Genomic DNA, 49483 nt, shown 5'->3' on the forward strand with positions numbered 1-49483 from the left:
TGGCGACAACCTGCGCGTACGTCTCCGATAGAGGAGGTTCATTTTCCGGAATGGGCTGGAAAACGTACTGCGGGAAAAAAGCCGCGTATAGCCTGTCGGCCAAAACGGCCGGCCGGTCGAACACCAGCACGCCGTCAATGACGCCTCCGGCAGCTCCCCCTTCTACCTCGGCGTATCGATTCAGGTTCAGCGTCATGCCAGGGTACGTCACATTGTACGAGGTTGGCCATGCCGTTAACGCCAGTACAGCCAGAGTACTTGCAAGCAGCGCGCTGTTACGCCACGGGAAGCGTCGTTTACGAAGGACTTCGCTGACGAGAAGATCCGCGAACACCAGCACGGCGCAGGCCACGATACCAAAGAGCTGCAACTCCAGCTTATCGACGGCGAAGACGATAATGCCTGCCGAAGCCAAACTTATTGCAGCCAGAGCTATTCTGATCAGGCGGAGCACAACCGGCGTCGTGCCATTCCACAATCCCCTGTCAATCGATCCGGCAACCCAACAAAGAGGAACGACAGCCAGACCATAATACAAATAATCGATCCATTCGATCCACTCCATGCCCCCGCCAGACTCGAGCGGAGCGGGCAACCAGATCAACTCGGCTCCGATTAGATACGCCAGTCCCGCAAGGATGCCGGCAAGGTAATACCGACTGCGTTCTCTTGCGCCGTCCCGTTGTGAACGAAAATTCCGCATGCCTTTCCCTCTTCCCTTCCGCATTAGAAAAAAGACAGAAACCAGCGCCGACCTTCGCCGTCGCGTCCCCTGTCTCTTCCCGCAGCATCTCCGCCGAATTCACTTCTTCAAGTACGTCATTGCTTTGTCGATAGCTTCGTCTTCCGTCGCGCCTTTTACATATCTGCCGTTAATAAATACGAAGGCGTAACGGGCGCATGGCCCGCAATAGGATTTGCAGCCGATGCGGACTTCCGTCTCCGGCGCCTGCATCCCGATTTTGGCCACCGCCGTCTTCATCCGCATATGCTTGCACTTGTCGCATATTCTAATATCGTTTGTTGCCATGACTCATCGTTCCAATCCGCATCCGCTTGCTGCGACGCTTAATGATCTCCATGATTGCCCTTGGACGGATTCGTAACGGCAAACCCTTCCTCCGGGACGTAGAAATAATCGATTCGGACGCCGTCCAGAAACGCATTGTCCTTCTCCAGAATAACGTCGATCTCCTTGTCCGTAGACACGACGACATCATTGTCCGTCGGCTCGTCGATGCCCATGCCGTAATGAGCATGGTCGCCGTGTGCATGCGTAACGTAGACGCGCAGCAGCTTGCCTTCGTTCTCGGGCTTGTCCAGCTCCAGCTTTATCATCTTGGCCGCATTGCGGGAAATTTTGCAGTGCATCCTTCAACAGCTCCTTCTATGCCTTTAAAATATAAATTCGTATAATCCAGATCAAGATATATTATACTTCCTGCCCATCCGTGCTGCAAACCATTCTGCAATAATCATCGTAAACGCGATATCATCGATCGGAATTAGCGGAAGCACATCCGGCACGACCCAATAGACGATGACCGGGATCAAGAACAGAAGTTTGTCCCTTACGGCCACTTCCTTTGACATCAGCAGCTTGTATATGAACGCGAAAGTGTTTTTCCAATGCTTGAGCGTCAGCAGCTTGCGCATGCCCCGCACCTCCCTCCGCCTTACGGCTTCGTTCTTGTTCCAAGTATAACACAGAGATGCCTTACAGGAGCAAGGAGGAGGGGCGAGGAGCAAGGCGCTAGGCCACGGTTATACAAGCGATTTCTGGCTTGCGGCAAGCAGCTGCCCCGACGGTCAGAAGCTCAATAGCCGCTTACAAAGCTATCCGAAAACAGCGTCGCCACCCTTTCCTACATTCGCAAGGACTCCAGCAGCAGAGGTCTCAGCTCCTCGTAGATGCGATCCAAACTGCTGTATGGCAGCGGATTAACGCCGAAACCCGCCTCCACTGTAAAGCCGGGACGTCTAAATCGATAGATGAACCAGTCCTTGTAACCCGCGTCGCTGCCGCTCAGCTTCACCGACTTATAACCGCTTGCCCGCTCCAGCCTCTGAGCAAGCGCCTCCGATTCGGGCGGCTCGTAGTCCCGATAGTTCCAGTAGATTTCCCTCCCTTGCGTATGCAGCGCGATGACTGCGTGAAATGGCACGCTCTCCGTCAGCCTGGCCATAGCCTGCGCTTCCGGTTCGCTAAGCGGACAAGGTCCGGGATAATCCCGCGGGGAGGGTCCTGTTGCCCCTCTGCGCTTGCATTCTTCTTCCCAATATGCGGGAAACTGGTCGTTAAGATCAACGCCCCTCATATTCGCCTTCCAGCCGCTGAAGTCGTCCAATCCGCCGTTCCAGGCCAACAGCTGGCTGTAAAGAGGATGGTTGGGCTGGACGCCTCTCTGCGCAAGCTCCACGCCGTCCGGATTTACCATAGGCACAGCCCAGATCGTCCATTCGCAGCAATACCTCAGGACATCGACTCCTCCTACTAGTCCATCGGTCGCATATGCGTTTGAGAGCTCCGTAAGAAACCGCATGAGCAGCGCTGACGTAATCCACTCGTTGCCATGAAACGACGCATTTATATGCAGGTTCCGAGCTCCGCAGCCTACGCGCATGGCCAGAATCGGCTTGCCCATAACGCTTCTGCCGATGCTCTCGGCCGCGATAAAGGGGGAACCGATCGCAAGCTGCCGGCATTCCTCCATCATATCCTCGTATGTATATCCGATGTCATCATATCCGTTTTTATTCAAGCTCCGCACTCCTTTACCCTTTGCCTGCGTTCCCGTTTCTTACCATCATATGCGCGGAAGCTTCCAACCATTATCGCAATATCGTAAACTCTTCTTCTTTAGACTAACGCACAGTAAAAAAAGCGACTCTCCGCACAGTTGACCCGATTTGCGGTCAAATGTACGAAAAAGTCGCTTCTTGCTTTTAAAAACGATATTAGCTAATATTAGGCACTTGCCATACAACCGGCGTCAGATCGATCTGCTCGCCAAGCCATTGCTGCGCGATTTGCTTGAACATATACGGGTCGCCGCTGCAGAAAAACTGGTGAACCGGGACGGGATCATTGGTCGCCAGCTCGCGTTTTTCCTGCAAAATGGTGCTGATCTCGCGCGCAGTCTCCTCGGCGGAGCTGATCAGCGTAACTTCGCTGCCCATTACCTCGGATATCGTTTCCGACAGGAAGGGATAATGCGTGCAGCCGAGAATGAGGCAATCCATGGGATAAGTCCGTAAATGCTCGATTGACGAGCGTACAACCTCATAGGTTTCTTGAGAGCGGAAGTTGCCCTGCTCCACGAGCGGAACGAATTTCGGGCAGGCCTCGCTCACGACCTGTACATTCGGCGTCAACTCGCGCAACGCATTCTCGTAAGCACCGCTGTTAATCGTACCGGCAGTGCCAATGACGCCGATCCAACCGGTGGTCGTGCGCCCAATAGCCGCCCTTGCGCCTGGATTAATGACGCCTACGACCGGGATTGACACTCGCGAGCGAATGTCGTATAAGGCGACGGCTGTGGCCGTATTACAGGCGATAACGATCATTTTGGGCTGGAATTGTATAAGATAATCGACGATTTCCCTTGTAAATGCTTGCACTTCCTCCGCCGAACGCGGCCCGTAAGGCGTTCTTGCCGTATCGCCAAAATAAATGATTTTCTCGCGTGGCAGTTGGCGCATGACTTCCTTCACTACGGTAAGACCGCCAACGCCTGAATCTAGTATTGCTATCGGATGCTGCACAAACACACCGCTTTCTTGGACTGGGATGTAGGACGAAGAAGATAGGGGTCAAAATTACCATAGCATATGATAACCCCATCGAAAATGTACCTACATCTTAACGCATAATAGGTTAACGTTCAAGAATCGTTAGTCGCATGCATCCCATCCTGCGAACATGGCAAAGAGCCGAATCGCCCATTCCATCCAGGGAGTGGAACGGTGTTCGGCTCTTTGCGGCTTAGTGCCGCTCATACAGCTCAGCTTATTTCTTATACGGTTCCGCGTCAGCAGCTTCCACGATCGTCTCGCCGACGGCTTCGAATCGATCCTGCACCGCCTCGCCCGCTTCAGCGAATACTTCTTTCATCCATTCCGTGCCGTGCTCAGCAGCTTCTTCTACAGCTTCTGCAGTCGATTCCAGAGTTTCAGCCGCAACTTCTTTTGATGCTTCTACCGCTTCGGCTGCTTGTTCCCCTGTATCGGCGCCATTATGAATGACACCTGTAGCCAGCTCTTCCGCCGCTTCGGTCGAGATTCCCGAGATCGCAGCTGCTTCTGTTCCCCTGCCTCTGCCAAAGATTCTTACATTGCTTGCCATATTGCTTGCCGCTTGTTTCGTCCGATCCGCAAGCTCGATTGCCCCATGACCGATGCCTTTGGCGATCTCTCCTGTTTTATCGCCCACCTTCTGAGCCTGAACGGAGATATCGTGACGAAGCTCTTTGCCTGCTTTTGGCGCAAATAACAGCGCCGCGATAGATCCAAGCACACCTCCAGCTAACGCGCCAAACAGAAATCCTTTGTTTCCTTTACGTGTTGACATGTGATCGTCGCTCCTTTCGTTCTTAGAGTACCCTGCCCCTTGGTCCGGCCATTCAGACATGCTTCTTATTTCGACGAAGAAGAGCTTACGGGAGCCGAGGACACGGTTCCTCCGTTGCCGGATGGCGGCTTGCGCCCCGTTTGCCAGAGCTGCCAAGCGGTTAATCCAAGCTCCGCCCACTGGACCGCGGCATCAAGCTCACGCTGCTTGGCGATTCGTTCGGCATGGCCGATTGCGGACTGCGACAACGTTCCCGTTACCCGCTCTACAGCCGACGTCGCATGCTCAATCGTACCGCCCACTTGGCCCACCGCCTGGAATAGCCGCTCGGCCGATTCCGCGCTTTGCTGGAGCGATCGCATCGTCTGTTCGGTTGGCAGCAGCACCTGGCTCATCTCGCCAGAAAGTCTGTGCATATCTTCTTGCACCGCCTCTGCCGATGCCTGAACCCGCGCCATTCTGCCGAGCAGCGCGCGTACGGCAAGCAGCGTGCCCGCTACCCAGATCACGAACGCGGCAACAGCCACAGTAGCAATCCATTCCATCGTCATCCCTCCCGCTCCTCTCTCTCAGATCCTTCTCCAACACATGCCTTCAACGCCGACAAGGGCGAATGCCCATTTGCGTAATGACAGTATAAGCAGACTGGGCTTGTCTTGACACAATGTCACATGGATCGCCGGGGTTAAAAATCAATGGGCTCGTTCGACGCAGAAATAACTCATAATCCCGCTTGCCGATAAATCCCTCATTTGGCGCTGATCCCGACTAAGGGGTCGAACGGACAACAAAAAACACGACCCGCAGCAGGTCGTGTCCATTATGAGATCAAAATTTGCGTACGTATTCGTCGATTTTACTCGCCCGAGAGGAGAGCTGCGGGGCCAAAATTGCCGATCGCATAGCTGCATCTGTTGCCGCCCTTCGCGAGACATTCCGTTCGCTGCACATTCGCCTCCAGGAGAGAACGGAACAGCGACAGCTCGCACTGGCAAGCTTGATCATAACGTCCGGCAACATCGGAGATAGGACAATTATATTCATGAAGCATATAACCATCGCCATCCCCCCGCTCCATCTCGGCCATGTAGCCGCCGCCGTTCTGAATCGCCGTCAGCTCGCGCACACGCTCCTCCAACGTCTTGCCTTCCATACGTGGAGCATAACGCTCCAGAAGCTTCCGCTTGCGGCCTTCGAACATACGATCAATGAGCGGCAGAGTGTCGGGATCAGACTCCAGCTCGGCAAGCAGGTCGATCGCAAGCGTATGGTAGTTACGTGGAAAATGGCGATCCGCCGCATCCGTCAGTACGTATACATGAAGCGGACGGCCTTTAGGCTGGCGCTGCGGCACGATGCTGACACTGCCTTGGCGCTCCAGCTCGTGCATATGGCGGCGAATCGCCATCTCCGTAAGACCCAGCTCGGCTGCAAGCATCGCGGCGTTCATGCCGCCTTGCTTACGAAGCAAGCTCAGCAGCCGCCCACGCGTAGCGCCAGCTGTGCCAACGGCCTCAACGCCGTCTCGCTCCGCCATCAGATCTGCCATGCTCTCTCCCCCTCTCCGCTCGACCGATCGATGATTGCCTATTGCAGTTCTTTCTTCAGATACATATCCACAGCCGATGCAAAGGTCGGCAGCAGTTCAGCCAATCTGGCCGTATACGGGTGCAGCTCGCTTCGCGGCCAGCTGTAATATTCCTGTACCAGCGGGCGGCGAAGCTTTACAAGCTCCGTCAGCGTCTCGGTCATATCGGCCGGATAGGCGCCTTCCGCCCCTGTAATTTCGATGATATCCTCGTAGCTGCTGGCATCCCGCATCAGAAAACCGTCGATCAGATAACTTCCGACATCGGTTACGATTTCGATTGCCAAGTGAAGCGCACGCTCCTGCGCAAGCCCTTGCATCAGACTGCCGTTCCATCCATTAGCCAGCTCACGCAGCGCATCCGTCAATGCCGGAATGGCATCCAGCCGGACTGCGATTTGTTCCTGGTTTACATAATACATGTTATTCCCTGCTTTCGATTTACTTCTTGCTCCGCCGAGCCTTGCGTTTTAGCCATGCAACCATAATGATGCTGCTAAAAATGATTACAAGCAAATAGGTGAATATTTCGTAAACGTCTCTCATCTCTGACATTGCTTAAGCCCTCGAGCTTTCGTAATCGACGCTGACGGATGCTTCGCGCACCCGTGACATATGCTCGATGACCTTCTTGTGTACGGGATGCACCTGATAAACCTCCAGGTCGGCCATAGAATCAAATTTCGTCACGAGGGCGATATCGTAAGAACGTTCCGAATGAAGAACATCCACGCCAACCTCTATGTATTTAAGCTCCTCGATTTTGCCTTCCATATCGCGCAGAATCGCCACTGTACTGTCAAGGTCCGCGTTGCGATCCTTCAATTTGAAGCAAACGATGTGTGTAATCATGATACTTAGTCCTCCCTATTGTACGTATTGCCGCCTTGCCGAAGCATACGGCATGAGTTTCGTCCTTTTGTCACATAATAACCTATGAGATGACATTACGGCAATCTTTAGTTAAAGGAGCGAACGCGCATCATGCGATACAAGATCACAATCATTGCCACTCTCATCGGACTTGCCGTCTGCGCATTCAACTATACCGGCTACGATCCTCATAATATGGTGTTTTTCATGTTCAGCGTTCCCGCTTGGTTCGCGGACATGTTTATGGACATTCACAACGTCAGCGTGCTGCTGATGTACGCGCTGACCGTGCTGACGTGGGCGCTGCTCGGCTTCATTACGGATCTTATCATCGCGCGCGACAGACGAAAAAATTCAAGCACCGCCTGACTGACTAACTGACTGTCGTCCGAGATGTCTCGTTCAACAAGCACGCAATCGTCTGCCGAACCCTTTAATCCGACGCGTTATCATTCTCATCGAATAATCGCGAGCCAAAAGACGCTCTTGCGCGCATCCTCGCGCAGAGCGTCTACTTGTCGCTTCTCGAACATCCCCTTAGATCCCGACTAATTGACCAGGACGGAATATGCGTTACTTATCCTTCTCCTTAAGGACCGCAATCATCTTGCGAATCCGTTCCGGCAGCGGCAGTCCAAGTCTGCCGTAGTTTTCGGTTACGGAGATCAGCTCATTCGCGATATAAAAAAATATAGCCGCCCCCATCGTTACATCCTCCGTGTTCAGAAGCACATCAATCCGATGGGCGAGCAGGACAACGAGGAGCGATAACCCTTTGCGCGCAAGTCCCCATGCTCCAAATGAACTGCTCAGCCCTTTGCCTTCTTTCAGGGAGGCCGCAATACCCGTTAAATAATCCGCTGCCATCGCAACCAAAAGAAACGTCAATGATTCCGACCAGCCGCCAAATGCGAACAATAGAATCGCCCCCATCACCCCGCATGCCGAATTAATCCAAACGAGCGGCATCCTCGCCACCTCTTTTCATCGGAGAGTTATAGGATAGGATATGCCTTGCCGCAGAGTCTTGCTTGTTGACTTGTCCCTGCTGCCGCGTTCTCGAAACAATTAGGCCGCCCAAAATAAAAATAGGACTGGCACCTTTTGGCTCCAGTCCCTAACTCTTATTCCATTTCGAGGTAACTCTCTTCGTCGGCCACGCTTTGAATATCCTCGGACGTCACGGCCAGGTAACGATAGCCCTCCTCCTGCATTTTCCGCAGTGCACGCTCCTTCATAAAGCGCGGACTTCCTTCGCCGGCATCTTCGTCATACACGAGAATGATGCCGTCCGACTTGCGCAGCAGAAGCTCGTCCCGAGCCTTGAACTGCCACGGCCCCTCGTAAGGCGCCTTCGATACGGCCGCGTAATAATCAACTTGCTTAAGAAGATCGCGGTAATAGGTCTGCTTCTCTTCTTTCCAATTCTCCTCTTGATTTTGGAATGCCGTCAGAATGGACAGCTTGAGCTGAGGATATTGCGGCTTCAGGTCGATCGCCGCTTCGCAAGCCCATAAATCCACCCCGTACCCGCCGGGCGTGATCACCCATTCCAAGCCTTCCTCCAGCAGTGGAATCAGCTTGTTCGTGATCGCTTGACGAATATAGGGGATACCCTTGTGCTTCTGGTTGAAGATGCCCAGCTCATGCGCGCGATAGCCGGTGACGAGTATAGTCTTCATACGCTAGCGGTTATCGACTTTCTCGGGATACAGGTCATGATTCATAAGACGGTAGGAAGCCATTTCCTCAAACTTCGTGCCAGGACGTCCCCAATTGCAGTATGGATCGATGGAGATGCCGCCTCGCGGCGTAAACTTGCCCCAAACCTCGATAAAACGGGGATCCATGAGCTTGATCAGATCATTCATAATAATGTTCATACAATCCTCATGGAAGTCGCCGTGATTCCGAAAGCTGAACAGATACAGCTTTAGCGACTTGCTCTCAACCATCTTAACATCCGGAATGTAAGAGATGTAGATCGTCGCAAAGTCGGGCTGTCCCGTGATCGGGCATAGACTCGTAAACTCCGGACAATTAAATTTGACAAAATAATCGCGGCCGGGATGTTTGTTATCAAACGATTCCAGCACCTCCGGTGCGTAGTGGAACGGGTACTTCGTCCCTTGATTCCCGAGCAGCGTAATGCGGTCCAATTCTTCCTTTTGCCTACCTTCCATTCTTGCACTTCCTTTCGATCTATTTTTCTCTTTAAGTATTTAAGGGGTTTGTTGGTTCTTGCACTTAAATAAAATGGAGGTTCAAAAAGCCGCTTTTCAGCACCGAGAAGATTGGACGAAGCTAGAAACTGAGTATCGGAGCGTAGCGGAGCTACGTGAGAAACGGAAGTTTCGGCTGAGTTCAATATTCGACGCCGAATAATCACCTCCGAATAGGCTACGTGATGGGAAGCGGCTTTTTGAACTACCTATACGCCTTTTTTGTTGCCATATATCCAGGTGTGGAGTTGGGGAAGTACGTGCACGCCACGGAGCGACTCGTCCGGCATTGTCCGGCTAATCAGCCATTCATAACGCTCTACGAGATAAGGCAGCATCGCTTGCGGGTCCGTCTCCGTCAGATTACCGTTCCCCGCTTGAAGATAGAACGGTACATCGCGGTAACGGGCATGTACCTTGCGTGCGTAATCCAAGTCGGCATCGTCAAAGATGACGACCTTGAGACAGAAACCGTTCCCGGCCTCGCCCAGCCTTGATACAATATCATCCAGCGTGTCCCAGTTCGTCGTCATGCCGGAGCTTGGCGGCTTGGGCGACAACGTCAGATCGTCGATGGCCGTGAACCATGGCTGCCAGCGGCTTCCCTGCGTCTCCAGAGCGACTTTGCAGCCTCGATCTTGCAAGCCCTGTATCAACGCTGAGAGCTGCGGCAAAAGGGCAGGATTGCCGCCTGAGATCGTTACATGGTCAAACGTGCCGCCGCCGATCTTTTCCAGCTCCTCGATAATCGCCGCTGCGGACAGCAGACGAATATCGTCCTTGCCGGAGCCGTCCCACGTGAAGGCCGAGTCGCACCAGCTGCAGCTGTAGTCGCAGCCGGCGGTGCGGACGAACATCGTTTTGCGGCCGACAACCATGCCTTCTCCCTGCACCGTCGGTCCGAACACTTCCAGCACGGGTATAGGTCTAGCAGCGCCGACCAAGCCGGATGCTGTACCGGATGCCTTTCCGGCGTTAGCCAACGCCGCCGAATCAGATCTTCTCGACCGTTGAAAATCAGTCATTGCCCTTCCCCTTCCGCTTGGGCCGATAGATGCAATAACTCGTCGGAGTCTCGCGCAGGAAAACCTGCAGACATTGCGGACGGTTCGGCAGGCTGTCCAGATGCGTTTGCACAAGGTCGTGGATGACCCGCGCGACGACCTCCGTCGTCGGAAACCGATGGGATATGCCATTGTCGAAGCTGTCGGTATCTTCGTTAAGCAGGGTGTGATCGAATCGGTTGTGAATCAGTTGTTTAATAATGGCGAAATTGACCAGGAAGCCGGAATCGTCGAGTTCTCCCCCCGCGACCGTCACATTGGCGAAATACGTATGCCCATGCGTCAAGCGGCATTTGCCAGCATCGTCAGAAGGGATGTAATGCGCTGCTGCGAAATGAAAGTCCTTGTTCAGCTCGTAGCAATAATCATGTTGGACAGATGGATAAATTTGCTGCAGCATCAGCGTCCCGCCTCTCTCGAACCACGGATTGCCAAATAATCGGCAAGCCCTTTGCGACGCAGCTTGCAGGCCGGACATTCGCCGCAGCCATCTGCCAGCATGCCATTATAACAAGTGAGCGTGCGCTCCCGAACGAAGTCGAAGGCGCCGAGCTCGTCGGCCAGTTCCCAAGTCTCCGCTTTGTTGAGCCACATGAGCGGCGTATCGATCACGAAGCCGTAATCCATCGACAGATTCAGCGTAACGTTAAGCGACTTAATAAAGACGTCGCGGCAATCCGGATAACCGCTGAAGTCGGTCTCGCAGACGCCGGTTACAATATGCTTCGCTCCAATCCCTTTCGCGAGCACGGCTGCGAATGTCAAGAACAGCAGATTTCGGCCGTCGACGAAAGTTGTCGGGAGCTCGCCTTCCTTTTGCTCGATTGCAATGTCGTCGCGAGTCAGCGCGTTCGGCGCGAGCTGATTCAGCAGCGACATATCGAGAATATGATGTTTGATGCCAAGCGTTCCAGCAATCTCGGCGGCGCAATCCAGCTCCAGCTTATGTCTCTGGCCGTAGTCGAACGTGATTGCTTCCACTTCCGAGAACCGGCTCATCGCCCAGAACAGGCATGTCGTGCTGTCTTGCCCGCCGCTGAAAACGACGACGGCTTTTTCTAGTTTCATGTAGTTTCCACCTCTCCTGAAGTAGAAGACGGATATTCGCGACGGGACCGTACGATCCCTTGTCAATAAGAAACGGCGCGTGAGGCGCTCCCTCCAAGGGAGCGACGCGACGCGCCGAACACAAAAACGACGTTGCCCTAGGCGGGCAATCGTTTCGTTTAGTTTTTTATAGAGGGAGTTCGCGAACCTCTCCCGGCATGCTGGCGAAGGGAAATGTAACCGGACATCTTCGCGGCAGCAACCGGAGTTGCATCTTCAATTGTTCACTCGTACTATAGCACAGCGCTTGCGGAATTGAAATAGAGAGTATTGACAATGCTGCAACGTTTCGCTCACTTAAGCAACCTGTCCAGCTCCCTCAATGTTAATACTATATGGTCCAGCAATTCAGGCAAATCCTCCATCTGCTCTTCTCCGATTCCCCTGCCGAAATCAAGTTCGGCCAGATGACGAACATTACTTTCCTGACTGCCATACACGGTGCTAATCGTCTGGACAAGCGTCAGCGGATTGCCCCAGATGCCCTTAAAACATCGCTCCACCGTCTCGCATGTTCCGGCTGTTCCGTCTGTCTCCAGATGGAACCGCAGCGTAAGACGGCATGTGGACGCTGCGCCCGGTATCTCCAAAATTTCGTCGGACAACTCCTTAAGCGAGGAGCTTAGCAGCAGCTCTGCCGTCGTCGTTCCTCCGTCCGCCAAGCGGCATGACAATGACAGCTCGCGCGACAGCACGGCCATATCCAACAAATCACGCCTGCCTGTAACGTCAATTTTGCGATCCAGATTATCTAGGTCGTATAGCTCATTCTCCAGCGCTACCTTTACATTTTCAAATACGGTTGGATGAAACATACCGCTCCCCCTCAATTAGCCGAATCAGCCTGTAAACCAGCCTCATTCCAGTATAACAAACGATTGGATCGGCGGTAGGCAAAAATACCCGTCGTCTTCCCCTCACCCAAGTTTGCCGTACGCCCCGGAAATCCGTATACTTATAAGAAGAGATACGCAAGCTCTGCTTGCCAATCATGAGAGCAGCATAATCGAGGTGACCGAGTGGAAAAGTTGGATGACTTAAAAGAAGCTTACACATTGTTGGGTCTGGAGGAGTTCGCCCCCAAGGAAGAGGTCGAGAAACGTTATACGACGTTAATGCGCCGAGAGCGGTCCAGATCGCGGGCAGAGGTTGAAAGCGCCTCCCAGGGTGACGACTTCGCGAAAGTAACGGCGGCGTACAAGCTGATCCTTGCCTATGAGGACCGCAAGATCACTGACGCCTTCAACGAACAGGAATACGGCAAGTTCAAGGGGATGGCAGGCAGAGCCCAGAAGATCGATCACTTCTGGCGTTATTACAAAATTCATACGTTCGTCGCAATCGCACTAATCGCCGCAATTATTTATGGAATCAACAGCTACATCGACAAACGCGAATATCAGAAATATTTGGCCAGCCTGCCGCCTATTGATCTTAGCGTTTCGTTTTACGGCACTTTTATGGAACCGGACAACAAGGACAGCAAGGAAATGACAAATGCGGCCATGCTGAGCGCCTTTCCGGAATGGAAGCGCGTTGAGTCCAACATTGTATTCGTACCTCAGGACGACATGAATCAATACGCCTACCTGCAGAAAGCCGTTGTCACATTAATGTCGGAGAAACCGGACATCTACATTATGGACCGTGCCATGTTCGAGTGGATCGGCAGACAAGGCGCGCTGCTGGAGCTTGACGGCAAGCCCGAGATCAGCGGAGCCGGAGAGGATCGGACGAGAAAGCTGACAACGGAGGATGTACCCGAGGAACGTATCTACGGCATCGATCTTAAGGATACCAAGTTGGACAAGGACCTGCCTCTCATAAAACCTGCAGAGGATCTGATTATCGCCGTTCGCGTCAATGCCGAACGTCCTGACAAGGCTCTGGAGTTTATCGAGACTTATCTGGCGAACGGTGCGGCGCAGGAATAAGATGCAAATGATTGAATACCGCAAAGCCCCCGTCCATGCGCTGGCGGGGGCTTTGCGATGTGAACCAATAGAGCGATGCTAACAACTTAACTCTGCGAAAGTAGCTCCTTCGAAGGAATTAGAGCGATGCCAACGACTTAAATCTGCGAAAGCAGCACCTTCGAAGAAAATAGAGCGATGCCAACGACTTAACTCCGCCAAATCAGCACCTTCGAGAAAAATAGATCGATGTCGACGACTTAACTCCGCGAAAGCTGCACCTTCGAAGAAAATAGAGCGATGCCAGCGACTTAACTCCGCCAAAGCAGCAACTTCGAGGGAAATAGATCGGTGCGAACGACTTAAATCTGCGAAAGCAGCACCTTCAAGGGAAATAGATCGATGTTACCGACTTAACTCCGCCAAAGCAGCACCTTCGAGGGAATTAGAGCGATGCTACCGACTTAACTCCGCGAAAGCTGCACCTTCGTAGAAAATTGAGCGATACCACCGACTTAAATCTACAAAAGCAGCTCCTTCGAGGGAAATAGATCGGTGCCAGCGATGTTGCTCACTCAGCGCGAAAGCAACTGCTTGCTTAATTACTCAGTTAATTACTCAGTTAATCCCTCCCATTCCGCCCCACCCAGTGATACAGCGGGAAGCCGATGGCGCCGGCGATGCCGACATACTTGGTGGCGTGGTAGAAGGCGACGGAGCCAAGATGTTCGTTAAACCGCCTCTTGAATTTCGTAAAGATGAACTGTCCGCCACGGAAAGTCCTCCTGCTTAAGCTGATTTTATATTGATCTGTTCGTTTGAGGAACAAGCCAAAAAACTAGGGGGTCAACAAAAGCTGCAGTAAACAAATTCAAGCGACAAGAGCCGTCCACTCCGCTTTTTAAGCGGAATGGACGGCTCTTGCATTTATCGTATTGTACATTGCATGCTACCCGACAATCAACGCGTAGACGACGCCAGGGCCGTGCACCCCGATCGTCAGGTCGTTTTCGATGTCTGAGGAGCGGCTTGGTCCCGTGATGAAGTGGACGCCGGCTGGCAGCGCCTCACGGCCCGCCTCGTCTAACCCGATCAACACCTCGCCCAGCCGCGTCTTTAGACGTTCCGCAGGGATGACGATAAAGAGCACCGTCGGCAGCAGGCTGACAGAACGCCCCTTCTCCTTCGACGACGTTACGACAACGGAGCCCGTATAGGCTACGGCATGATCCGCCTGTACAACGCCGAAGTCCGCTTCGGCCGCGCGTGCCTTCCAAGGCTGTTGTTCGTCGCTGTTCCAAACGGACACCTGCACGTCTGGCAGAGCCTCCTCCAGCCCGAGTCCCGCTAATGTCGGATCGTCCTGGCGGACGAGAAACTTCGCGCCCATCTCCTCGGCTTTGGCCGTAATGTAGGCGGAGACTTCATCCATGCTCCCCAGCTTCGCGACATGGCCGCCCACGGACAACCAGTTGTCCGAAAACGCGTCGATTTTCTGTTCGGTCGTCCAGTCCAGTTCTCTCCAGAAGTCGGGAGCGCCGCGATAAGGATGCTTCGGAGCCGTCGTCATCCGCGGATGGCGCAGGCGCTCCGAGATATTATTCATAAATCGCTCCTGCTTCTGCCGCGACTGCTCCGCCAGGCGAGCCAGCCATTGCTCGCGAGACTCGTCGCCTTGGCTTCCGCCAGTTGGCCGGGCAGCGTCGCTCCCCGTCTGAGTCACATGTTTACTCATGTCTATACCTCCCTTGCCGCCCCTCGGAGTCGGCCACGTCAACGAAAGACCCGGCCATTTTCTCGGCCGCATCACCCATGACCGTGTCCTCCTCCATCCTTCGACTCGCGTTGTTCCCGCGCCTTCTGCTCCATACGCTCGCGCATGGCCGTCGGCATCTCGCGCAGCTCCGCTTTCAGCTCTTGGTCAAGCGTAGCCCACTGGTCTCGGAACGACTTTTTCGGCAGGCTTGGCGTAACGCGGTACGTATTCCAGCCTTTCAGAGGGCCAAGCTTCGTACGAATGAAACCGTCGCGTACAACCAGCTTCTGGCCAAGCTTGCCCATCCGTAAAAGACCGCCCATTACCTTCGAGCTGCTCATCGCCGTGGCGAAGCCTTGCATGCCCATGCCCTCCAGCTTGTTGCCGTTGCCGCTCTCCACCTTGCGGCGGCGCAGGTAGACGAGCATATCGTGCAGCGGAATCTTGACCGGACAAGCCTCGTAACAAGCGCCGCAAAGGCTGGACGCATTGGCGATATCGTCCCATTCGGCGATATTTTTGTTAAGCGACGGCGTCAGCACCGCGCCGATCGGGCCGCTGTACGTGCTGCCGTAAGCATGGCCGCCGATATGGCGGTACACCGGACAAGCGTTGAGACAAGCTCCGCAGCGGATGCAATTAAGCAGCTCCTGGAACTCGGGGTCCCCAAGCTGCAGCGATCGGCCGTTGTCGACGATAATAATATGCATTTCCTCGGGTCCGTCGCCGTCGGCCGTCCGCTTCGGTCCCGTAATGCCGGACATGTACATCGTCAGCTTCTGTCCCGTCGCAGAACGCGGGAGAAGCGTCGCCATCACCTCGAGATCTTCCCAGGAGGGGATGATCCGCTCCATGCCCATCAGCGTAATTTGCGTTTTCGGCACGGTTGTCACCATACGGGCGTTGCCTTCGTTCTCGAACAGCACCATGGAGCCCGTCTCCGCGATCGCGAAGTTGCAGCCGGTCATGCCGATATCGGCTTCCAGAAACTTCTCGCGCAACTTTTTGCGCACGAAGCCGGCCAGCGCCGTCGTGTCAGGCGGCAGTTCATACCCAGCTTCCTTGGACAGTAGCTCCGCGATCTGATAACGGTTTTTATGAATAGCCGGGATGACGATATGCGAAGGCATCTCTCCGGCAAGCTGGATGATATATTCGCCCAGATCCGTTTCGATCGCTTCCACGCCGATGGATTCCAGCGCGTGGTTGAGATGAAGCTCCTCCGAAACCATGGACTTGGACTTCACGACCGATCTCGCGCCGACATGCTCCGCGATATCCAGCGTAAGCTCTACTGCTTCCTGAGCCGTATCGGCAAAATGTACATGCACGCCGTTAGCCCTTGCATTTTCGACGAACGTATTTAAATAATAGTCGAGATGAGCGATCGTATGCAGCCGAATCTGCCGGCCGCGCTCACGCCACTCCTCCCAGTTGCCATGCTCCTCGGACGCCTTCTTCTTGCCGTTCCGCAGCCGCTCCGTCGTGAATCGTACCGCCTTGCGCAGAAATTCGTCGTTCAGCGCCAGCTCGGCTCTCGCCTTGACCGTCGCTCCTGATTTCCCTCCGCTCATGCTCCCTTCACTCCTTCGTACAGCAGCTCGGCCAGATGCATGACGCGCACCGGTTCGCCGCGATAATGCAGATTGCCCGCGATGTTCATCAGGCAAGCCATGTCGAGGCCAACCAGCACCTCGGCTTCCGTCTCCAGCACATGATCGGCTTTCTCCGTCACCATCGCGCCCGAGATATCGGCCATCTTAACGGCGAAGGTGCCGCCGAAGCCGCAGCAGTCTTCCGCGAACGGAAGCGGCACAAGCTCCATGCCCCTGACGTTCTTCATCAGCTGCATCGGCTCGTCCTTCACGCCCAGGATCCGGCTGCCATGACAGGAAGGATGATAGGTGACTTTGCGCGAAAAGGTTGCCCCGACGTCCGTCACGCCAAGCACCTGCACGAGAAACTGAGTAAACTCGTACGATTTTGCCCGCAGCGCCTCGGCCCGCTTAAGCATAACGGGATCGCTTTCGAACAGCTTCGTATAGTGATGCAGCATGCCCGTGCAGGAGCCGGAAGGCGAGATGACAAAGTCGCTGTCCTCGAACGCGTCGAGAATCGTACGAGCCGACTCGCGAGCTTCCTTCCAGTAGCCGCTATTGTAGGCAGGCTGCCCGCAGCAGGTCTGGACGCGGGGGAATTCCAGCGTAACGCCGTAATTCGCCAGCAGCCTGACCATCGCTTCCCCGACTCGCGGGAAGATTGCATCGCTTAAACAAGTAATAAATAGAGATACCTTCATGACTGCACCCACCTGTTAAACCGTCGTAACGGTAATTTGGCGTTCCCGAAGCTCTGCACCCAGCTCCGGGGTCAGCCCGTTATCCGTAATGATACGATGAATTGCGCCAAGCTCGGCCACATGGGTGAACGCCTGGACGCCGAATTTGCTGGAGTCCGCGAGCAAGACGACTTCATCGGCCATGCCAACCATCCGATGTTTGATGCGTGCTTGCAGCTCGTTGGACTCGCTGATGCCCCGGTCCAGATGAACGCCCTTGCAGGAGAGAAACGCCCGGTCGACATGATAGGCGTCCAGCGAACGTTCCGCCAGCGGTCCGATATAGGACAAACTGCGAGAAGCAAGAATGCCTCCCGTCGAAATGACCTCGATCCGCTCCTTGCCAGCCAGCTCCATCGCTACCTTGATGGAATTGGTCAGCACCGTCAGCGGAATATCCGGCATGCTCTGAGCCATATACCAAGCCGTGGAGCTGGCATCCAGCAAAATCCGCTCCTTGGGGCGGATCAAGCTCACGGCTTCCTCGGCGATTCGCCGTTTTTCGTCTGCCCGGACAATCTCCCTTTCAAAGTAAGGAATCTCCGGCTGCTGCTCCTTTACGCTCACTGCACCGCCATGGGAGCGGCGCAATCGGCCGGCCTGCTCCAAGCGGTCCAGATCGCGGCGGATCGTCTCCTCCGTCACCTGGCACAGCTCGCTGAGTTCCGTCACGCGAATACTGCCTCTCTCATTAACCAGCTGTACAATTAAGTCGTATCGTTCCGCAACCAGCATAGAATCCCTCTTTCCCGACCATCATCGATCACGTTATTTTAGCCCGTCAAGCCGGTAGCGGCCAAGAACCTGACATAAGCCTCTTCCCATTGCGGCCCGTCCTTGGGCTCATAGACATCTACAGGGAAAGAATCGCCGACTACGCGCCTCGCTTCCCAAATGTCGCTCAATTCGCCGTTCGTTATCCATTGTACCAGCATATTGCCGATTGCGCTTCCTTCGATTGGTCCTGCCCATACCGGCTTGCCGATCGCGTTCGCCGTCCATTCGCAGAGCAGCGTGTTCTGAATGCCGCCGCCGACCATATGCAGTCCACTATATGTCACGCCGGACAGCTGCCCAGTCTGCTCCAGCGCATAACGGTATTTAAATGCCAGACTCTCCAGGATGGCCCGTACGAAAGCTCCCTCGTTTTCCGGCGCCTTCTGTCCCGTCCGCTCGCAATATTCGCGAATGCGGCCAGGCATATCGCCGGGTGGCAGAAACAGCTCGTCGTCGGAATCAATGAAGCATGCGAAAGGCTCAGCAGCAGACGCCTTCGCCACCAGCTCGGGGAACGTATACTTAACGCCTGCGCGCTCCCATTCGCGTCTGCATTCCTGCAAGATCCAGAGGCCCATGATGTTTTTGAGCAGCCGGTACGTGCCGTATACGCCGCCCTCATTCGTGAAGTTCAGCTCCAGCGCCTTCGCTCCCATAACAGGCTCGCTTACTTCGGTACCGATCAGCGACCATGTGCCGCAGCTCAGGTAAGCGAACGAGCGATCCTTCGCCGGCACCGCCGCAACGGCGGAGCCCGTGTCATGTTCGGCTACTGCGATTACCGGCACCGGCTCAATGCCCAGCTCCGCGCATACCGATTCGCTAAGCCGACCGACCGGCGTGCCGGGCTGAACGACTGGACCAAACAGCGAACGGTCCGCGCCTACCGCCTTCAGCAGCTCGTCATCCCAATCGCCCGTTACCGGGTTGTACATTTGCGTCGTAGTCGCCAGCGAGAATTCATTGTGCATTTCGTCCGTAAGGAAGTAACGCAGCAGAGCCGGAATCATCAGAAAGTGTTTCGCTTCGCGCAGCAGCGGAGAACCGGCCTTCTTCATGGCCTCAAGCTGATAAAGCGTATTGAACGTCAGAAACTGAATCCCCGATCGGTCGAAGATCGTCTCCGCCGACAGTTCGCCAATGAGACGCTCCATCACTCCATCGGTCTGTGAATCCCGATAATGGACGGGATTGCCCAGCAGCTCGTTGCCGGGACCGCCCAGCAGGCCGAAGTCAACGCCCCAAGTATCGATGGCGATGCTGCTCAGCTTGATGCCGCGATGTTTCGCTTTCAGCAAGCTTTGTTTCAGCTCGTGCAACAAGCGAAGAATGTCCCAATGCAGCCGTCCGCCTGCCTGCACAGGGTCGTTCGGGAAGCGATGCAGCTCTTCGAGAACGATTTTGCCGTCCTCGAGCCGACCCAGCATGGCTCTGCCGCTGCTGGCGCCGAGATCGAAAGCCAGTACATGCTTCTGCATCACCAGCTCGCACCGCCCTTGCCTCTGACGGCAATGTCTTTCCCGTAGCTGGAGGCCAGGTAATCGCCCATGGGATCAACGGACAAACCTTGCTCTTCGCGGTACGACCGCAGCAGCGGAGCAACGTCGAATTCGAATGCGCTGCGCACCGCATGTTCGGCAGCCAGCACGTCGCCGCGGTTTGCTGCCGCTTCGACTTCCTCGTGATTAACAAGCAGCGCTTTCGCGAATTGCGTTTGCACATTAAGCACGGAACGCAGCATCGCTGGAATTTTCGCTTCGATATTATGCGACTGGTCGATCATGTACGCAATATTGTTCACGCAGGATTGGATCGCCTCGTCGCGGTCGCTCGCCGCGCTCAGGATTTGATAGAAGATCAGGAACAGCTCGTATGGATTGACGGTACCTACGATAAGATCGTCATCCGCGTATTTGCGGCTGTTGAAGTGGAAACCTCCGAGACGTTTTTCGTCGATCAGATAAGCGACGATATGCTCGATGTTGGCTCCCTGCAGATGGTGGCCCGTATCTACGAGCACTTCGGCCTGCGGTCCCAGCTTTTGCGCCAAGTTGTACGCCATGCCCCAATCCGCGAGATCCGTATGATAAAACGCCGGCTCGAAGCATTTGTATTCGATCAGCATGCGCATGTTTGGCGCAAGCGCTTTATACATTTCGCCCAGCGATTCCTGCATCCATGCTTTACGTTTGCGAATGTTGCCTTGTCCCGGGTAGTTCGTGCCGTCCGCGAACCACAGGCTGATATCGCGCGAACCCGTCTCCTTTGCGATGTCGACGCATTCCAGCAGATGATCCGTCGCCTTGCGGCGAATGGCGGCATCCGCATTTGTCACGCTGCCCAGCATGTAATCATCTTCTTGGAACAGGTTCGGATTGATCGCGCCAATCGCGAGACCCAAACTCTCCGCGTGGCTTTTCAGCTTGCCGTAATCTTCCACTTTGTCCCAAGGAATATGGATCGCAACAGACGGCGCAAGACCTGTCAGCTTGTGCACCTGAGCCGCATCCTCGAACTTCTCGAACGGATTGCGCGGCACGCCTTCCTTCTGGAACACCTTAAAGCGCGTACCGGAATCGCCATAGCCCCAGGACGGAGTTTCGATGCTAAGTCCTTTCAGCTTCGCTTTCACTTCGTTTAAATTAATGCCTCTTGCCCCTTGCTGCTCCTCGAACAGCGAATACGCGCGATCTGTCATGTTACGGCACCCTCTCTATAATTGAATGGTATTATTTCGATTTCAACGGAAACGCCATTGTCGACATCAGCGCATTCTCCGCTTGCGTGGAATCCAGTCTGCTGTACTGCACAATAACGGGAATATCGCTTTTTACCTCGATCGCATAAGGCACGCCCACCGGAATGCCTGCGCCGTTTTTCTGAAGGGAAGATGTCCGGATATGCTTCGTGCGTCTCGCCGGCACAACATGCATCATGTCCTCCATCGGTTCCCTATCCTCGAAAAAGATCGTAAATCTCAGCAACGCCTCTTCCGAAGACGTATTAAGGACGCAAACGGATTCATGACTGGTCAAGCTGCCCGAGCTGTCCGGCGGAATAAATCCGTCCGGAATGATCCAATGCTTCTCTCCTTTGGCCTGGAACATGCCGATCACCCCTTCTTAGGCGATAGGTCCGCCTGGCGCCCGTTAATCATGGATGCAGGCGGACCGCTTTGGCCCGATTATTATCTCGTTATCTAGTAAACGCCGCCGGTACGCCGCCGTCAATCGTCAACATGCAGCCCGTCGTTTTGTCTGCCTTCGACGAAGCGAAGAAGGCGATGCCTTCCGCAATATCACGCGGATAAATATTAACGAGCAGCGTCGTACGTTTGCGGTAGTACTCCTCCAGTTGATCCGGCTCGATGCCGTAAGCGGCTGCCCGCTCGTTGCGCCAGCTGCCGTTCCAGATCGCGGAGCCTTGCAGAATCGCGTCCGGCAGAACCGTGTTGACGCGAATGCCGAACTCGCCGCCTTCTGCTGCGATGCAACGGGCAAGATGCGCTTCCAGCGCTTTCGCCGCGCTGTATGCCGATGCGTTTTTGCCTGCATATACGGAGTTTTTGGAGCCGATAAACACCATGTTGCCGCCAATGCCTTGCGTCTTCATCAATTTGAACGCTTCGCGTGCAACCAGGAAGTAACCAGTGCCAAGCACGTTCATGTTCAGGTTCCATTCCTTCAGGGAAGTCTGGTCGAACGGGCTGGAAGTCGCCAGACCCGCATTGTTGACGATAATGTCAACGCCGCCGTAAGCGATCGCCGTCTCGGCATAAGCCGCCGCCACCTGTTCCTCGCTCGTCACGTCCATCTTTACCGCAATCGCGCGGTTTTCGCCGTACTTCTCATTAATTTCGCCGGCAACCTTCTGGGCACCTTCCAGGTTCAGGTCAGCCAGTACGACATGGGCGCCATCGGATACGAGTCTGCGCGCCGTCTCGCTGCCGATGCCACCTGCTCCGCCCGTAATGAAAGCAACCTTGCGGGAGAATTCCGCTTCTGCAGGAGCAAGCGACAGCTTGTACAGCTCCAGCGGCCAGTACTCTACATTGTAAGACTCGTTCTCGCTAAGGGAAACGAAGTTGCCCAGCGCCGTTGCGCCGCGCATAACAGCGATGGCACGGTGATACAACGCGCCGCTGACTTGGGACATCGCCCAGCTCTTGCCGGTGTTGATCATGCCGATACCAGGAATAAGAATGACGCGAGGAGCCGCTTCGAACATGACGTCGCCTTCATGTTTGTTCCGCTCAAAGTATTGCGAGTACTGTTCCTTATAAGACGCGATTCCTTCCGCGAGCTTCGCTTTCAAGCCTTCGACATCGTCTGCGTTCGGAGCCCAGTCGATAAAGAGCGGAACGACCTTCGTATGAACAAGATGGTCCGGGCAAGCCGCGCCGACTTGCGACAATGCTGCGGAATCCGAGCCGTTTACGAAGGAAAGCACGTCGTCCGCGTCGTCGAAGGACAAAATCATCTTTTTGACGTCGCTGACGGCGCCACGAACGGTCGGCATCACTGCTGCGACGATCGACTTGCGAACATCGGCCGGCAGCGATTCGTAACGCGCTCCGCCGAACAGCTTCGCTTCGTTAACGCGCGCCTCGATAAACGCTTCCGCTTCATTGATAATGCGAATGGTTTGCGCGTAAGCAGCCTCGGACGTTTCTCCCCAAGTAACCAGACCGTGTTTCTCCATTATGACAAGCTCGGCGTTAGGATTGTTAAGGACGCCTTCCGCGATCATCTTAGACAGCGTGAAGCCAGGACGTACATAAGGAACCCATACGAAACGGTTGCCGAAAATCTCTTCCGCCAGCTGGCGGCCGTTATCCGCGCATGCCAGGCTGATAATCGCGTCAGGATGCGTATGGTCAACGTGTTTAAAAGGAAGGAACGCATGCAGCAAGGTTTCGATGGAAGCACGCGGATGTTTGGCATCGATCATGCAGTTCGCCAGGTAAGCCACCATATCCTCATCGGACATCTCGCCGCGCTCGAACAGCGGACGAATGTCGTCCATGCGCAGACCGGTGAAATTGCCCGCTTTCATCGTAGCCAGGTCGGAACCGCTTCCTTTTACGTACATGACTTCGACGTCGCGTCCGCGGAAGTCCTTCTCCATCGTTTTGGTCGATGTATTGCCGCCGCCGAAGTTGCACACTCTGCGGTCCGTGCCGATCAGGTTGGAGCGGTATACCAGCTCGCTCAATCCCCCGTTAAGCTCTGCTGCTTTCGAAGATTCCCATAATGATTGCACCATGTTTGCTTTTACCTCCAAGTAATTTTTGTTTTTATTTGTTTTCGATTGGTTCCAGTATATCATCTTTGTTTTTGTTTGAATACAATTATTTTCGGAAGAAAACAAAGATGAATACAGGTGAATTCTATCACAGGGAAGAATGGATTCTCGGCGGCCTTGCCTTCATAACCCCATTCGGGGAGGCTTCCCTTGCATTTCATCGATTGGTGTGGCAAAGTAAAACAATAGATATTTAGGCGGCAAAGAATGCCCCGTTTCCTTATGTAATGAGGAGACGGGGCATTTTCGATTTTCACGATCTATTTAGCTTTTACTTTAGAAGCTCTGTTTTTTACAAGAACCGATCTAAGGGTTATCACGATTTGTGGAAAGGATGAGCCAAAGTCATGAGTTTTGAATATTAGCAAGAGAGATGGTTAAGCAGTCATCGAATCAAGCGATCAGGCGAAAGGTCTGATGCTTTGAAGCGAGGTCACGGGTACGGCAATCGTTTATTTACCGAGAAGATATGGTGGCCGCTAATGGGACATTTCAACGGTTTGCACCCCGAGTACGAGGTGAGAGACGGGCGTGGGAGATCCTATTTCGTGGATTTTATGCTGCTGGTTGGGACCATTCGAATCGTGTTTGAGATTATGGATTTCGGCTCGCATGGCACGGATCGCTCAAAGTATCGTCAAGATCTAAACCGGGGTTTGTACCTTCAATCGCAGAATTGTTTGGTCTACTATATTTCGCTGGACGAGTTGAAGGAAAATCCTTCCTTCATCCTATCTGTCGTCCGCAACATTCTAAATCCCTACGCCGCGGTCATCAACGTCGGGACGAGCGCATTCGAGCGTAAGTTTTGCAAAACCGAACGCGAATTGATGCGAATTGCGATCAGGGACAATCGCTTGATCAGGCCTATCAAAGCAGCGAGAGAACTAGAGCTAGACAGATACACCATCACAAAATACTGTCGAAGCTTAGTCGACAAAGGGAAATTCCGACCGCTAACAAAAGGTGTATCTCAGCGAATCACTTCTTACGAGTACGTTGGCACTTTGCAAAGTACTGATCTAGTTTGAAAGCGTGTGGAACCTTAGCATGAAACACGCGCTAGCAAACGGTAGTGGATTCCCACAATAGTCGGCGGATCAGATGCGGCGCGGTTTATTATAGTGACTTTTTCCACTATAACCGATGGGTCAGATGCGGCGTGGCTTATTATAGTGGATTATTCAGTTACATTTGGCACATCTGGGCAAAGTGAGCCCATTGTAGTGGACTTTTCCGCTATATTCGGCACACCAGATCAAATCGAGCCCATTGTAGTGGACTTTTCCGCTATATTCGGCACACCAGATCGGAGCGAGCCCATTGTAGTGGACTTTTCTGCTATATTCGGCACACCAGATCGGAGCGAGCTCATTGTAGTGGACTTTTCCACTATATTCGGCGCACCAGATCAAATCGAGCCCATTGTAATGGACTTTTCCGCTATATTCGGCACACCAGATCGGAGCGAGCCCATTGTAGTGGACTTTTCCGCTATATTCGGCACACCAGATCAAATCGAGCCTATTGTAGTGGACTTTTCCGCTATATTCGGCGGATCCGGCACGGTGTGGCTTATTATAGTGGTTTTATCCGCTACATTTGGCGCATCTGACCAGGGTGAGCCGAATGTAGTGGATTTTTCCGCTACATTCGGCTCGCCAGACCTCTTTCGGTGGTCGGGGATAGCTTCGAACAGGTTTCCCCGCCAACCACCGACTCACGCGACTCCCTTCTCTTCTATAGGCAACGCAAAGTGACTTCGATGTCCTGGTTGTAGTTGCCGAAGCCCTTGCCGAATAAGGTGACGCCGCCGCAATTGCGGGCCGTCGCGCTGCACGAGATTCGGAACAGAATTTCCTTGTCGTATGACAATGCCAAGTCCGAGATTGTTACGCCCGATACTTTGACGCCGTCGATGAACGAGCCATGCTGCGTAATTCGAATCGTCTTCATCAGACCATGATGAATGTTTTTGTACCACCATGCCGGGGTGTAGATGCCTCGGTCGTTGCCGAAATTGCCGGGATACGTCCAAGTGCCAATCTCTGTTCCATTCATGGAAAAGACGATGTCGGTAGGCAAATGATCCACAGTGCATGGAGTCTCCGAACAAATCTCCAGCGAAACCTCCAGCGTGTCGGGTTTCTCGTTGTTGACCATGTAATTCGGGATCCGGTATTCCACGTAACCGATGCCGAACCACAACACTCGCGCATGCACATGCTCGGGATCCGCAAAATATCTGGGATCGTCGCACATCCCGATCATATTGTTCGCGGAGGCTATGCCGCAAGTCGGTTTCACTTCATAAGAAGAATACGCCCCTACAGGGAGCGATACAAAATACCGACTCCGCTCCGTTGCCACAGCATGCTTGCGAAAACGCAGCGTGGCCTGGGATAGGTCCAAGTGGCAAATTTTTTGCTTGCCTCGTTTGCCCGCAACGATCTCTGATCTCACAATGCCCGCTTGTTCAAGCATATGGATATGTCTTGTCACGATAGGCGATTTAATATCCAGCGCTTCGGACAAACTTTTAATATTCATTGCTTCGGCTCCCAGCAGCTCGATAATGCGAACCCGCGTCGGAGACGAAAAACATTCCAAAAACTTTAAATTCTCGCTGCAAACCTCGATCTCCATAACCGAATTACTCTCCGTTCGTTTCAATCGTGCTCATGTCGCCTCATTATATAACTTTAAAGTTATCTTTTCAATCCTACCCCGTTTTCTTGACATGCCTATATGTTACCGATAGAATTAATCGCGTCAACGAGTGTAGCCAATATAACGTTTCCTCAAAAGTTCATCAAATAAGGAGGTTGCCGCATGAACAGCTTTCAATTTCACAATCCTACCCGCATCGTGTTCGGCGAAGGCGAAACGCGTCGAGTCGCCGAATTGACCGCTACATATGGCCGAAACGTCCTTCTTGTGTACGGAGGCAACAGCATTAAAGCGAACGGTCTGTACGACCAAACGATCGATCTGCTCAAACAAGCGGATATCGAAGTGCATGAGCTGGCCGGTATTGAACCCAACCCTCGCCTGTCCACTGTGCAGAAGGGCATCGACATTTGCCGCCGGGAAGGCGTGGACTTTATATTGGCGGTCGGCGGAGGCAGCGTCATCGACGCGGCCAAGGCGATCGCGGCCGGCGTTCCGTACGACGGCGACGTCTGGGATTTCTTCGTAGGCAAAGCACGAATCCAGAAAGCACTCCCGCTGGGAACGATTCTGACGCTGGCCGCTACGGGCTCCGAGATGAACGGCAACACCGTTATCTCCCACTGGGATGCCAAGCTAAAACGAGGCAGCGGCAGCCCCCATATCTATCCGAAGTTTTCGATACTCGATCCCACCGTTACCTACTCCGTGCCTCGCAATCATACGGTGTACGGGTCCATCGACATTATGTCGCATGTGTTTGAGCAATATTTCAGCCTGACCAAGAATACGCCCCTGCAGGAGAGATTGTGCGAATCCATTCTTCAGACCGTCATCGAGAACGTAGAACCTGCGCTGTCCAATCCTAACGACTCGGTGGCGCGGGCCAATCTGATGTGGAGCGGCACCATGGCGCTGAACGGCGGGCTCATCAGCGTCGGCGTGCATACCGATTGGGCGACGCACGGCATCGAGCACGAAGTCAGCGCGATCTACGATATCCCGCATGGCGCGGGTCTCGCTGTCCTTTTCCCTAACTGGATGAAATACGTGTACAAAGAACGCATCGACAGATTTGTCCAATACGCGCAGCGGGTATGGGGCATCCAGCGTGATGACCGCACTGACGATGAGCTTGCACTTGCGGGCATCGAGGCAACACGCGCCTTCTTCACTCGCATTGGAGCGGAGTCCCGCTTGGCCGACTTCGGCATCGGAGCGGACCAGTTGGACCGAATGGCGGAGGAAGCCGTCCGTTACGGAGAGATCGGCAACTTCAAACGTCTGGGCCAACAAGATGTGCGCAATATTTTGGAAATGTCGCTCTAATCTACTATCGATCGAGGAGGAACTCTAACAATGACAACCGCATTTACGAACAGCGCAACGCTGCATAACGGATTAAAAATGCCTTGGCTCGGCTTGGGCGTATGGAAAGTAAAGGACGATGGCGAGACGGAGCGTACCGTACAAGCTGCGATCGAAGCGGGATACCGACATATCGATACGGCTGCGGTCTACGGCAACGAAACCGGCGTAGGTATCGGCGTTCGCAACAGCGGCATCGCGCGCGAAGAGCTCTTTATCACGACGAAAGTATGGAATTCGGACCAAGGCTACGAGTCTTCGCTTGCGGCGTTCGAGCAGAGCCTGGAGCGGCTGGGCATGGATTACGTCGACCTGCTCTTGATCCACTGGCCGGTGAAAAGCAAATACAAGGATACATGGCGGGCGCTGGAATCCATCTACCGCTCCGGCAAAGCCCGTGCGATCGGCGTCAGCAACTTCCATATCCATCACCTGCAGGATCTGATGGAGTCCAGCGAGCTCGTGCCGATGGTCAATCAGGTAGAATACCATCCGCTGCTGACGCAAGAGCCGCTTTTGGCATTCTGCAAGAGCAATCGAATTCAAGTCACGGCTTGGAGCCCGCTGATGCAAGGCAACCTGGATCATGCCGTGCTTGCCGACATCGGGGCCAAATACGGCAAATCTCCCGCACAGGTCGTGCTCCGCTGGGATCTGCAGACGGGCGTTATAACGATTCCGAAATCTACAAATCCGGAACGTCTGAAGCAGAACGGCGATATTTTCGACTTCGAGCTGTCCGCAGAGGATATGGCAGCCATCAGCGCGCTGAATCGCAATCAGCGCTTTGGCTCGGATCCGGACAACTTCAACTTCTAAGAGAGAAAGTATGGCGAATCATTTACACTTCTATATGTGGTCAAAGCACGGGGACTTAACGGTCTCCGTGCTTTTTTTTCCTCAATACGACTGACACGTACACATTGCCCGCGCTACGCTCTGCGCCCTGTTCGTAACGGACACCACAGTCGCTATTTCGCAAAAATGGGGCCTGTTCAAATTGTAACGGACACAGACGACCTTACTTCCGTCAAAACCGCATAGAATGGGCGGAAATGCTTCAAATAGCGTCATCTGAGTCTGTTAGATTTTCAATATCGCGAAAATGCGGCAAATAGAGGCTTTGAGGTCCGTTAGCGAAAGCCAACCGAACTCATTTGACACCAGCGCATCGTTAAATCGATGCATATCCGATTTTTCTTGACAGCTCCAGCCTTCCGGGAGTAATCTAATGCCATAAAATGAGTGATTACTCACTCCTATCCGAGGGGGTTTTGGAATGTCTGCTCCTATCGATACCGCCATCCGCGTTCGCGGGCTCAGCCGCGCTTTCGGCCATCAAACCGTCCTAAGGGACATTACGCTCGACATCCAATCATCCGAAATATTCGGTTTGCTGGGACCTTCCGGCTCCGGCAAAACGACGCTTGTCAAAATGATCGCCGGCATTGACGAAGGAACCTCAGGCGAAGTCGTCATGCTGGGCACGAAGCTGCCGAATCTCTCGATGATGGAAAGAATCGGCTACATGGCCCAGTCCGACGCACTGTACGAAGAGTTGACGGCCAAGGAGAATCTTGATTTCTTTGCCGCGCTGTTTGGACTAAAAGGCGCGATAAAGAAAACCAGAACCGCGTACGTCATGGAGCTGGTCGGGCTGGGCGAGCACATGAACGGGATCGTAGCCTCGTACTCCGGGGGGATGAAACGAAGATTGTCGCTCGCTATCGCCCTGCTTCACGATCCCAGAATCCTTATTCTCGATGAGCCAACCGTTGGCATAGATCCCTTGCTTCGGAAGTCGATCTGGTCCGAGCTGGAAAAGCTTAGCCGGCAAGGAACGACTATCCTCATCACAACCCATGTCATGGACGAGGCGGAAAAATGTCATCGACTCGGCCTGATCCGCGAGGGCCGCCTCATCGCTGTCGGCTCACCGGAAGCGTTGAAGCAGGAAACGGGCAGCTTCACGATCGAGGAAGCATTTCTTCATTACGGAGGTGCGGCAAGATGAGAATTCGCGCGTTAACGCTCCGGATTATCCGCCAGTTTTTCCGCGACAAGAGGACGCTGGCCTTGCTGATCGCAGCGCCCCTACTCGTCCTGTCGCTTATGTATCTTGTATTTAACGGCGACTCCTATACGCCTAAGATAGGGGTTATCGGCATACCGGACTCGCTCGCAAAGCAAGCCGAGGGGCTTGATGCGGATGTCCGCGCGTTCGGCAGTCCGGAGCTGGCGGAGAAGGCGCTCGAGGCGCAGGACATCGACGCCTATGTCTTGTGGGACGGCAGCGCGCCGGCAATCAGGCTGGAGGGCAGCGATCCGGCCCGCAATCGGGCGGTGCTGTCAGTCGCTTCGGCGTGGCTGGGGCAGACCGGCATGTCTGCGGGCATAGGCGTGCCGGCAGGCAAAGGGGCGCCAGCGGATACGAACGCGCATTTGAATGATGTCGCGGACACGTCGTCGAACGCGCACTCGGAGGCTGATAAGGGCACGAGCGCTCAAGCCGGCCCTGCGGCGGCGCCTGCAATCGAATATTTGCACGGCGGACCCGCGATGACGACATTCGACAGTCTGGGCCCCGTTTTCATCGGCGTATTTGCTTTCTTTTTCGTGTTCCTGATCGCTGGTGTTTCGTTTTTAAAGGAAAGAACAAGCGGAACTCTTGAGCGGTTGCTTGCGACGCCTCTGAGAAGATGGGAGATCGTTGCGGGATATATTTTTGGCTTCGGCTTGTTCACGGGCATACAAGCGGTGCTGATCGCCTTGTATTCCGTCCATGTCCTGGGTTTGATGATGGACGGCTCCATCTGGTACGTGCTGCTGGTGATGCTGCTCTTGTCCGCAACGGCGCTAAGTCTCGGCACCTTTCTGTCGGCGTTCGCCCATACGGAATTCCAGATGATACAATTCATCCCGCTGGTCATCGTCCCGCAAATCTTTTTCTCCGGACTGTTCGATCTCGAAAGCATGTCCCCATGGCTCAGATGGCTGTCCCATCTCATGCCGCTGACCTACGGCGCCGACGCGCTTAGAGGCGTCATGCTCCGGGGCGAAGGCTGGAGCGGCATCGCGGGAGACGTGCTCGTGCTCGCCGGCTTATCCTTGCTCTTTATGGGAGCCAACGTGCTGGCGTTGCGCAAACATCGCAAAATATAGTAACCTGTAGCAACCTACAGCTAGACAAAAAGGAGCTTACTCGCATGACCGAACGGAATGATCTATGGCTGCAAGATCTGCTTCGACTGGCGGAGGAAGACGGAGGCGGCGTTAAAACTGAGAAGCAAGCCCGCATTCTCGAAGCCGCGATCGAAATCTTTGCCGAGAAAGGTTACGCTGCCGCATCGACGAGCGAGATCGCATCCAAAGCTGGCGTAGCGGAAGGCACGATTTTCCGCCATTACAAAACCAAAAAGGATCTGCTGCTCTCCATTGCCGGACCCATTGCAGTGAAACTTGCCGCTCCGTTCCTCATGCGCGACTTCGCCAAAATGCTGGAGCAGCCCCACGAACGGGTCGAGGACTTGTTCCGGACCATCGCCAAGGATCGATTCCAGTTCGCGCGACAGCACATGAAGCTGCTCCGCATTCTGATCCATGAGGTCCCCTTCCAGCCCGAGCTGCTGACGCAGGTCAGGGAACTGTTCGAGAACCACGTATATCGGCGCATGGAGAAAGCGATACTCCACTTTCAGGCCCAAGGCCAACTGATCGATGCCCCTCCGTGGCGCGTGCTTCGTTCTGCGATCAGCCTGGTCGTCGGCATGATCTTGACCCATCTCCTCCTATTACCGGACGAGAGCATCGACGAGGACGAAGAAATCGACCGCACGATCGACATCTTGATGTACGGCATCGCAGGCCGGTCGGAATAACCTGATCCTTCGGATTGCTGCCGGGCATGCGCGAACTGAGCTTCGATTAGCGATAACAGACAGACAAAGACGCCCCGTTCCTAGCTGTATCAGCAAGAAACGGGGCGTCTATTTGGTCAACAGGAGCTCGCAATTTTTCGAATCCAGAGTCGTTCCCGTCGCGAGTTATTCGGCGTTATCCGGCTTGACAACGCCCTTCTTCAAGATCAGGTTCGCGTACAAGGCGCTCTCACCTGTCGCTACGATTGCGTAAGCCCGCTTCGCCCTCTCGTAGAAGGAGAATCTTTCGATCTCTTCAAATGGCTCATCCAGCCCTTCGCGGGCGCGGATAATTTCGCGGTACTCCTCCCAGATAGGCGTCTGCGTCGCGTCACCCGGCATGACGGCCATCAGTCCGGCAGGTTTTTCCACGTATTGATCCAGCGGTAACAATTGCAGCATGGCGTCCAGCAGCGCCGGAATGCCGTGCCCGTCACAACGGATTAGCCGCTGCGCGTGGCTGGCGCCAGGGAAGTTTCCGTCCGCGAGAACGATTTCATCGCTATGTCCCATCTCCATAAGGACCTTCAACAGCTCGGGCGGCAAAATGGCCGGTATCCCTTTCAGCATAATAAGCCTCCTCACCGCTTCCCGCTCGCCATGTTAAGCCGCAAGGGCCCAAGAGCGATTGGCATCGGCATTATTTCATCTTCTGAAGCAGTTGAATCCGGTAGGCTTCGCTTTCAAGCGAAGCTATCTCCTCAAACTCTTCCTTCGTGAGTACCTTCGGCTCGCGAATCGCTTTGGCGATGAGGTAGATTTTGCAGCTTTCCTCGACGACTTCCGTGCGGTAATAAGCTTCGCGCAGGTTGCGTCCGGTCGTCACTAGACCGTGATTGCCCAGCAGCACCGTACTGGCTTGATTAACAACCTCGACGTATGCGTCCGCGAGTTTATCCGTCGTAGGCAGAACGTACGGTACATACACCGTCTTGCCGACAAGCGCCGCTTGGTCCGGGAACATGATGGGAAGCTCCTGCTCTACCAGAGTAAATGCGATGCAATATGGCGGGTGTGTATGCACGATTGCGCCGATATTCGGATTGGCGCGGTAAGCGTAGAGATGCATCAGCACCTCAGACGATGGACGCAGACCGATGTCGGTTATGTCGCCCGTTTCGATGTCGACTTCTACCCATTGCTCCGGCTCGATTTCGTCGAGAGCGAAACCGCTTGGGGACAAATACATTTTGCCTTCGTGCTTTGCGCTAATATTACCTCCCGGGCCGACGACCAGCTTGTTCGCTACCGTCTTGCGGGCGTATTTGCACAGTTCCTCGCGAATGGCTGTACTGCTCATGTTGGGTTAACCTCCAGCATAATTAATTTGATATTGAAAGATGGGGCAGCATGTTTTAGGGCGTGTCTGAATACTCCGAGGGGAGCAGATTTTGCCGAATTTTCGTTCCATGCAAGGAACTTTTGTGAAGGTGTACCGGGGGTACATCAAGCAAAAGTGACGAAGCAGGGGGCGGAAAGGCGGTGAAAGATGCCCCTGAGCGGGTTTTCAGACACGACCTAGTTATTTGTAAAGCGGGCCAAAGTTGCTGCACGCGCGGAAGTCCGCGCCCTCGGCATCGGCCGTGCCGAAAAGTCCCCATGCGCGAGGACGGAAGACACGATCCTCCGGCACGTTGTGCATATGGACCGGAATGCGAAGCATGGCCGCCAGCGTAATCAAGTCGCCGCCGATATGGCCGTAGCTGATGGAGCCATGGTTGGCGCCCCAGTTGTCCATGACATCGTAGACGGAGCGGAACGCGCCTTCTCCGGTAAGCTTAGGAGCGAACCAAGTCGTCGGCCATGTAGAATCCGTCCGTTTGTCCAGCGTATCGTGCACGTCTTGCGGCAGATCGACGGAGTAGCCTTCCGCGATTTGCAGTACCGGACCGATGCCCTTTACGAGATTGAGTCGGGACATCGTCATCGGCATGCCGCCGCGAGTCAGATAATCGGAGGAATAGCCGCCGCCGCGGAAATATTCCACGGAAGCCGGACGCCAGGACGTCGCGTCCAGACACTTCTGCGCCTCTTCTTCCGTAATCTCCCAGAACGGCTTCATGACCGGCTGGCCGTCCCTGCTTTGTTCGCCCGTGCCGTCAAGCGTTGCCGGACCGGAGTTGATCAGATGGAGAATGCCGCCTTCCGCAGCTCCTTCGAGCTTATGTCCCGTCACGCGTTCAACGGAGTCGGGACTCCAGTAAGTGCGAACGTCTGCAAAGATCTGCGCCGTATTCGTAAGCAAGTTGCCGAACAACATGACCGCGCCGTTAAGGCTGTCGTTCTCAGTCGCGACGATGTATGGAGCGCGGATGCCGTTCCAGTCGAACGAGGAGTTAAGCATCGCTTCCATAAAGTCTCCGTTCGGGAAGTGGTCCGTCCACTGGCGCTGGCCTTGAAAGCCGGATACGATCGCGTTGTGGCCCATTGCTTCCTCGCCGAAGCCCAGCTCCGCTAGGCGCGGGTTGCCGACCATAAGGTCGCGGGCGATTTGGGTCATTTTGACCACGGTCTCCCAGTCCTTGTCCTTGCTCTCGCGGGAGGTCTGGATGCTCTCCGGATTGTTGTCCGGTCCTTCGATGCAATTCTCCTTCACCCATGCCAGCGCCTTTTCGTATTCTTCGCCGTCATAGATGCCTTCTTCCATACGGCGGACGAATTCCGACATGTCCACGTATTCGGTGCGAAGGCCGAGATACTCCTGGAAAAACGCGTCGTTGACGATGGAACCCGCGATACCCATGGATACCGAGCCCATGGACAGGTACGACTTGCCGCGCATATAAGCAACCGCTAGACCCGCGCGCGCGAATCCGATCAGCTTGTCCCGGACATCGTCCGGAATGGTCGTATCGCCAGCATCCTGGACTTGCTCGCCGTAGATGCCGAACGCCGGCAAACCTTTCTGCGCATAACCCGACAATACGGCTGCCAGATAGACCGCGCCTGGACGCTCCGTACCGTTAAAGCCCCATACCGCCTTGGGGATGGAAGGATCCATATCCATCGTCTCCGTGCCATAACACCAGCATGGAGTTACGGTGATGGACACGCCCACGCCGGACTTCAGGAATTTGTCGGCGCATGCTGCAGCTTCCGCCACGCCGCCGATGCAAGTATCCGCAATGACGCATTCTACAGGCTCTCCGTTCGGATAACGAAGCGTCTCCGACAACAATTTCGCCGTTGCTTTTGCCATATTCATCGTCTGCTCTTCGAGCGACTCGCGCACGCCTCTTCGTCTGCCGTCAATCGTCGGCCGAATGCCGATCTTGGGGAAACCCCCTTGGAATCGCAAGTTTGTCTCTGCCATGTCAAAACCCTCCATTGGAATAATTTTAAGGTTGTTCAAAGTAAAAATGTTACCGATAACTCTAAATTAACAGCCAAAGAGGTTGCTGTCAACGCTTTCTTTTTGTATGATAAGTCCTATGATATGTCGAAAGGATAGTCATTATGGTAACGATCTATGATATTGCGGAGAAAGCCAATGTCTCGGCGATGACCGTGTCGAGAGTTATCAATAACTCAGGCAGAATTAGCGAAAAAACACGGGCGAAGGTACGGAAAGTGATGGAGGAAATGAACTACGTGCCGAATCAAACGGCGAGAAGTCTCGTGCTGCAGCAAACGAAGCTGCTGTTCCTTCTCATTACGGATATTACGAACCCGTTTTATACGACGCTCGCAAGAGGCGCGGAAGATGCCGCCAAGAAACAAGGCTACCGTCTGCTGTTCGGCAACAGCGACGAGAGCCTGGAAAAGGAAGCCGACTACGTGACGACGATATTGACGACGAGGGTCGACGGCGTGCTGCTCGCGCCGGCCGGCGATCCGTCACTCCCCCATCTGGAGTTGCTGCGCCGCCACGATGTGCCCTTCGTCCTGCTTGACCGCGAGGTGCCCGGCATCGACTGCGACATTGTACTCGGCGACAGCAAGGAAGGCGCCAGGCAACTCGTCTCCCATCTGGCGGAGGCCGGACATGAACGAATTGCCATGGTAAACGGTTCCTCCTCCATCTCCAGTGCGAGACTGCGCCTGCAAGGCTACAAGGAGGGACTGAAGCTAAGCGAGCTGCCTTTCCGAGAGGACCATATATTCGAGACGAGCTTCGGCTCGCTAAACGATCTATCCGAGATGGAAGCATGGCTGGCCGGCCTCAACCCTCCTCCAACCGCGATTCTTACGGGCAACAACGTGCTTGCCGTAGAGGTCATGCGGCTGCTGCATGGGCAAGGACTCCGCGTCCCCGAGGATATGTCCATCGTCTGCTTCGACGATCTCGGTCCCTATGCCGATGTGGAGCCGTTTCTCACCGTCGCGGCGCAGCAAGCCTACCAGTTCGGCTATATGGGCATGAGCATGCTCATCGAACGTATTCAGGACAAGGAGACCGCCCAGCCGTGGAAAAAAATCGTCCTCCCCGCGGAGCTGCTCGTCCGTCGATCCGTCAAGCCGCTGCGCTCGGGAGAGTAGTTTTGTGTCACAGCGACTTCCGGAATTCTGTAGGCGACACCCCTCGCCACTTTCGGAATTGCTTCGTGAAAAACAGAGGGTCGTTAAAGCCGACCGAAGCCGCCACCTGGGCGATCGTCAAATCTCCAGCGAGCAGCTTCTCGGCTTTTTTCATGCGGATTTTATTTAAATATTGCATGGGAGACAGCCCTGTCGTTTCTTTGAACAGCTTCGTCAAATGGGCGCGGTGGTAGCCCAGCTTCCTCGCGATTTCCCCAATCGAAATATGCTGGCCGTATTGGTAGGACAGCATCCGAATCGCTTGATCGATCTGCTGCTGTCTGCCAGGTATCGCGTCCTCCGGCAGCGGTCGATTCATGGGGCGCCCTCCCTCACTTGGCTGATGCGACATGATCCTCGGCTCGCCGTCGCCGCCGTCTATGCCTGTGACGCCGTTTTCGGGCGCATTCCCTGCAAGCGCGGCGACCCCCATTTCGTGAAGCACCAGCCTCAAACAGCCGGACGCCGCCATGCTGCCCAGCTCGGGCGTCGCTCCGTTGTCCAGACTGTCCCGGATACTGCCGAACAATTCTTGCATCTTAATGGGAGACAACCCTCGGAGTGCCGCCCGTTCAGGCGTTATGCCAATACGCCCCAACGCCTTCTCGGTCTGATCACCCGAGAAACCGATCCACATATACGTCCACGGAGTCTCCTTGCTCGCTTCGTATTTGACCAAAATGTCGGGGAAAATCAGAAACGCGTCCCCCTTCTTCAGCCGATACTTTTGCCCCAGCGTTTCGAACGTCCCTTCTCCCGCTGTCACAACATGAACGAGAAAATAATCGTGAACCGCAGGCCCGATGTAATGGCCGCCAACGACGTCGGCTTCGCCGCAGAACATCACGACGAAGTCCCCCCGATCCGACGCGGCGTTTATAGACAGGCTGTATCGGTAGTGTTCCACTCTGCATGTCTCCCTTCGCGTTTCTCCTGTCGTTACTCCTATCGTTATCATACACAACAATACGACATTACTCCATATATTGATCTCTTCTTTCCATATGCAACGGCAGCTTGCCGACCTATACTGTAAGTGATTACTTCGGTTGTGCGCGCTGCATACCACACTTCAAACCTATACGTTCGAGGAGGCTTATTTCTTATGTCCAAGATTACATTTATCGGTGCGGGAAGCACAGTATTTGCAAAAAATATTTTAGGCGACGTGATGCATACGCCGGCGCTTCAGGGCTTCGAGATTGCCTTGTACGACATCGATGCCGACCGTCTACGCGATTCCGAAACGATGCTGCAAAACATTAAGTTAACCAGCGGCAGCGCTTGCGAGATCAAAGCTTACTCCGATCGCAAGGAAGCGCTCCGCGGCGCCAAATACATCGTTAACGCGATTCAGGTTGGCGGATACGATCCATGTACGATTACCGACTTCGAAATTCCTAAAAAATACGGCCTGCGTCAGACGATTGCCGATACAGTCGGCATCGGCGGCATTTTCCGCAACTTGCGCACGATTCCCGTAATGCTCGACTTCGCCAAGGATATTAACGAAGTATGTCCGGACGCGCTGTTCCTGAATTACACGAATCCGATGGCGGTATTGACGAACGTCATGAACACGCACGGCGGCGTTAATACGGTCGGTCTCTGCCATAGCGTGCAAGTATGCGTACCGCATCTGTTCAAACATCTTGGCATGGAGACGGAAGGCGTGAAGTGGCATATCGCGGGAATCAATCATATGGCTTGGCTGCTGGAAGTAAGCAAAAACGGCGTCGATCTGTATCCCGAGATCAAACGCAGAGCCGCAGAGAAACAAAAGGAAAAACACGACGATATGGTCCGCTTCGAGATGATGCTGAAATTCGGCTATTACATCACGGAGTCGTCCGAGCATAACGCGGAATACCACCCGTACTTCATCAAACGCAATTATCCCGAGCTGATCGAACGCTTCAACATTCCGCTGGACGAGTATCCACGCCGCTGCGTGAATCAAATTCAGAACTGGGCGGATATGCGCGATAAACTCGTTAACGACAAAGGACTCGAGCATTGCCGAAGCCACGAATACGCATCCTACATCCTGGAGGCGATCGAGACCGACGTTCCGTTCCGCATCGGCGGCAATGTCATGAACACGGGGCTCATCACGAATCTGCCTAAGGAAGCCTGCGTCGAGGTGCCGTGTCTGGTCGACCGCAACGGCGTTACGCCAACTTACGTAGGCGATCTGCCGCCGCAGTTGGCCGCTCTTAACCGCACTAACATCAATACGCAGCTGTTGACGATCGAAGCGGCTGTCACCGGAAAGCGCGACCACATCTACCATGCGGCGATGCTGGATCCGCATACGTCCGCCGAGCTGTCGATGGACGACATCGTTTCCCTCTGCGACGAGCTTATCGAAGCTCACGGCAGCTGGCTGCCGAAGTACGTATAATATTACGGAAAACCATTGATGTTTTTGCTGCCTCCCGTCTTTCGGGAGGCCTTTTTATTTGGGCATCCAGTGAAAGTTGATCCTGTATGTAATAGAGAATAAGCCGCAAAGTCAGGTTGTAAAACCCGTCTCTGCGGCTTATGGAAATGGACTAACCGATAAGTTATATCCTTTTTTTGAAAAGCAGGCTTGAAATCAAGGTTCCGCGTAGACGCCCCACCCCGCTCCGCCCGGAAGCGGACAACGCTTGACCTTCAGCTTTGCGGCCACGCGCACGTAACATCCGCAAGCGACGCAAGTCGAACCGCCAGTCAGTTTGGGACATGCTTGGCATACGGCAAGCCTGCTCTCGTACACATCGTCCGGAACGGCATGGAGAGGCGAGCTGAACATCGGCGCCGACAAGATACGGTCGATATCGGCTTCCGTGACGCGATAAGCGGGATCGCAGCCTCTGCAGCCCCCGGAATCGGGCTGCCTGGACTGCCCGCGAGCAACCTGTCGATCTTCCGCGGTCATCATGAACCGCTCCTACGATTGAAGCTGCAGTACCGTTACGGACATCGGCGACAGCTTCACGCGGAGCGTCGTTTCTTCCAGGGAAAAGCCGTTGAACGGCGCCGGCTTCACGACTTCCGGCTGCTCGAACGTATTGTGGGCATCCATGGCGCTTGCCGTCAATTCCGTGCCGCTGACCTGCGGAGCGGCATCCGACAAACCGCGTAGATCGATGCTCAGCTCGGCTCCGCTGTGTGGATCGACATTGCACAAGCTAATGTGAATACGGCCTTCCGCGTCTCTCGACGCGCTGGCGGACAGCTTGGCGATGGAGTCGCCGCCATGCGAATACGTTTCGTCCGACGACAGCTTCAGCTCCAGACGTTCGGCGTCGTGATGCACCTTGTACATATCGAATACATGGTACGTCGGCGTCAAGATCATGGCTTCCCCTTCCGTAAGAATAACGGATTGCAGCACGTTGACGACCTGAGCGATGTTCGCCATGCGGACACGATCATTATGTTCATGGAAGATGTGGAAGTTGAGTCCGGCGACGATCGCGTCGCGGATTGAGTTTTGCTGATACAGAAAACCCGGATTCGTGCCCGGCTCTACGTTGTACCAAGTGCCCCATTCGTCGATAACAAGTCCTACCCGCTTATCCGGGTCGTAACGATCCATGATCGCGGAGTGGCGAGTAATGAGCTCATCCATCCGCAGCGTCTTCTTGAGCGTCACGAACCAATCCGCCTCCGTAAAGCCCGTCGCCGCGCCTTTGTCCGCCCAGACGCCCGGCACCGTGTAGTAATGAAGGGAGATGGAGTCCAGATGGCGATGCGCTTCGCGCATGAGCACGTCTGTCCATTCATAATTATCGTCGTTGGGACCGCACGCAATTCTGTGTATCTTGTTGTCTCCATAGTTGCGAACGTAAGTCTGATAACGCTTGTATACGTCCGCGTAATATTGCGGACGCATATTGCCGCCGCAGCCCCAATTCTCATTGCCGACGCCGAAGTAGGTCAGCTTCCACGGCTTCTCCCGGCCGTTCTTCGCACGCAGCTCCGCCATTGGCGATACGCCTTCGAATGTCATGTATTCCACCCACTCGGACATCTCCTGCACCGTGCCGCTGCCTACGTTGCCGCAGATGATGGGCTCGCATTCCAGCAGCTCGCACAACAACATGAACTCATGGGTGCCGAAGTGGTTGTTCTCCACCACGCCGCCCCAATGCGTGTTGATCATCCGCTTGCGCTCCTCGCGAGGGCCGATGCCGTCCTTCCAGTGGTATTCGTCCGCGAAGCAGCCGCCTGGCCAGCGCAACGAAGGGATCTTAATGCCTTTGAGCGCTTCCAGCACGTCGTTCCGAATGCCGCTCGTATTTGGAATCGGAGAATCCTCGCCCACCCAAATGCCTTCATAGATACATCTGCCCAGATGCTCGGAGAAGTGGGCGTAGAGATTGCGGTCGATCTTGCCTAACGTTTGGTCGGCTTGAATCGTCAATACGTTTTGGTTCGTCATCGCTTTGACCTCGCTATTCTAATGGGAGTAGGTTGCTCTAATTGAATTAACATTTATATAAATTCAATTAGTATATTTATTAATCCTACTCATAGAATACGCTTGCAGAGCTATTTTAGCAATCCTTTTTTACTTAACCAGCTTAGATAATGCTTGATTTGCGAATCCCAATGCCCCCAAGAATGATCGCCAGGCCCTTCGGAGTAGTCCAATTCAAAGGCGGATTCCCGGCAAGCATCCCGGAAGCTCAAGTTTTCCTCATAAAGAAAATCCTCTGTTCCGCACCATTGGTATAGCGGCGGCAATGCCGCATCTGCCTTGGCCCCCCGCTTCAATAGCTCCAACAGGTCATTGTCCGTTCCCTCAACGGCCTCATCTCCGAAGATGAGGCCGAAGGAGCGGCGGCGGTTCTCGTCATCCTTGGATTTTTGGATGAAGGCTGCTAAATCTACCGCACCGGAGAAGCTGCCGGCTGCCGCGAATCGTTCCGGATGGCTTAGCGCCCACTTGAACGCTCCGTAACCTCCCATGGACAGGCCCGCGACGAAATTATCCTCGGGCTTATCCGAGAGCGGAAACATCGATCTCGCAAGGAACGGAAGCTCTTCCGTCAGGAACGTCCAGTAATCGCCACCATGCACCATGTTCGCGTAATAGCTGCGATGAACGTTTGGCATGACGACGGCAATTCCATGCTCGTCCGCGTATCGTTCGACGGAAGTACGGCGCGTCCAGATCGTGTCGTCGTCAGAGAAGCCGTGGAGCAAAAACAGCGTTATGTATTTCCGCGATTCCGGGTTCATTCCGTTAGCTCTGGAGGGCTGCGGCAGCAGCACCGTCATGGACGTACTAAGTCCCAGCGATTCGGCAATAAAGTGACACTTCAACAAAGCCATTCGATTATCTTCTCCCTTGACTCATAGTATCTTTACGACTAATATGCTAGCAGAAAACCCGATGTTGCGAAACCTGGAATTGAAGCGCTCTCAGCGCTTATTCATCCTGCTTGCTTTCATGAGATTTTTTTCATGCAATTCTCATAAAGCCAAAAAAAGCGCTCTGCAAGAACCTTTCCAGCTCTCATTTGGCAAAAAGGCCCTGTTTCAATTATGATATATTGATTTTATGAAAAATGACCTGGAGGGATACACTGACAACATGAGAAACGGAAACCTGCTCAAGCACATCGTCAAAATCGGAACCTGCGGCGCAATTATTTGGTCGGCCGTAACGTTCGGAGCCGGCACAGACTCGGCTCATGCAGCAACTCCTACATCGATAGCGTTAATCGACAGCAGCAAAGATTACATAGGCACGCCATACCTTTACGGCGCAGCCGCGGGCTCGACCTCCGCATTCGACTGCTCCTCGTTTACCCAATACATGTTAGGATCCATCGGAGTCTGGCTGCCCCGCACATCAACGGCTCAAGCCTACATGGGCGAAAAGGTTGGCAAAGGATTTCTGAGCATGGGCGATCTCGTGTTCTTCAGCACAAATGGAGGCAAATCCATCAGCCATGTCGGCATCTATGCAGGATCCGGCAAGTTCATCCATAGCTCCAGCAGCAAAGGCGTTACCGTAACCGACATGAACTCCAGCTACTGGAAAAACAAATACGTAACTGCACGCCGGGTTTTGTAAGCGGGATTTCAGAATATGCACTTTTGAAAAAGCTGTTCCCCTGATGAACGAATTCGTTCTTCGGGAGAACAGCTTTTGTGGTCCCATTCTTCATCGATCAGGTCAGGTCTTCACCTTAATCCACTCTTCGCTTCTTCCTTCGGCGTACAAGCTCCGCCAAGACTTTCCGATTACGCCTTGCAGACCCAACTCCCGGACTTGGCTGTGCAGCGATTCGCTTGTACCTCTTGCAAACACCATCCGCTTAAAGCAGGCATTATCCTCAAGCACGGCAAACAGCATACGCTTCCGCTTATATAGAGGAAACACACGCAAATCGATGCCGTTAAAATAAAGAATATCGAATACAAAAAACCGGAGCGGCATCATCGATTGCGCTTCGCGAATACGCAGATCGCCCTTTAAACGATACCGATGCTGGAGCACTTCGAAGTCCGTCTTTCCGGACTCCGGATGCACATAGGCGAGCTGCCCGTCGAAAACGACGTCTGCGGGTTTGCGCAACGGGACGTTATGTAATTCCGGATATTGCCTCGTCACGTCATACCCGTGCCGGCTCAGCAGCTTGACTACGCCTCCGCTCATTGCCAGCTGGAGACGCTGACCATGAATCAACGGCTCGAACAGAAATCGCTCGTCATCAAAAGGGCCGTCCCCCCCGGCGGGGAGCATAGGTTTCATAAACATAGGATGAGTCACCTCGTCTCCATTTTATCATGCATCTATTCATCGAATCCTCGGTAAATTTAGGCTCAATTGACGAATAATTCGTGTAGATGCAACGCATAATATCGGTAGAAAAGGAGGTTGACCAAAGATGTCCAACAACAGAAGCAGCAACAATCTTTTAGTACCCCAGGCTCGCGCCGCCCTGGAGCAGATGAAATATGAAATCGCAGGCGAATTGGGAATCCAGCTTCCGCAAGACGGCTATTACGGCAACATGACCTCTCGGGACATGGGCTCGATTGGCGGTTACATTACACGTCGCCTGGTTCAGATGGCTCAGCAGCAACTGGCAGGCCGCCAATAACCGAAAACGCATGGTCAGAGAGCGCAGCGGCGCTCTCTTTTTGCATTTCGCTTCCATTCGGTTGAGAAAATCGGTAAAATGGGATAGAGTTGTCCTTTGTACATAAATGATGAACGTATTTCATGAAAAGAAAGGAATATCCCAATATGATCATTCAACCAAAAACTCGCGGCTTTATATGCACAACGGCTCACCCGGAGGGCTGCGCCAAGCAAGTTCAGCGGCAAATCGATTACGTGAAAGGCCAGCCTGCTCTGACGGGCCCACGCAATGTGCTCGTAATCGGCGCTTCCACGGGTTATGGTCTTGCGTCGCGCATCGTCTCCGCTTTCGGCGCAGGCGCGAATACGGTCGGCGTTTACTTCGACAAAGCCGCCGAAGGAGCGCGTACCGCTTCCGCGGGCTGGTATAACTCCGCCGCGTTTGAGCAAGCTGCCGCCGCTGCCGGCACGAAGTCCTACAGCATCGTCGGCGACGCATTTTCCGACGAGATTAAAGCCAAAACGATCGACCTGATTCGTACGGAGCTTGGCAAGATCGACCTGATCGTGTACAGCGTCGCCTCCCCGCGGCGCACGCATCCCAAGACAGGCGAGACCTTCTCTTCGGTTATCAAGCCGCTTGGCGAAACTTACAGCAACAAAACCGTCAACTTCCATAATGGCGACGTTTCGATCGCAACGATCGAGCCCGCAACGGATGACGAGCTGCGTCAGACTATTGCAGTCATGGGTGGCGAGGACTGGCAAATGTGGATCGACGAACTCAGTGCCGCCGGCGTTCTAGAGAACGATGTCACGACGGTTGCTTATTCCTATATCGGACCCGAGATTACGCATGCCGTCTACCGCGAAGGAACGATCGGCGCGGCAAAAAATGATCTCGAGACTACGGCTCAGCGGTTGAACAGCCAGCTGTCGGCAACTGGCGGACGGGCGTTCGTATCCGTGAACAAGGCGCTCGTAACGCAATCTAGCTCCGCGATTCCGGTCGTGCCGCTGTATATCTCCGCTCTGTACAAAGTCATGAAAGAGAAAGGCCTGCATGAGGGCTGCATCGAGCAGATGTATCGTCTGTTCTCCGAGCGGCTGTACGCCTCTAACGGAGTTGCAGTAGACGAAAAAGGCCTCATCCGCGTCGATGACTGGGAGATGAAGCCGGAGATTCAAGCAGAGGTCGCTCAGCTATGGGCTGATCTGACTACCGAAAATGTCTACGAGCTGTCCGATCTGGAAGGATATCGCCGCGAGTTCTTCCAATTGTTCGGCTTCGAGACGGACGGCATTGATTACGAAGCGGATGTCAATCAGGACGTAAACATTCCGAATTTGCGTTAAGTTTTTCTATATTTCAACAAAACGCTGAGCGTCGGCCGCGGCCGTGCTCAGCGTTTTTGACCACATAAAAATTTTTAAGTTTCCGAGCTTATCGGACATTTGAAATCTAATCTTTGAAGCGGAGGGTAATATGCCGAATATTAAAATTTTCGCCGGATCATCCAACCCCCGGCTAGCAGAAGCCGTGTGCAAGCAGCTTGAGCTGCCGCTCGGCCGTTCCAACATCTCCCGCGCGCAAAGCGGCGAAATTCATGTTTCTTACGAAGAGTCGATTCGCAACTTCGATATCTTTATCGTGCAGTCGCTCTCTCATCCCGTCAACGAGAATCTCGTCGAGCTGCTTGTTATGATCGATGCGGCCAAACGAGCTTCGGCCAAGTCCGTTAACATCGTCATGCCGTATTACGGCTATGCGCGTCAAGAGAGGAAAGCTGCGCCTCGCGAACCGATCTCGGCCAAGATGGTTGCCGACGTTCTGACGACGGCCGGCGCATCCCGGATCATTACTGTCGATCTTCATGCGGATGCTATCCAGGGTTTCTTCAAGATCACGCTCGATCACTTGACCGCGCTCGATTTGATTATCGAATATTTGCGTTCCAAATCCATTCAGAACCCTGTCGTCGTATCGCCCGACGCCGGACGCGCCACGACAGCGGAAAAGCTTGCAGGTTTGCTGGACTGCCCGTTCGCGATCATGATCAAAAACCGTCCGGCTCACAACGAGTCCGAAATTACGCATATTATCGGCGAAGTCGAAGGGATGACGCCAATCATCATCGAGGATCTGATCGATACGGGCAGCACCATTATTAACGTCGTCGAGGCGCTTAAGAAACGCGGAGCCGAAGACGCCTTTATTTGCGCGACGCATGGACTATTCTCGGGTGACGCGGTACAAAAGCTAAACCATCCCAACATTCAGGAGGTCGTCATCACAGACACCATCAGTCTCGACCAGGAACATTCCGACAAATTCGTCCTGCTGCCGATGGCTCCGCTGCTCGGAACCGCCATTCGCATCATTACGGAGGGCGGCTCCATCGCGACACTGTTCAAGTCGGAGTAACAATAATCTCTCGGCCTGAGACTAGACGGTCAGGCTTTCCTTCTTTAGATCCAGCCAGTCCATCTCTTCCTTGGTCAAGACGATTCGCGAACCTTCGTCGCAGGACGTCAGCTCCTGCGTCGTCTGCGCGCCGATCAGGGCGCAGGTCGGGAACGGCTGATTTAATACATAAGCCAGGGCAATCTGAATGGCGGTTGCCCCCTTCTGTTCCCCAAGCTTCCTTGCCCGCTCCAATCTCTCCCAGTTGTCGTCGTTATAAAACACCCGCACCAAATCTGCATTGTCACGAATCTCCGGCGTGAACCTTCCCGTAAAGAAACCCCTTGCCTGCGAAGACCACGACAAAAGCGGAAGACCTTCGCGCTCATGCCAGGCGCAGGTTTCTTCGTCTGCCGATACGCAGCCCTTCCAGAACGGCTCATTCGCTTTTGCGAGACTGAGGTTCGGACTGCTAAACGTAAAACCTCTTAATCCACTTTTAGCGGCATATTCATTCGCCTCCTGGATTCGTTGCCAAGTCCAGTTGGATACGCCGATCGCGCCCACTTTGCCTGCCTCGATATGTTCGTTAAGCGCGTCCACGATAACCTGTACCGGTATCTCGGGATCGTCGCGATGCAAGCCGTAGAGATCGATATACCCCGTACGCAGTCTATCCAGACTCACGGAGAGATCATAAGCGATGTCCTTACGGGTAACGCGCGGTCCGTTCTGATCGTGATGGGCTCCCTTGGTCAAAATAACGATTTTGTCCCGGTTTCCTCTCTCCTCCATATAACGGCCAATTACCTCTTCGCTCTGGCCTCCGCAATAAATATGGGCGGAATCCAGCGAGTTGCCTCCGATGGCAAGGAAAGCGTCCAGATTCGTTGCCGCCTTCTCATAGGAATCGTGATAGAAATAGTCCGTGCCTTTCATCAATTGAGACACCGGTTTGTCGCAGCCTTTAATTTGAATATATTCCATGGTTGTAGTCCTCCTGATTAGTTAATGGTTACTCTTGCTCTCTCGCGTGCGGATTGCAAGCAAGCATCAATGACCTTCATATTGCGGACTGCGTCAAAAGCATCATACCGAAGCGGTTCTTCTCCTTTGACGGCGCGATACAACGCGTCGGCCTGGGCCGTATAGGCGTTGACATGCTCGACCTCCACCAATCGGCGTTCTCCTCCAGCGTTTACATAGAAGTCGCCGCTGCCTGGCTGCGGCGTAACGTATGCGGAAGGAACTTCAATAATGCCTTCAGTCCCAAGGATCTCAAGCGGGTTGCGGAACGCCGCCCACATGCCGCAGTCGAACGTCAGGGAAACTCCGCCTTCGAATTCCAGCAGACCGGATGCCATCATATCCACATCATCATGCTCCTGCGAGAAGATCGCCTGAACCGTCGCCGCTTCGGGCTCCTTGCCAAGCAACAGCCGTGCCGCGTTGATCGGGTAACAGCCAACGTCGTAGATAGAGCCGCCGCCCCAATCCTTGCGATAACGGACATTGGCGGAATCTTTGGCGTTGTTGAACGTAAACGCGCTGCGAATGCCCCTCAGCTCGCCAATTTCCCCGGATGCGATGATCTCCCGAAGCTTGTCGTAACGCGGATTCCAACGATACATAAACGCTTCGGACAGTTCCACGCCGGCTTTGGCGCAAGCCTCTACCATTTCCTCTGCTTCTTTAGCGGTTAATGCCAGAGGTTTCTCGCAAAGGATATGCTTGCCTGCCTCTGCGGCGCGAATCGTCCACTCTCTGTGCAGATGGTTCGGCAGCGGAATATAAACGACATCGATGGAAGGATCCGCGAGGAGCTCCTCGTAGCTGGAGTAGGCTTGGCCGATCCCATGCTCTTCTGCCGTGCGTGAAGCCTTATCGGCATCCCGGCTGGCAATAGCCGTCACTTCGTTCCATTTCGAAGCTTGCACGCCTGGAATCACTGCGCGTTTGGCAATCCCGGCACAGCCGAGCACGCCCCATTTTAATTTGGTCGCTGTCATATTTGATTGCTCCTTTGTATGTGTAATAATACTATATTGTGATTATATGACTACTCGATTAAAATGAAAATGACAATATATTAAAGGTGTTTAGCACAATTTTGTCTTGAATTAAGCATTCAAAAAGTAAGGAGGTTGGCCTATAAATGCAACGTCAAAGCCACTTGCTAACGCTTCCCCATAGCCCTTACTTCTGTATGCCCGAATCCGTCGGACATTATGAGGATTATATGGAACATACCGTTCATCGCAAGGCCGGAGCGCAAAATAACTTCAATATCCATTTTGTCGTGTCCGGCAAAGGTTATGTAGAAATAGACGGAGAGCGACATGCGCTAGTCGCAGGCGACGCCGTCTTGTATTTCCCCCTTCAGGAGCAGACCTATTACACCAGTCAAGACGATCTCTGGAGCTGCCGATGGGTTCACTTCTACGGCGATGGCCTGCTTGGCGATTTCCTCGTCAATCAGGAGCTGCATCTCAGCCAGCTCTGGTCGCTCCGGGGAACCGAGCAGTGGATTGCCGCGCACGAAGAGCTGCTTGCCGAAGCGGAGCAGCACCGGATGTTGCGCCCTCATCGGCTATCGACGCTTACTTATGCGCTAATCGCGTTATTTGCCGAACAAGCCGTACCGAGAACAACGATCAAGCCCGTCTCTTCCGGCAACCGTATTCTGGAGATTCTGCCGTTGATGCAAAAGGAAGCCGTCCAGCCTTTCGAGCTGGAGCGCTGGTCCTCGCTCGTTGGGGTTACTCCCCATTACTTCTGCAAGCTGTTCCGAGCTGTTATGGAGATGACGCCGATGGACTTCATAACGCGCTGCCGACTGCAGACGGCCAAGCAATGGCTGCTGGAACGCCAATCGGCCTCCATCGGCCAAATCGCGACGGAGGCCGGTTATCCCAGCGCCAGTTATTTCAACAAACGATTTATGGAGCATGAGGGCATGACGCCCACCTCTTATCGCCAGCTCTATAACAATGCGAATAAATAATGGGGCGAGACGGCTAATTGTTCTTGTCTGGCCCCATTATAACTTTGTCGCACACTTTAGATCGGCGACGCCGACTTCAATCCGAAAAAGCAGCCTCCCCGCACTCTTTAGATCGGCGACACCGACTTCAATCCGAAAAAGCAGCCTCCCCGCACTCTTTAGATCGGCGACACCGACTTAAATCCGAAAATGCAGCCTTCTCGCACACTTTAGATCGGCGATGCCGACTTAAATCCGAAAATGCAGCCTTCTCACACACTTTAGATCGGTGACGCCGACTTAAATCCGAATATGCAGCCTTCTCTCGCACAATTTAGATCGGTGACGCCGACTTAAATCCGAAAAAGCAGCCTTCTCGCACACTTTAGATCGGTGACGCCGACTTAAATCCGAAAATGCAGCCTTCTCGCACACTTTAGATCGGTGACGCCGACTTAAATCCGAAAATGCAGCCTTCTCGCACACTTTAGATCGGTGACGCCGACTTAAATCTAGGATAGTCAGCCGCCGTCAGATCCTTAAATCCGGCCTAATCCAACATACGTCAAGCCGGCTTCGCGGACTTTGGTCGGATTCAGCACATTACGTCCATCCATGACGATCGTTCCGCTCATTTTTTGCCGAAGCTGATTCCAATCGGCATCCACGAATTCCTTCCAGCCGGTCGCCACGATGAGGGCGTGGGCACCCGTCGCTGCATCGGCAGCGGACTTCGCCCAAACAACGCCCGGCAGAGCAGGCGAAACCAGCGGGTCGTATGCCGTAACGGCGCAGCCTCTCGCAGCCAATCGCTTCATAAGCTCAATCGCTTGCGAATACCGCAAATCGTCGGTATTCTCCTTAAAGGTAGCTCCAAGCACTGCAACTTTGACCTCCGAGTCCAGATGGCCAAGCGACTTCTCCAGCTTGCCGATATAATGATCCGGCTGAGAAGCATTGACGGCGGCGACTTCCCGCAGCAGCCCCAGGCCAATCTTGCGGGAAGCCGCAGCTCCAA

The 49483-nt window shown here is 54.1% G+C and carries 53 protein-coding genes and 1 riboswitch; of the genes, 15 read left to right on the forward strand and 38 right to left on the reverse strand.

Annotated elements, in window-relative coordinates:
- From PAT3040_RS35620 to PAT3040_RS35670, 11 genes are all read right to left on the reverse strand, one after another.
- Window positions 1-703 (reverse strand): hypothetical protein (locus PAT3040_RS35620; protein ID WP_181377026.1); only part of this gene is annotated, 703 nt, incomplete at its 3' end.
- Window positions 704-802: 99 nt separating this feature from the next.
- The gene (locus tag PAT3040_RS35625; RefSeq protein ID WP_087567233.1) at window positions 803-1030 is read right to left on the reverse strand and encodes a YuzB family protein; all 228 of its coding nucleotides are present in this window, start codon (window positions 1028-1030) and stop codon (window positions 803-805) included.
- Between the two features lie 38 nt (window positions 1031-1068).
- Window positions 1069-1371 (reverse strand): heme biosynthesis protein HemY, encoded by a 303-nt coding sequence (locus PAT3040_RS35630; RefSeq protein ID WP_087567234.1) that lies wholly within the window; start codon window positions 1369-1371, stop codon window positions 1069-1071.
- Between the two features lie 51 nt (window positions 1372-1422).
- Window positions 1423-1656, reverse strand: a complete 234-nt coding sequence (locus PAT3040_RS35635; protein ID WP_087567235.1) for a hypothetical protein — start codon at window positions 1654-1656, stop codon at window positions 1423-1425.
- Between the two features lie 209 nt (window positions 1657-1865).
- Window positions 1866-2762 carry a M14 family metallopeptidase gene (locus tag PAT3040_RS35640; RefSeq protein WP_258235317.1) on the reverse strand — a complete coding sequence of 299 codons (897 nt, stop codon included), beginning with the start codon at window positions 2760-2762 and terminating at the stop codon, window positions 1866-1868.
- A 196-nt stretch (window positions 2763-2958) separates the two neighbouring features.
- Complete coding sequence (gene racE / locus PAT3040_RS35645) at window positions 2959-3768, reverse strand: glutamate racemase (protein WP_087567236.1); 810 nt, start codon at window positions 3766-3768, stop codon at window positions 2959-2961.
- Between the two features lie 244 nt (window positions 3769-4012).
- Complete coding sequence (locus tag PAT3040_RS35650; RefSeq protein WP_108996316.1) at window positions 4013-4573, reverse strand: YtxH domain-containing protein; 561 nt, start codon at window positions 4571-4573, stop codon at window positions 4013-4015.
- Window positions 4574-4638: 65 nt separating this feature from the next.
- Complete coding sequence (locus PAT3040_RS35655; protein WP_108996317.1) at window positions 4639-5124, reverse strand: DUF948 domain-containing protein; 486 nt, start codon at window positions 5122-5124, stop codon at window positions 4639-4641.
- A gap of 305 nt (window positions 5125-5429) precedes the next feature.
- A complete protein-coding gene (locus tag PAT3040_RS35660) occupies window positions 5430-6122 on the reverse strand; it encodes a helix-turn-helix transcriptional regulator (RefSeq protein WP_258235318.1) in 693 nt (230 codons plus the stop codon).
- A 38-nt stretch (window positions 6123-6160) separates the two neighbouring features.
- The gene (locus PAT3040_RS35665; protein ID WP_108996318.1) at window positions 6161-6583 is read right to left on the reverse strand and encodes a DUF86 domain-containing protein; all 423 of its coding nucleotides are present in this window, start codon (window positions 6581-6583) and stop codon (window positions 6161-6163) included.
- Window positions 6584-6719: 136 nt separating this feature from the next.
- Window positions 6720-7013, reverse strand: a complete 294-nt coding sequence (locus PAT3040_RS35670) for a Dabb family protein (protein WP_087567240.1) — start codon at window positions 7011-7013, stop codon at window positions 6720-6722.
- Between the two features lie 132 nt (window positions 7014-7145).
- Here PAT3040_RS35670 and PAT3040_RS35675 point away from each other — a divergent pair, with 132 nt between their 5' ends.
- Complete coding sequence (locus PAT3040_RS35675) at window positions 7146-7403, forward strand: hypothetical protein (RefSeq protein ID WP_087567241.1); 258 nt, start codon at window positions 7146-7148, stop codon at window positions 7401-7403.
- A gap of 204 nt (window positions 7404-7607) precedes the next feature.
- Here the strand turns inward: PAT3040_RS35675 and PAT3040_RS35680 are convergent, their stop codons facing one another.
- From PAT3040_RS35680 to PAT3040_RS35710, 7 genes are all read right to left on the reverse strand, one after another.
- Complete coding sequence (locus PAT3040_RS35680; RefSeq protein ID WP_087567242.1) at window positions 7608-8003, reverse strand: phage holin family protein; 396 nt, start codon at window positions 8001-8003, stop codon at window positions 7608-7610.
- Between the two features lie 155 nt (window positions 8004-8158).
- Window positions 8159-8716 carry an SLOG family protein gene (locus PAT3040_RS35685; protein ID WP_108996319.1) on the reverse strand — a complete coding sequence of 186 codons (558 nt, stop codon included), beginning with the start codon at window positions 8714-8716 and terminating at the stop codon, window positions 8159-8161.
- A 3-nt stretch (window positions 8717-8719) separates the two neighbouring features.
- Window positions 8720-9217, reverse strand: coding sequence for a preQ(1) synthase (gene queF, locus PAT3040_RS35690; RefSeq protein WP_108996320.1), 498 nt, complete (start codon window positions 9215-9217; stop codon window positions 8720-8722).
- 248 nt (window positions 9218-9465) lie between these two features.
- The gene (gene queE, locus PAT3040_RS35695) at window positions 9466-10281 is read right to left on the reverse strand and encodes a 7-carboxy-7-deazaguanine synthase QueE (RefSeq protein WP_108996321.1); all 816 of its coding nucleotides are present in this window, start codon (window positions 10279-10281) and stop codon (window positions 9466-9468) included.
- Window positions 10274-10720, reverse strand: coding sequence for a 6-pyruvoyl trahydropterin synthase family protein (locus PAT3040_RS35700; protein WP_108996322.1), 447 nt, complete (start codon window positions 10718-10720; stop codon window positions 10274-10276). Before PAT3040_RS35700 ends, queE begins: the two co-directional genes overlap by 8 nt.
- Window positions 10720-11388 (reverse strand): 7-cyano-7-deazaguanine synthase QueC, encoded by a 669-nt coding sequence (gene queC, locus PAT3040_RS35705; RefSeq protein ID WP_087567247.1) that lies wholly within the window; start codon window positions 11386-11388, stop codon window positions 10720-10722. Before queC ends, PAT3040_RS35700 begins: the two co-directional genes overlap by 1 nt.
- Window positions 11389-11540: 152 nt before the next feature.
- Window positions 11541-11584: riboswitch (PreQ1 riboswitch) on the reverse strand.
- 136 nt (window positions 11585-11720) lie between these two features.
- A complete protein-coding gene (locus PAT3040_RS35710; protein WP_108996323.1) occupies window positions 11721-12242 on the reverse strand; it encodes a hypothetical protein in 522 nt (173 codons plus the stop codon).
- Window positions 12243-12446: 204 nt separating this feature from the next.
- Between PAT3040_RS35710 and PAT3040_RS35715 the strand changes: the two genes are divergently transcribed.
- A complete protein-coding gene (locus tag PAT3040_RS35715; RefSeq protein ID WP_108996324.1) occupies window positions 12447-13361 on the forward strand; it encodes a molecular chaperone DnaJ in 915 nt (304 codons plus the stop codon).
- Between the two features lie 928 nt (window positions 13362-14289).
- Here PAT3040_RS35715 and PAT3040_RS35720 read toward each other — a convergent pair.
- The 8 genes from PAT3040_RS35720 to PAT3040_RS35755 all read right to left on the reverse strand — a co-directional run bounded on the left by PAT3040_RS35720 (window position 14290) and on the right by PAT3040_RS35755 (window position 23476).
- A complete protein-coding gene (locus PAT3040_RS35720; RefSeq protein ID WP_108996325.1) occupies window positions 14290-15075 on the reverse strand; it encodes a LutC/YkgG family protein in 786 nt (261 codons plus the stop codon).
- A 71-nt stretch (window positions 15076-15146) separates the two neighbouring features.
- Window positions 15147-16670, reverse strand: coding sequence for a LutB/LldF family L-lactate oxidation iron-sulfur protein (locus PAT3040_RS35725; protein ID WP_108996326.1), 1524 nt, complete (start codon window positions 16668-16670; stop codon window positions 15147-15149).
- Window positions 16667-17395, reverse strand: coding sequence for a (Fe-S)-binding protein (locus PAT3040_RS35730; protein WP_087567251.1), 729 nt, complete (start codon window positions 17393-17395; stop codon window positions 16667-16669). The genes PAT3040_RS35725 and PAT3040_RS35730 overlap by 4 nt, the downstream gene beginning before the upstream one ends.
- Before the next feature lie 15 nt (window positions 17396-17410).
- Window positions 17411-18169, reverse strand: a complete 759-nt coding sequence (locus PAT3040_RS35735; RefSeq protein ID WP_087567252.1) for a DeoR/GlpR family DNA-binding transcription regulator — start codon at window positions 18167-18169, stop codon at window positions 17411-17413.
- 38 nt (window positions 18170-18207) lie between these two features.
- A complete protein-coding gene (locus PAT3040_RS35740) occupies window positions 18208-19689 on the reverse strand; it encodes a rhamnulokinase (RefSeq protein ID WP_108996327.1) in 1482 nt (493 codons plus the stop codon).
- Window positions 19689-20909, reverse strand: a complete 1221-nt coding sequence (gene rhaI, locus PAT3040_RS35745) for an L-rhamnose isomerase (RefSeq protein ID WP_108996328.1) — start codon at window positions 20907-20909, stop codon at window positions 19689-19691. Before rhaI ends, PAT3040_RS35740 begins: the two co-directional genes overlap by 1 nt.
- Before the next feature lie 31 nt (window positions 20910-20940).
- Complete coding sequence (locus PAT3040_RS35750; RefSeq protein ID WP_108996329.1) at window positions 20941-21318, reverse strand: sensory rhodopsin transducer; 378 nt, start codon at window positions 21316-21318, stop codon at window positions 20941-20943.
- A gap of 88 nt (window positions 21319-21406) precedes the next feature.
- Window positions 21407-23476, reverse strand: a complete 2070-nt coding sequence (locus PAT3040_RS35755; RefSeq protein WP_108996330.1) for a bifunctional aldolase/short-chain dehydrogenase — start codon at window positions 23474-23476, stop codon at window positions 21407-21409.
- A 521-nt stretch (window positions 23477-23997) separates the two neighbouring features.
- Between PAT3040_RS35755 and PAT3040_RS35760 the strand changes: the two genes are divergently transcribed.
- On the forward strand, window positions 23998-24546 hold the full coding sequence (locus PAT3040_RS35760) for a hypothetical protein (RefSeq protein ID WP_258235319.1): 549 nt from the start codon (window positions 23998-24000) through the stop codon (window positions 24544-24546).
- A gap of 709 nt (window positions 24547-25255) precedes the next feature.
- On the opposite strand, the gene PAT3040_RS35770 is transcribed toward PAT3040_RS35760, so the two are convergent.
- Window positions 25256-26161, reverse strand: coding sequence for an ArsR/SmtB family transcription factor (locus tag PAT3040_RS35770; RefSeq protein WP_108996332.1), 906 nt, complete (start codon window positions 26159-26161; stop codon window positions 25256-25258).
- 186 nt (window positions 26162-26347) lie between these two features.
- On the opposite strand from PAT3040_RS35770, the gene PAT3040_RS35775 reads away from it, so the two are divergent.
- The 5 genes from PAT3040_RS35775 to PAT3040_RS35795 all read left to right on the forward strand — a co-directional run bounded on the left by PAT3040_RS35775 (window position 26348) and on the right by PAT3040_RS35795 (window position 31431).
- On the forward strand, window positions 26348-27514 hold the full coding sequence (locus tag PAT3040_RS35775; protein ID WP_108996333.1) for an iron-containing alcohol dehydrogenase: 1167 nt from the start codon (window positions 26348-26350) through the stop codon (window positions 27512-27514).
- A 30-nt stretch (window positions 27515-27544) separates the two neighbouring features.
- Window positions 27545-28372 (forward strand): aldo/keto reductase, encoded by an 828-nt coding sequence (locus PAT3040_RS35780; RefSeq protein WP_108996334.1) that lies wholly within the window; start codon window positions 27545-27547, stop codon window positions 28370-28372.
- Between the two features lie 460 nt (window positions 28373-28832).
- Window positions 28833-29567 carry an ABC transporter ATP-binding protein gene (locus PAT3040_RS35785; protein ID WP_108996335.1) on the forward strand — a complete coding sequence of 245 codons (735 nt, stop codon included), beginning with the start codon at window positions 28833-28835 and terminating at the stop codon, window positions 29565-29567.
- Window positions 29564-30715 carry an ABC transporter permease gene (locus tag PAT3040_RS35790; RefSeq protein ID WP_108996336.1) on the forward strand — a complete coding sequence of 384 codons (1152 nt, stop codon included), beginning with the start codon at window positions 29564-29566 and terminating at the stop codon, window positions 30713-30715. Before PAT3040_RS35785 ends, PAT3040_RS35790 begins: the two co-directional genes overlap by 4 nt.
- A 44-nt stretch (window positions 30716-30759) precedes the next feature.
- The gene (locus PAT3040_RS35795; protein ID WP_108996337.1) at window positions 30760-31431 is read left to right on the forward strand and encodes a TetR/AcrR family transcriptional regulator; all 672 of its coding nucleotides are present in this window, start codon (window positions 30760-30762) and stop codon (window positions 31429-31431) included.
- Window positions 31432-31596: 165 nt separating this feature from the next.
- Here the strand turns inward: PAT3040_RS35795 and PAT3040_RS35800 are convergent, their stop codons facing one another.
- The 3 genes from PAT3040_RS35800 to PAT3040_RS35810 all read right to left on the reverse strand — a co-directional run bounded on the left by PAT3040_RS35800 (window position 31597) and on the right by PAT3040_RS35810 (window position 34783).
- Window positions 31597-32040 carry an RbsD/FucU family protein gene (locus PAT3040_RS35800; RefSeq protein ID WP_108996338.1) on the reverse strand — a complete coding sequence of 148 codons (444 nt, stop codon included), beginning with the start codon at window positions 32038-32040 and terminating at the stop codon, window positions 31597-31599.
- A gap of 70 nt (window positions 32041-32110) precedes the next feature.
- Window positions 32111-32770, reverse strand: a complete 660-nt coding sequence (locus PAT3040_RS35805; protein ID WP_108996339.1) for a class II aldolase/adducin family protein — start codon at window positions 32768-32770, stop codon at window positions 32111-32113.
- Window positions 32771-32992: 222 nt separating this feature from the next.
- On the reverse strand, window positions 32993-34783 hold the full coding sequence (locus tag PAT3040_RS35810; RefSeq protein WP_087567268.1) for an L-fucose isomerase: 1791 nt from the start codon (window positions 34781-34783) through the stop codon (window positions 32993-32995).
- 143 nt (window positions 34784-34926) lie between these two features.
- On the opposite strand from PAT3040_RS35810, the gene PAT3040_RS35815 reads away from it, so the two are divergent.
- A complete protein-coding gene (locus PAT3040_RS35815) occupies window positions 34927-35949 on the forward strand; it encodes a LacI family DNA-binding transcriptional regulator (RefSeq protein WP_108996340.1) in 1023 nt (340 codons plus the stop codon).
- Window positions 35950-35956: 7 nt separating this feature from the next.
- Here the strand turns inward: PAT3040_RS35815 and PAT3040_RS35820 are convergent, their stop codons facing one another.
- Window positions 35957-36895, reverse strand: a complete 939-nt coding sequence (locus PAT3040_RS35820) for an AraC family transcriptional regulator (protein ID WP_181377027.1) — start codon at window positions 36893-36895, stop codon at window positions 35957-35959.
- A gap of 198 nt (window positions 36896-37093) precedes the next feature.
- Between PAT3040_RS35820 and PAT3040_RS35825 the strand changes: the two genes are divergently transcribed.
- A complete protein-coding gene (locus tag PAT3040_RS35825) occupies window positions 37094-38392 on the forward strand; it encodes an alpha-glucosidase/alpha-galactosidase (protein ID WP_087567271.1) in 1299 nt (432 codons plus the stop codon).
- Between the two features lie 195 nt (window positions 38393-38587).
- On the opposite strand, the gene PAT3040_RS35830 is transcribed toward PAT3040_RS35825, so the two are convergent.
- From PAT3040_RS35830 to PAT3040_RS35840, 3 genes are all read right to left on the reverse strand, one after another.
- Complete coding sequence (locus PAT3040_RS35830; RefSeq protein ID WP_307719191.1) at window positions 38588-38914, reverse strand: DUF6171 family protein; 327 nt, start codon at window positions 38912-38914, stop codon at window positions 38588-38590.
- A 9-nt stretch (window positions 38915-38923) separates the two neighbouring features.
- Window positions 38924-40420: an alpha-N-arabinofuranosidase gene (locus tag PAT3040_RS35835; RefSeq protein ID WP_108996343.1), complete on the reverse strand. Its 1497-nt coding sequence runs from the start codon at window positions 40418-40420 to the stop codon at window positions 38924-38926.
- Between the two features lie 110 nt (window positions 40421-40530).
- Window positions 40531-41316, reverse strand: a complete 786-nt coding sequence (locus tag PAT3040_RS35840) for an alpha/beta hydrolase (protein ID WP_108996344.1) — start codon at window positions 41314-41316, stop codon at window positions 40531-40533.
- A gap of 262 nt (window positions 41317-41578) precedes the next feature.
- Between PAT3040_RS35840 and PAT3040_RS35845 the strand changes: the two genes are divergently transcribed.
- Window positions 41579-42064, forward strand: a complete 486-nt coding sequence (locus tag PAT3040_RS35845) for a C40 family peptidase (RefSeq protein WP_087567275.1) — start codon at window positions 41579-41581, stop codon at window positions 42062-42064.
- A 102-nt stretch (window positions 42065-42166) separates the two neighbouring features.
- Here the strand turns inward: PAT3040_RS35845 and PAT3040_RS35850 are convergent, their stop codons facing one another.
- Complete coding sequence (locus tag PAT3040_RS35850; RefSeq protein WP_108996345.1) at window positions 42167-42751, reverse strand: ATP-dependent DNA ligase; 585 nt, start codon at window positions 42749-42751, stop codon at window positions 42167-42169.
- Window positions 42752-42881: 130 nt separating this feature from the next.
- On the opposite strand from PAT3040_RS35850, the gene PAT3040_RS35855 reads away from it, so the two are divergent.
- The 3 genes from PAT3040_RS35855 (at window position 42882) to PAT3040_RS35865 (ending at window position 45503) form a co-directional block, all read left to right on the forward strand.
- Entirely contained in the window at window positions 42882-43097 is a 216-nt protein-coding gene (locus PAT3040_RS35855; RefSeq protein WP_087567277.1) for an alpha/beta-type small acid-soluble spore protein, read from the forward strand.
- A gap of 146 nt (window positions 43098-43243) precedes the next feature.
- A complete protein-coding gene (fabV, locus tag PAT3040_RS35860) occupies window positions 43244-44434 on the forward strand; it encodes an enoyl-ACP reductase FabV (RefSeq protein ID WP_087567319.1) in 1191 nt (396 codons plus the stop codon).
- Between the two features lie 130 nt (window positions 44435-44564).
- Window positions 44565-45503, forward strand: coding sequence for a ribose-phosphate diphosphokinase (locus PAT3040_RS35865; RefSeq protein WP_087567278.1), 939 nt, complete (start codon window positions 44565-44567; stop codon window positions 45501-45503).
- 21 nt (window positions 45504-45524) lie between these two features.
- Here the strand turns inward: PAT3040_RS35865 and PAT3040_RS35870 are convergent, their stop codons facing one another.
- Together PAT3040_RS35870 and PAT3040_RS35875 are read right to left on the reverse strand one after the other, a co-directional pair.
- Entirely contained in the window at window positions 45525-46469 is a 945-nt protein-coding gene (locus PAT3040_RS35870) for an aldo/keto reductase (RefSeq protein WP_087567279.1), read from the reverse strand.
- Window positions 46470-46486: 17 nt separating this feature from the next.
- Window positions 46487-47491, reverse strand: coding sequence for a Gfo/Idh/MocA family protein (locus tag PAT3040_RS35875; protein WP_108996346.1), 1005 nt, complete (start codon window positions 47489-47491; stop codon window positions 46487-46489).
- A gap of 146 nt (window positions 47492-47637) precedes the next feature.
- On the opposite strand from PAT3040_RS35875, the gene PAT3040_RS35880 reads away from it, so the two are divergent.
- Window positions 47638-48486 (forward strand): AraC family transcriptional regulator, encoded by an 849-nt coding sequence (locus PAT3040_RS35880; protein ID WP_108996347.1) that lies wholly within the window; start codon window positions 47638-47640, stop codon window positions 48484-48486.
- A 518-nt stretch (window positions 48487-49004) separates the two neighbouring features.
- Here the strand turns inward: PAT3040_RS35880 and PAT3040_RS35885 are convergent.
- Window positions 49005-49483, reverse strand: a 479-nt coding sequence (locus PAT3040_RS35885; protein WP_305778800.1) for a UDP binding domain-containing protein, incomplete at its 5' end; no start/stop codon positions are given.

This window comes from Paenibacillus agaridevorans, assembly GCF_003112455.1.
Classification (GTDB): domain Bacteria; phylum Bacillota; class Bacilli; order Paenibacillales; family Paenibacillaceae; genus Pristimantibacillus; species Pristimantibacillus agaridevorans.

What these genes read in the sequence shown, in the direction of transcription:
- PAT3040_RS35625 (WP_087567233.1), bottom strand. Translation starts at nt 1,030, where the DNA reads ATGGCAACAAACGATATTAGAATATGCGACAAGTGCAAGCATATGCGG.
- PAT3040_RS35630 (WP_087567234.1), bottom strand. Translation starts at nt 1,371, where the DNA reads ATGCACTGCAAAATTTCCCGCAATGCGGCCAAGATGATAAAGCTGGAG.
- PAT3040_RS35635 (WP_087567235.1), bottom strand. Translation starts at nt 1,656, where the DNA reads ATGCGCAAGCTGCTGACGCTCAAGCATTGGAAAAACACTTTCGCGTTC.
- PAT3040_RS35650 (WP_108996316.1), bottom strand. Translation starts at nt 4,573, where the DNA reads ATGTCAACACGTAAAGGAAACAAAGGATTTCTGTTTGGCGCGTTAGCT.
- PAT3040_RS35655 (WP_108996317.1), bottom strand. Translation starts at nt 5,124, where the DNA reads ATGACGATGGAATGGATTGCTACTGTGGCTGTTGCCGCGTTCGTGATC.
- PAT3040_RS35660 (WP_258235318.1), bottom strand. Translation starts at nt 6,122, where the DNA reads ATGGCAGATCTGATGGCGGAGCGAGACGGCGTTGAGGCCGTTGGCACA.
- PAT3040_RS35665 (WP_108996318.1), bottom strand. Translation starts at nt 6,583, where the DNA reads ATGTATTATGTAAACCAGGAACAAATCGCAGTCCGGCTGGATGCCATT.
- PAT3040_RS35670 (WP_087567240.1), bottom strand. Translation starts at nt 7,013, where the DNA reads ATGATTACACACATCGTTTGCTTCAAATTGAAGGATCGCAACGCGGAC.
- PAT3040_RS35675 (WP_087567241.1), top strand. Translation starts at nt 7,146, where the DNA reads ATGCGATACAAGATCACAATCATTGCCACTCTCATCGGACTTGCCGTC.
- PAT3040_RS35680 (WP_087567242.1), bottom strand. Translation starts at nt 8,003, where the DNA reads ATGCCGCTCGTTTGGATTAATTCGGCATGCGGGGTGATGGGGGCGATT.
- PAT3040_RS35685 (WP_108996319.1), bottom strand. Translation starts at nt 8,716, where the DNA reads ATGAAGACTATACTCGTCACCGGCTATCGCGCGCATGAGCTGGGCATC.
- queF (WP_108996320.1), bottom strand. Translation starts at nt 9,217, where the DNA reads ATGGAAGGTAGGCAAAAGGAAGAATTGGACCGCATTACGCTGCTCGGG.
- queE (WP_108996321.1), bottom strand. Translation starts at nt 10,281, where the DNA reads ATGACTGATTTTCAACGGTCGAGAAGATCTGATTCGGCGGCGTTGGCT.
- PAT3040_RS35700 (WP_108996322.1), bottom strand. Translation starts at nt 10,720, where the DNA reads ATGCTGCAGCAAATTTATCCATCTGTCCAACATGATTATTGCTACGAG.
- queC (WP_087567247.1), bottom strand. Translation starts at nt 11,388, where the DNA reads ATGAAACTAGAAAAAGCCGTCGTCGTTTTCAGCGGCGGGCAAGACAGC.
- PAT3040_RS35710 (WP_108996323.1), bottom strand. Translation starts at nt 12,242, where the DNA reads ATGTTTCATCCAACCGTATTTGAAAATGTAAAGGTAGCGCTGGAGAAT.
- PAT3040_RS35720 (WP_108996325.1), bottom strand. Translation starts at nt 15,075, where the DNA reads ATGAGTAAACATGTGACTCAGACGGGGAGCGACGCTGCCCGGCCAACT.
- PAT3040_RS35725 (WP_108996326.1), bottom strand. Translation starts at nt 16,670, where the DNA reads ATGAGCGGAGGGAAATCAGGAGCGACGGTCAAGGCGAGAGCCGAGCTG.
- PAT3040_RS35730 (WP_087567251.1), bottom strand. Translation starts at nt 17,395, where the DNA reads ATGAAGGTATCTCTATTTATTACTTGTTTAAGCGATGCAATCTTCCCG.
- PAT3040_RS35735 (WP_087567252.1), bottom strand. Translation starts at nt 18,169, where the DNA reads ATGCTGGTTGCGGAACGATACGACTTAATTGTACAGCTGGTTAATGAG.
- PAT3040_RS35740 (WP_108996327.1), bottom strand. Translation starts at nt 19,689, where the DNA reads ATGCAGAAGCATGTACTGGCTTTCGATCTCGGCGCCAGCAGCGGCAGA.
- rhaI (WP_108996328.1), bottom strand. Translation starts at nt 20,909, where the DNA reads ATGACAGATCGCGCGTATTCGCTGTTCGAGGAGCAGCAAGGGGCAAGA.
- PAT3040_RS35750 (WP_108996329.1), bottom strand. Translation starts at nt 21,318, where the DNA reads ATGTTCCAGGCCAAAGGAGAGAAGCATTGGATCATTCCGGACGGATTT.
- PAT3040_RS35755 (WP_108996330.1), bottom strand. Translation starts at nt 23,476, where the DNA reads ATGGTGCAATCATTATGGGAATCTTCGAAAGCAGCAGAGCTTAACGGG.
- PAT3040_RS35760 (WP_258235319.1), top strand. Translation starts at nt 23,998, where the DNA reads ATGGGACATTTCAACGGTTTGCACCCCGAGTACGAGGTGAGAGACGGG.
- PAT3040_RS35770 (WP_108996332.1), bottom strand. Translation starts at nt 26,161, where the DNA reads ATGGAGATCGAGGTTTGCAGCGAGAATTTAAAGTTTTTGGAATGTTTT.
- PAT3040_RS35775 (WP_108996333.1), top strand. Translation starts at nt 26,348, where the DNA reads ATGAACAGCTTTCAATTTCACAATCCTACCCGCATCGTGTTCGGCGAA.
- PAT3040_RS35780 (WP_108996334.1), top strand. Translation starts at nt 27,545, where the DNA reads ATGACAACCGCATTTACGAACAGCGCAACGCTGCATAACGGATTAAAA.
- PAT3040_RS35785 (WP_108996335.1), top strand. Translation starts at nt 28,833, where the DNA reads ATGTCTGCTCCTATCGATACCGCCATCCGCGTTCGCGGGCTCAGCCGC.
- PAT3040_RS35790 (WP_108996336.1), top strand. Translation starts at nt 29,564, where the DNA reads ATGAGAATTCGCGCGTTAACGCTCCGGATTATCCGCCAGTTTTTCCGC.
- PAT3040_RS35795 (WP_108996337.1), top strand. Translation starts at nt 30,760, where the DNA reads ATGACCGAACGGAATGATCTATGGCTGCAAGATCTGCTTCGACTGGCG.
- PAT3040_RS35800 (WP_108996338.1), bottom strand. Translation starts at nt 32,040, where the DNA reads ATGCTGAAAGGGATACCGGCCATTTTGCCGCCCGAGCTGTTGAAGGTC.
- PAT3040_RS35805 (WP_108996339.1), bottom strand. Translation starts at nt 32,770, where the DNA reads ATGAGCAGTACAGCCATTCGCGAGGAACTGTGCAAATACGCCCGCAAG.
- PAT3040_RS35810 (WP_087567268.1), bottom strand. Translation starts at nt 34,783, where the DNA reads ATGGCAGAGACAAACTTGCGATTCCAAGGGGGTTTCCCCAAGATCGGC.
- PAT3040_RS35815 (WP_108996340.1), top strand. Translation starts at nt 34,927, where the DNA reads ATGGTAACGATCTATGATATTGCGGAGAAAGCCAATGTCTCGGCGATG.
- PAT3040_RS35825 (WP_087567271.1), top strand. Translation starts at nt 37,094, where the DNA reads ATGTCCAAGATTACATTTATCGGTGCGGGAAGCACAGTATTTGCAAAA.
- PAT3040_RS35830 (WP_307719191.1), bottom strand. Translation starts at nt 38,914, where the DNA reads ATGATGACCGCGGAAGATCGACAGGTTGCTCGCGGGCAGTCCAGGCAG.
- PAT3040_RS35835 (WP_108996343.1), bottom strand. Translation starts at nt 40,420, where the DNA reads ATGACGAACCAAAACGTATTGACGATTCAAGCCGACCAAACGTTAGGC.
- PAT3040_RS35840 (WP_108996344.1), bottom strand. Translation starts at nt 41,316, where the DNA reads ATGGCTTTGTTGAAGTGTCACTTTATTGCCGAATCGCTGGGACTTAGT.
- PAT3040_RS35845 (WP_087567275.1), top strand. Translation starts at nt 41,579, where the DNA reads ATGAGAAACGGAAACCTGCTCAAGCACATCGTCAAAATCGGAACCTGC.
- PAT3040_RS35850 (WP_108996345.1), bottom strand. Translation starts at nt 42,751, where the DNA reads ATGTTTATGAAACCTATGCTCCCCGCCGGGGGGGACGGCCCTTTTGAT.
- PAT3040_RS35855 (WP_087567277.1), top strand. Translation starts at nt 42,882, where the DNA reads ATGTCCAACAACAGAAGCAGCAACAATCTTTTAGTACCCCAGGCTCGC.
- fabV (WP_087567319.1), top strand. Translation starts at nt 43,244, where the DNA reads ATGATCATTCAACCAAAAACTCGCGGCTTTATATGCACAACGGCTCAC.
- PAT3040_RS35865 (WP_087567278.1), top strand. Translation starts at nt 44,565, where the DNA reads ATGCCGAATATTAAAATTTTCGCCGGATCATCCAACCCCCGGCTAGCA.
- PAT3040_RS35870 (WP_087567279.1), bottom strand. Translation starts at nt 46,469, where the DNA reads ATGGAATATATTCAAATTAAAGGCTGCGACAAACCGGTGTCTCAATTG.
- PAT3040_RS35875 (WP_108996346.1), bottom strand. Translation starts at nt 47,491, where the DNA reads ATGACAGCGACCAAATTAAAATGGGGCGTGCTCGGCTGTGCCGGGATT.
- PAT3040_RS35880 (WP_108996347.1), top strand. Translation starts at nt 47,638, where the DNA reads ATGCAACGTCAAAGCCACTTGCTAACGCTTCCCCATAGCCCTTACTTC.